A 57,671-nucleotide genomic window follows, 5' to 3' on the forward strand; every position below is an offset into this window, starting at 1 on the left:
GCGTTTGATGTCCACGCTGGTATTGTTTCACTAAAAGATAGCTCCCATAGAAAGGAAGCGAGACAGGGGCACTCTGCGAGTGCCGCGCTATCCCTGCCCGGCATGAAGGCCGGGGTTCTCGCGCAATCGGATGAGCACAGAGTTTTCAGGCTTCTCCTGCTGCACCCAGGGCGGCAGCGATCAGTGCCGGGGCGATGCGGTAGCCATTGGCTTGCAACTGCTGCAACAGCGGGGCGAGTGCTGGTATTTTCCCTTGGCGGCGGGCCTGCACCAGCACGCCCAGTACACCGAAAAGCGGCAGGCCCAGGCGGCGGGCGGCAGCGCGGCCACGGCGTTCATCCATCAAGAGGCTGCATCCCAGTGCGCGGGCCAGGCTGATGGCCTGGGCTTCACCTTCGTCCAGGGCGACGACGGCCTGCGTGTAGATGGTGTCATTACGGTCGGGATGCACCCGCGCATGTTGTTGCACGAAGTCGGCAATGTCACGCGCACCGGGACGTGCAAGGTCGCCACTGGTTTCCATCAGCACGGTCTGCGGCAGGTGGACGGTGCCGAATATTTCCGTGAGCAGCATCAGATGGCGGCAACCGGCCAGAGCAATCAGCGGGCCAGCGTCGGCGACGACAACAGGACGCATGGATCAATCCCCGGTGTTTGGGGGCAATACATCAAATCCAGCGAGTTCTTCGCCCAGTTCGGCGGGATCGTAATCGACCACGGCAATACCCTGGGAACTGACGTAGGCGAGAAAGTCGGCCAGCTTCATACCGGCGAGCCGGGCGGCACGACCGGGCGGCAGATCACCACTTTGGAAGAGCCGCGTTGCCAAGGCGACATGCACGCCTGCACGCAGCAGTTCTTCGGTAAAGGGAACACCGACAAACAGCGGCTGACCATGCCGGGTGACGAGCGAGAGCTGCCCCTGCTCGGCCGTGCGGCTGAGTTCACCGGAGCGTTCACGCAGTTCGCGGATGCTGAATGTTTGCATGGCAAAAACCTCCATTTGTGGACACACATTGTAGATCAACTCCTCAATATATATGGGCGTAACCCGAACGAACCAAGGAGACGTGCATGAGCGCGGAATTGCGCATAGACCCGACGGATGATCTGTTGTCGGTGGATGACCGCCACTTTGTGCGGCTGGGCTGGTTGATCGTACTGGTCGGCGTGGTGGGTTTTCTGGGCTGGGCCATGCTGGCACCACTGGATGCCGGTGTGCCAGTCGATGCCAAGGTGGTGGTCAGCGGCAACCGCAAGGCGGTGCAGCCCATCAGCGGCGGCAAGGTGCAAAGCATTCTGGTCACTGAGGGCCAGCGGGTGCAGGAAGGCCAGGTGCTGGTGGTACTGGAGCCGAACGTGGCGAGCAACCAACTGGATTCCTTGCAGTTCCAGTTTCTCAGCAGCCTGGCGACGGAAAACCGCCTGATGGCCGAGCGGGACGGCCTGAACGACATCCGCTTCGATGAACGCCTGCTGCAAGCCGAGCGCGAGGGCAACTTGCAGGCCGCGGAGATCATCCAGGCGCAGCGGCAGTTGTTCGACAGCCGCCGCAGCGCCCAGCAGGCCACCCTGGGCGGCCTGGAAGCCACGTTGCGCGGCCTGCGCGAGCAAAGCGACAGCCTGCAACGCATCCTGCAATCGCGCCGCAGCCAGCGCGAGACCTTTGAGCACCAATTGGCCGGGCAGCGTTCCTTGGCCGATGACGGCCTGCTGGCACGCAACCGCCTGCTGGAATCCGAACGCCAATACCTGCAACTGGCCGGTTCCGTGGCCGATGACCAGGGCCGCCTGGCGCAGTTGCAGGGCCAGGTGCAGGAGTACCAGTTGCGCCTGATCCAGCAGCGTGAGGATTACCAGAAGGAACTGCGCACGGCGTTGGCCGAAACCCGCACACGCACCGCCGACCTTGGGTCGCGCCTGGACAGCGCGCAGTACGAAGTGACCAACATGCAGATCGTCGCGCCCACCGAGGGCATCGTGGCGGGCCTGGCGGTCTTTACCCAGGGCGGCGTGGTCAGCGCAGGCGACAAGCTGATGGACATCGTGCCGCTGGACCAACCCTTGCTGGTGGAAGGCCGCCTGCCGGTGCAGGAAGTGGACAAGGTTCAAACCGGCCAGCCGGTGGAGCTGGAGTTTGCCGCCTTCAACCGATCTTCCACCCCCAAGCTGCCGGGCACGGTCAAGACGGTTTCCGCCGACCGGCTGGAAGATCCGCAGGGTATGCCGTACTACCACATTGAGATCAGCGTGGATGACCTGGACAACCGTGAGGTGCTGCCGGGCCTGCAATTGCAGCCGGGCATGCCGGTGACCGCCTTCGTCAAGACGGGTGAACGCACCATGATGAGCTACCTGCTCAAGCCGCTGCGTGACCGTACCCGTCTGGCACTGACGGAGGAATGATGAGCCGCAGCCACACACTCAAGCTGATTATTGTCGCGCCTCTGGCTTTCTATCTGTACGTCGATGGCATGCCCACGGTATTGGCCCAGGCCACACCCGCTACGGCTTCGCCTTTGCATCAATTGCAAATGGCATCACCACCGCAAGGGGTTGGGCAGGCCTCAACCGCCTTGGCCAGCCAATCGCCATCGCTCGATCTGGTTCAGGCTTACGAGCGCATGCTGCTCAACGACCCGCAGGTGTTGAGTGCCCGCGCGGCCCGTGACGCTGGGCGGGATAGCGGCAACATTGCCCGTGCCGCCTTGCTGCCACAGGCCTCGATCAACTACCTGCGCAACCGCACCAACCAGACCGAGTACTACGACAGCACCACGACTGCCGGCCGGCAAAGCATTGAGGACAGTTTCTATGGCCGCCGCGCCGGCCTGACCATTGAGCAGACGCTGTTCGACTATTCGGCCATCAGCACCTATCGCATGGGCAAGACCCAGGCTGAATATGCCGAGGTGCAGTACCGCTTGCAATTCCAGCAGCAGGCCGTGGCCCTGATCGACGCCTACCTGAATGCCTTGCTGGCCCGCGATTCGCTGGAACTGGCCCGCCAGCAATTGCGCGTGTACCAGGACATGCTGCGCGGCAACGAGCGCATGATGGCCCAGGGTGAAGGCACCCGGATCGACATTCTGGAGACCCGCACGCAGTTGGGCGCCACCCAGTCGGAACTGGTGACCTATGAGAATGCGCTGGCCGACCGATTGCGCGAGCTATCGGCCCTGCTGGGAGGGCCGGTCCATGCCCACGAGCTGATGGACATCAACCAGACGGCCATGCTGCCCGCCTTGCCCGATGGGGACTTGGCGGTGTTGCTGGGCGATGCCCAACAGCAGAACCCGGAAGTCCAGGCCGCACGCCTGGCGGTGCGCTACAACGACCTGACCGTGGAGCGCGAGAAAGGCCAGTTCATGCCGCGCGTGTCGCTGTATGCCTCCCATGAGCGCATCGTCTCGGACACCATCAACAACAAGGGCCGCGACTACAAGAGCAACACCATCGGCCTGCAGGTCTCGATTCCGTTGTTCAGCGGCGGCTCCAGCTACTACAGCACGCGCCAGGCCAGCAACCGGCTGACCCAGGCCAGTTACGACCTGGAGCGCACCACCCAGACCACCGCCACCACCCTGGAGCAGTACTACCGGGTGTTTGCCACCAGCACCGAGCGCGTGAGCACGCTGCGCCAGAACGTGGCCGACAGCACCGCGCTGGTCGATGCCATGCGCAAGAGCGTGGCTGGCGGCGAACGCACCAATACCGATGCCCTGCATGCCGAGCGCCAGTCCTACCAGGCCCGGCAGGAACTGCTGCGCACCTACGTGGAGTGGTTCCAGGCCTACGCCAAGCTGCAGTTCTACGCCGGACGGTTCTCGGAGGACGACGTGCTGGTGTTGAACCGCCATTTGGTGGCGCAGAGGCAATGAGAGGATTGCCCTGGGAAATGGCGTGAGGGTGAAGTGGGCTGTGTCGGAACGCGGGTACGATCTCAGGGATGCAGCACTTCCAGCAGGCGATCCAGCCCGCCGCTGTTGATGGCGACCTGGGCCTGTGAACGCACGCGTGGCTTGGCGTGGAAGGCCACTGACAGGCCGACGGCCTGCATCATCGGAATGTCATTCGCTCCATCGCCCACGGCAATCGCCTGGGATGGGTCGATGCCCAGCAGCGAGGCCAGGTCCAGTACCGTCTTGCGTTTTTCTGCGCCGTCGCAAATATCGCCCCAGGCTTGATCGACCATGCGTCCCGTCAGGATGCCGTTCTTTAGTTCCAGCACGTTGGAGCGCGCAAAGTCCAGGCCCAGCTCGGCCTTGATGCGGTCGGTGAAGAAGGTGAACCCACCCGAGACCAGCAGCGTCTTCAGGCCAGCCTGCTGGCAGGCCTGCACCAGTTCGCGTGCGCCGGGGGTCAGATGCACCCGTTGTGCGTACACGCTCTCCAGTTGCGCCACGCTCACGCCCCGCAGCAACTGCACCCGCTGGCGCAGGCTTTCCTTGTAATCGCTGATAAGCCCCTGCATGGCCGCTTCGGTGATGGCAGCCACTTCGGCCTTTTTGCCCACCACATCGGCGATTTCGTCCACGCATTCGCTGGTCACCAACGTGGAGTCCATGTCGAATGCGATCAGGCGATAGTTTTTCAGTTGCAGGGGCAGGGCGATGTCCTGGACTTCCAGGCCGGGGGAAACTTCTTGTTTGCTCATGGTGTGCCAATGGCAGGTTGTGGGGCGGCACGCTGTACGCGACAGCGCGTGCCTGAGGTGAAACACATCGAAAAAAGCCACTGTCATGATACCAAATCCATACGATCCACCCAGCCGCCCGCAAGGGCACGTTGCGAATCCACAAGGAAGTCACAATTGCCTGAGATGATGCGGCGCAACTACCGGAGACAGTGCCGACATGGTGTTACCATCCGTGGCATTTGTAGGGGTTTTCGCGTATTCCGGGCTTTTTTACAGGCTGGGGCGATGGCATTTTTTTCTATCAACATTGCGAGGTTTGCATGACATTTCTCAAGGGTAAAAAAGGACTGGTAGTCGGCATTGCCAACGACCAGAGCATTGCATGGGGTTGCGCCAAGGCATTTCACGAGGCCGGTGCCGAGCAGGCCATCACCTGGCTCAACGACAAGGCACGCAAGTATGTGGAGCCGCTGGCCCAGCAGGTCGAAGCCAGCATCACCGGCAATCTGGATGTCACCAACCCCGATGAAATGAAGGCGATTTTCGACACCATCGGCGAACGCTGGGGCAAGCTGGATTTTCTGGTGCACTCCGTGGCATTCGCTCCCAAGGAAGACCTGCATGGCCGTGTGGTGGATTCGTCGCGTGACGGGTTCTTGCAGGCCATCGATATTTCCTGCCACTCCTTCATTCGCCTGACCCGGCTGGCCGAACCGCTGATGAAGAACGGCGGCACGGTGCTGACCATGAGCTATCTGGGAGCCTCGGAAGTCATGCCCAACTACGGCATGATGGGGCCAGTCAAGGCCGCGCTGGAGTCCAGCGTGAAATATCTGGCCGCAGAGCTGGGCGGCCAGGGCATCCGGGTGCATGCCATCTCTCCGGGCCCGCTGGTCACGCGCGCTGCATCCGGTCTGGCCGGTTTCGATTCGCTGGTGCAGGAGAGCATTGACCGCTCACCGCTGCACAAGGCCCTGAACGTGGACGATGTGGGGCCGCTGAGTGCGTTCCTGGTCAGCGATGGTGCCAAGGCCATGACCGGCGGCCTGCTGTTCGTGGATGGCGGCTACAACATCCTGAACTGACGCATGCCTTGACCCGGTCGGATCATGGCCGGGGTTGCGCATTGTGCTCACGCATGGGGCGGCATTCCTGATGGGGATGCCGCCTTTTGGCTTTCTGGGTTGCCGTCCCGTGCAGATGGGCTGGCCTGTGGCTGGAAGAACATCGGGTACAGCCGCTCGACCACCGGGCCGCTGAGGTCGAAGGCATGGCACTGGCCCAGATGTGGCGGTATTTGCAGCATGGTTCCCTGCTGGCGCAGGCGTTCGTAGTGGGCAATATTGTGTGGCGCAATGGTCTGGAATGCCACAGTGGCCATGTTGAACAGCAATTCGCGCATGTGCGTGCAACCTTCGACCTTGCCCAGATGTTCCTCGATGCTCTTGCGCCAGCCCTTGGCCATGCTGGAGCCGATCATGCGCCGCATGTGGCGGTCGGCACTCGTGCAATGGCCGTGTGGATGATCGGCCATGGCACTGACGATGTCCACCACCGTCAGTTGGGCATCGAAGGTGATGCGAATCAGCATTCGGTGCAAGGGGACATGGGCTGGCAGGGGGGCTTCGATGCCGTATTCAAAGTCGAAGGGCTTGGTGTCGAGCATCTGCGCTTCCACGTCCCACAGGCCATCCTCGCGCTGAAAACCCAGAAACTGGGTGGTGCGGCTGTGGGCCGGCTGGCGCGGCACCGGCGCGGGCAGCTCGGGTGTGAAATCCGGGGGCGTGGGAATCTCGTTCCTTCCGTTCAATCGTGGTCTGTCCATATGTTTCCCTTTGTGTTCCCTGGCATTGTACGAAAGCCGCATTGGTATCTGCTGGCGCAGGGCGGGGCATAATCGGCCCCTTCACCTTGTGTTCACGCCCACCCATGTCTGCTATCGACGCTGCTCCTGATTCTGCTCCCAAGCCCCAATGCCTGTATGAGGACAAGCATGTGCTGGTGCTGTTCAAACCCCATGAGCTGCTCAGTGTGCCGGGGCGCGGCGAGGAAAAGCGCGACAGCCTGGCCTGGCGTGCCCAGCAGTACTGGCGCAATGCGCTGGTGGTGCACCGGCTCGATATGTCCACATCGGGCCTGTTGGTCATGGCGCGCAGCCCTGAAGTACACCGCAGCCTGTCGATGGCCTTTGCGCAGCGGCAGGTTCACAAACGCTATACCGCCGTGGTGCATGGCCGATTGCCATGGCCCGATGCCACAGATGCCACAGATGCCACAGAGTGGCAGTTGATCGACAAACCCCTGATGCTGGACTGGGAGCGTCGCCCGCTGCACATAGTGGATACCGAGAACGGCAAGCCCAGCCAGACGCGCTGGCGCATTCTGCCCGATACCCCTGCCGATGCGCACTGGCCCGTGCCCCATACCCGCCTCGATCTGGAGCCGGTGACGGGGCGCACCCATCAGTTGCGTGTGCATCTGCAAAGCATGGGCCACCCCATGCTGGGCGATCCGCTGTATGCGCAGGGAGCCGCTCTGGAGGCCGCACCGCGTTTGCTGCTGCATGCGCGCGAGCTGGGTTTCGATCATCCTGTCACTGGCAAGCCCTTGTTCTTCGAGTCTGCTGTGCCCTTTTGAACGCCATTGTCTCTGCAAGGCCTCAAATCCATATACGCTAAAATGCCCCGTCGGATTCGCTCCGGCGAGCACCTTGCGGCCAGTCTGCGCCGCCTCTTTTCTCCCTCCCGATAGCCAACATGTCCTGGATTGACAAACTTCTTCCCGCCAAACTCAGAACTTCCGAATCCGGCGAACGCCGCCAGATTCCCGAGGGGCTGTGGTCCAAGTGTCCGGTCTGTGAAACGGTGCTGTACAAATCCGATCTGGAGAAGAACCAGAACGTCTGCCCGCACTGTGGCTACCACCACCGCATTGGTGCGCGTGAACGCCTGAACCTGTTTCTCGATGCCAAGGGCCGCTACGACATCGGGCAGGAAGTGGTGCCCACCGATGCCCTGAAGTTCAAGGACAGCCGCAGATACCCGGAACGCCTCAAGGAAGCCAAAAGCAACACCCAGGAAACCGACGCGCTGGTGGTACAGGGCGGAACCCTCAACGGCCTGCCAGTGGTGGTGGCCTGTTTCGAGTTCGATTTCATGGGTGGCAGCATGGGCAGTGTGGTGGGCGAACGCTTTGTGCGTGGCGTGCAGGCGGCGGCCCACAAGAAGGTGCCGTTCATCTGCTTCACGGCCACTGGTGGCGCGCGCATGCAGGAGGGGCTGCTGTCGCTGATGCAGATGGCCAAGACGAATGCGTCCCTGACACGGCTGGCGCAGAAAGGCCTGCCGTACATCAGCGTACTGACCGACCCTACCATGGGCGGGGTCAGTGCGGGCTTTGCGTTCATGGGCGATCTGGTGATTGCCGAGCCCAAGGCTCTGATTGGCTTTGCCGGGCCACGGGTGATCGAATCGACGGTGCGGGTCAAGCTGCCCGAAGGCTTCCAGCGTGCCGAATTCCTGCTGGAAAAGGGTGCAATTGACATGATCGCCGACCGGCGCGAACTGCGCACCATCATCAGCCAGAATCTGGCGATTCTGCAACGCCGCCCCACAGCGGCGGTGACTCCTTCTGCAAGCCCGTCTGCCGCCGTGCTGGAGCTGGCAGTCGAAAAGTCCAGCCCATGAAACAAGGGGTTTCAGTGCCCCATAAAAAAGCCTTTCGGTTTTGATCCGAAAGGCTTTTTTGTTGTGTCAATCCATGGGGCGGCGGTTCAGACCACCCGATGGGTCAGATGCTGCCAGCCTGCACATTGGCATTGGCAGCGGCCAGTGCCGTCATGTTCACGATGCGGCGCACCGTGGAGGAGGGCGTGAGCACATAGGCGGGTGCAGCGGCACCCATCAGGATCGGGCCGATGGTGGTGCCGTGGCCGCTGACTTCCTTGAGGACGTTGAACAGGATGTTGGCCGAATCCAGGTTCGGGCAGATCAGGATGTTGGCATCCGATTGCAGCGTGTTGCCAATCAGCGTGCGGCTGCGCACTTCTGCCGACAGGGCAGCATCGCCGTGCAGTTCGCCGTCGCACTCGATTTCCGGGAAGCGTTGCTTGAACAGTTCCGTGGCCTTGCGCATCTTCAGCGCGCTGGGGCGCGACGAGGAGCCGTAGTTGGAGTGCGACAGGAAGGCCACCTTGGGCGGCAGGCCAAAACGCTGCACTTCGCGCACGGCCATCTGTGCAATGGAGACCAGGCCTTCTGGATCGGGGTCTTCGTGGATGTAGGTGTCGGCAATGAACAGGGTGTGGTTTTCCAGGATCAGTGCGTTCAGCGTGGCCAGGCCCTCGGTGTCGTCGCGCACGCCAATCACATCCTTGATGCGGCGCAGGTGGTTGTCGAAGCGACCGATCATGCCGCAGAGCATGGCATCGGCATCACCCAGATGCACCATCAACGCGGCAATGATGGAGTTGGAGCGGCGCACCGAGACCTTGGCGGCTTCCGGTGTCGTACCGTTGCGGCCCATGATGTGGTGGTAGGCCTCCCAGTACTGGCGGAAGCGCGAGTCGTTTTCAGGATTGACGATGTCCACGTCCTGACCGACCTGAAGGCGCAAGCCGGCTTTCTGGAGGCGGCTGGCAATGATTTCGGGGCGGCCAATCAGGATGGGGTGTGCCAGTCCTTCGTCCACGGCAGTCTGTGCCGCACGCAGTACCCGCTCGTCTTCGCCTTCGGCAAAGGCCACGCGGCGCAGTTGTGCCTTGGCGGCACGGAACACGGGCTTCATGAACATGCCGGTCTGATAGACAAAGCGGCTGAGGCTTTCGCGGTAGGCGGCGAGGTCTTCGATCGGGCGTGTGGCCACGCCGGATTCGGCTGCGGCCTGGGCGACCGCAGGGGCAATGCGCAGGATCAACCGGGCATCGAACGGGGTGGGAATCAGGTAGTCGGGGCCAAACAGCAGTTCCTTGCCGGAGTAGGCGGCGGCGACTTCATCGCTGGCTTCGGCCTTGGCCAGTGCGGCAATTTCATGCACACAGGCCAGCTTCATGGCTTCGGTGATCTTGGTCGCGCCGCAATCGAGCGCGCCCCGGAAGATGTAGGGGAAGCACAGGACGTTATTGACCTGGTTCGGGTAGTCGGAGCGGCCTGTGGCAATGATGCAGTCCGGGCGCACAGCCTTGGCCAGTTCCGGGCGGATTTCCGGCTCGGGGTTGGCCAGTGCCAGGATGATGGGCTGGCTGGCCATGGTTTTCACCATCTCAGCGGTCAGCACGCCAGGGGCGGAGCAGCCCAGGAACACGTCTGCACCATTGACGATGTCGGCCAGGGTGCGGGCATCGGTTTCGTGGGCGAAACGGGCCTTGGATGCGTCCAGGTTGCCCAGGCGAGCGGCGTGAATCACACCCTTGGAGTCGGCCAGGAAGATGTTTTCGTGCCTGACGCCCAGCCCTTCCATGACGGTGACGCAGGCAATGGCTGCGGCTCCTGCGCCGGAGACAGCGATTTTGACCTCATCGATTTTCTTGTTTACCAGCTCCAGCGCATTGACCAGCGCGGCGGAGGAAATGATGGCCGTGCCGTGCTGGTCGTCGTGGAACACCGGAATGTTCAGGCGCGCGCTGAGTTGCTGCTCGATGTAGAAGCACTCGGGGGCCTTGATGTCTTCCAGGTTGATGCCGCCCAGTGTAGGCTCCAGCGCGGCGATGATTTCCACCAGCTTGTCGGGGTCGCGCTCGTTCAGCTCGATGTCGAATACGTCCACACCGGCGAATTTCTTGAACAGGCAGCCTTTGCCTTCCATGACGGGCTTGCCGGCCAGCGGGCCGATGTCGCCCAGCCCCAGCACGGCAGTGCCGTTGGTGATGACACCCACCAGGTTGCCACGCGAGGTGTATTCGGCAGCCAGCGAGGGGTCGGCCTGAATGTCCAGACAGGGATAGGCGACACCGGGCGAGTAGGCCAGCGAGAGGTCGCGCTGGTTGGACAGTGGCTTGGTGGGGGTGACGGCAATCTTGCCCCGGCTGGGCGAGCGGTGGTATTCGAGGGCTGCCAGTCGCAGGGCTTGTTCAGCGTCGGAGAGGGTCTTGGATTCTTGGTTCATACAGGTTCCAAACTAACGAAAAAACGAAGAGGCACGGTGGAGTGCGGGAGCCTGCACCGTCAGCCAAGGGGCACCATTCTTACAGGGAATGCGACCGTGGGGGTTCTTGTAATTAAAAATTTTGAATGCAAACCGCGTAAACCCCGAGCATTCGGCATGGTGGTGTGGGTTGGGAATAGAGGGAACGGGCACAAGCCATTTGCCACGCGTGCGACAAAAACGAGCCATGCCCCAAAAAAGAAGGCGTTGCAATGCAACGCCCTGGACAGATTTCTTTAGGCAGAAACGATGGTGGTCGGTTGCAGGCGCGTGAGGTCAATGCCCGCCCGTTCTGCCCCCGACAGAATCGCCTTGATGGAGGCCGTGACGATGTTGGGGTTTTGCCCCACGCCCCAGACGCGCTGGCCGTCCACGCTGACGTCCACATAGGCGATGGCCTGGGCATTCGCTCCTTCGCCAATGGCGTGTTCCGCATAGTCCAGCACCTTGATCTCGCGGCCAGATGCCTTGGAGAGTGCGCCGATGAAGGCATCGATCGGGCCGGAACCCTGGCCTTCGATGGTCACGCTGCTGCCGTTCTTGCGCACGCTGGCCGTGATGCCGGTCTGCGCACCATCGCCTTCGAGCTGGTAGGACGGGGCCGACTCTGCCAGATGGTATTCACGCTGGAAAATATCCCACAGGTGCCTGGCCTGCATTTCCGTGCCTTCGGCATCCATGGCCTTCTGCACCACCTGGCTGAATTCGATTTGCAGACGGCGCGGCAATACCAGCTTGTATTCGCTCTCCAACAGATAGGAGATGCCGCCCTTGCCGGACTGGCTATTGACGCGGATCACTGCCTCGTAGCTGCGTCCCAGGTCCTTGGGGTCGATGGGCAGATAGGGCATGTCCCAGATGTCGCTGTCCTTGCGCGCCGAGAATGCTTTCTTGATGGCATCCTGGTGCGAGCCGGAGAACGAGGTGAACACCAGATCGCCCACATACGGATGGCGCGGATGCACCGGCAACTGGTTGCAGTGTTCCACGGTGCTGCGGATGGCATCGATGTCGGAAAAGTCCAGTTGCGGATCCACGCCCTGTACATACATGTTCAGCGCGATGTTCACCAAATCGAGGTTGCCGGTGCGCTCGCCATTGCCGAACAGACAGCCTTCGAGGCGGTCGGCTCCTGCCATCAAGGCCAGTTCTGCCGTTGCCGTGCCAGTGCCCCGGTCATTGTGCGGATGCACCGACAGGATGATGGAGTCGCGGCGTTGAATGTGGCGGTGCGTCCACTCCACCATATCGGCGAAGATGTTGGGGGTGGAATGCTCCACAGTGGTGGGCAGGTTGATGATGCACTTGTTATCGGGTGTGGGCTGCCAGACATCGGTGACGGCATCGATGACGCGGCGGCTGAACTCCAGCTCGGTGTCCGAATACATCTCTGGCGAATACTGGAACACCCATTGCGTGCCCGGATGCTGGGCGGCGATTTCCTGGAACAGGCGTGCGTTGCTGCTGGCCAGTTCCACGATTTCATCTTCGTTCATCCCCAGCACCACATTGCGCATGACCGGGGCCGTGGCGTTGTAGAGGTGCACGATGGCACGGCGCGCGCCCTGCAAGGCCTCGAAGGTGCGCCGCACCAGATGCTCGCGTGCCTGGGTGAGCACCTGCACGGTCACATCGTCGGGGATGAGGCCGTCCTCGATCAGCTTGCGGGCAAAATCGAATTCCACCTGGGAGGCGGATGGGAAGCCGATTTCGATTTCCTTGAAACCAATGTCCACCAGCGTCTGGAACATGCGCAACTTGCGCTCCACATCCATCGGCTCGATCAGCGACTGGTTGCCGTCGCGCAAGTCCACGCTGCACCATACGGGTGGCTGGGTGATGGTGGCATCGGGCCAGGTGCGATCCTGAAGGCGCACGGGGGCGAAGGGGCGGTATTTGGTGGCGGGGTTTTTCAACATCATTTGGAGCAGTCCTGAACTGTGGTCTGAAACGACCAGCGACCCTTTCAATGGCGGAAATGCAAATCGGCCCGTCGCTGGTGCTAACGGGCCGATGAAAGAGGCACTTGACGCCAAGCGCACATCAACAACTTCGCCCGTGGAGCGAAAGTAGCGATAGCGATTGCGTGAAGTTTTGCATGGCGTGCAATATAGCACAAAAACGGCACTTCCTTCGTGGGAGGGGTTGCAGGCTGCGAGCACTTGGGAAGTCTCCTGCCATGTTTTTTCCTGGCGGGGTTGTCATAAAACCGTCGCAATTCAAATTCATTTCAATGTCAGAATAAGCCGTTTGAAATCATTACCCAGCATGGAGCCTCATGGTCACTAAAACGTCAGCTGCCACGGCCAAGGCAGTTCCCGCAACGTCTTCCAAAACCACTGCAAAAACCACCCCTGCGCCCCGGAAAACCACTGCCGTGCGCCGCACCCGGGCCAGCCTCCCTGCGACACCACCATCTTCCGATGCCAAGCCTGTGACGGCATCGGCTCCTGCTCCGGCCCCGAGAAAACGCCGCACTCGCACCAGTGCACCGGCTACGCCAGCGGCTGTGGTTATCGCTTCCGTTCCCACTCCCACATCCGCCCCCGTTCCGGTTGCCACGGTGAACAGCGAAGCCCTGCCGGTGGCCAAGAACCCTTCCGGCGATATCGCGGGCGCGCTGGATACCGTGCGCGAGCTGCAAGCCAGCTCCGGCTCGCTCTGGAGCCTGAAAAGCCGCCAGCAGATTCAGGCCGAGGCCGAGCTGATCGTGCATCTGGAACGCCCGGCCCACATCCACTGGCTCGATCGTGACCACAGCATTCTGGCCTTCAACGAGCGCGTGTTCGACTGGGCCACCCGCGCGGACGTGCCGCTGCTGGAGCGGCTGCGCTATCTGACCATCGTATCGTCCAACCTCGACGAGTTCTTTGAGGTGCGCGTGGCCGATCATCTCGAAGCCTTTCTGGACGGCGTGCTGGACGACGAGTATTCGGTGGAGAGCTACCGCAAGATTGCCCGCAAGGCGCATGAACTGGTGCAGCGTCAATACACGCTTTACAACCAGGTGCTGATGCCCGAATTCATCGGGCAGGGCATCGAGATCATCTCCCACGGCAAGCGCAATGCGGCACAACGCCGCTGGGTGAGTGATTATTTCGACCGCGAAGTGCGGCCCCTGCTCACGCCGGTGGCACTCGACCCGGCACACCCTTTCCCCCAGGTGGCCAACAAGTCGCTGAACTTCATCGTGCGGCTGGAAGGCGAGGATGCCTTTGGCCACACCAACGAGATTGCCATCGTCAAGGTGCCGCGCGTGCTGCCTCGCTTCGTGCGCCTGCCCGATTCGCTCTCCGGTGGCAAGGGCAAGATCGGGGTCATCAGCCTCTCCAGCATGATTCGCGCCCATCTGGCCGAGATGTTCCACGGTCGCAAGGTGGTGGAATACTCGCAGTTCCGCGTCACGCGCCATTCCGATCTGGCTGTGGTGGAAGGCGAGGTGCAGAACCTGCGCACCGCACTGCGCAAGGGCCTGCAACATCGCCATTTCGGCAAGGCCACGCGCATCGAGGTGTCGTACAGTTGTTCCGAGCAGGTCGCCAGCCTGTTGCTGGCGCAGTATGGTCTGCCCGATGAAGCCCTGTTCCGCGTGCGCGGCCCCGTCAATCTGGTGCGCCTGACGCAGGTGATCGACCTGCTGGACGATGAACGCACCGACCTGCTGTTCCCCAAGTGGATTCCGCAGTGGCCGCGCTCCCTGAAGAACAGCGAGAACCTCTTCACCCGCATCCGCCAGCGGGATGTGCTGATTCACCAGCCTTTCGAGAGCTTCGATGCCGTGGTCGAGTTGCTGCGCCAGGCGGTCAAGGACCCTTCCGTGCTGGCCATCAAGCAGACCGTGTACCGCACCGGTTCCGATTCGGCCATGATGGATTTGCTGCGCGAAGCCGTGCGCAAGGGCAAGGAAGTCACCGCCGTGGTGGAGCTGAAGGCGCGTTTTGACGAAGAAAACAACATCAACTGGGCCGAGGCCCTGGAATCGATTGGTGTGCAGGTCGTGTACGGCATCGTGGGGCTGAAGACCCATGCCAAGATGCTGCTGATTACACGGCGTGAACCCTTGGGGCTGAAACGCTACGGCCATCTCTCCACCGGCAACTACAACCCCAAGACGGCCCGGCTCTACACCGACCTGAGCTACTTCACCGCAAACGATGCCATCACCGCCGACATGGATTCGGTGTTCACCCTGCTGGCCAGCCAAGGCACACTGCCGCCGCTCAAAAGCCTGCTGGTGGCTCCGTTCACGCTGCAAAAATCCATGCTCGATGCCATCGACCGTGTGCGCGAAGCCGCAGCAGGTGGACAGAAGGCGCGTATCGTCGCCAAGATGAATGCCCTGACCGACTGGGTGCTGGCAGCGGCCCTGCACAAGGCCGCCCAGGCAGGCGTGCAGGTGGATCTGATCGTGCGGGGAGCCTGTGTTCTGCCCGCCCAGACTGTGACGGACAAGGGCGGCAGCATCCGCATTCGTTCGATTGTGGGGCGTTTTCTGGAGCACAGCCGTGTGTTCTACTTCCAGGCCGGGGAGCAGGAAGACCTGTACCTCTCCAGTGCCGACTGGATGAACCGTAACATGAATCGCCGCGTGGAACTGGGCTGGCAGGTGACAGAACCGGCATTGCGCCAGCGCATCATCGACGAATGCCTGATCTCGTATCTGCTGGACGACCGCGATGCCTGGGTGCTCAAGGAAGATGGCAGCTACCAACGCCTACAGGGTGACAGCATCAATGCCAGTGCCCAGCAAGTGCTCGCCCACTATTTCAGCACCGCGCCCGTGGTGCGCACACGCGGTGGCCACCCACAGGTGCTGGAGCAGCAGCCCCCGAGCGGTGGCAAGAAAACCTCCTGAATGGCGTGACTGGAAGCGGGAAACATGGGTTTCCCGCTTTTTTCTGACGCGCCCCTGATCTTTTCGGTTTCAATGCGCAGCGTTGCCGATCTGCGCATCGGGTTTGACGCTGTGCACCAGGGCCAGGAAGGCACTGCGGATGCGCTCCAGGGCTTCGGGGGTCTGGCCTTCAAAACGCAGCACCAGCACTGGCGTGGTGTTGGACGCACGCACCAGACCGAAGCCGTCCGGCCAGTCGGCACGCAGGCCATCTATGGTGCTGACCTTGGCGGGAGCCGGGAAGTGTGCTCTCTCCACCAGTTGCGCCACCAGTGCGTGGGGTTCGCCTTCGGCGCAGGCGATGTTCATTTCCGGCGTGGAATGGCTGCTGGGCAGGGCGTTGAGCACGGCACTGGGGTCGGGGTGGCGGCTGAGGATTTCCAGCAGGCGCGTGCCGGCGTAGGTTCCGTCGTCGAAGCCGTACCAGCGTTCCTTGAAGAAAATGTGGCCACTCATCTCACCGCCCAGCGGGGCACTGGTCTCGCGCATGCGTGCCTTGATGAGCGAGTGGCCGGTCTTGAACATCACGGGTATGCCACCGGCCTGTTCGATGGCGGGGGCGAGTTGCTGGCTGCACTTCACGTCGAAAACGATTTCGCCGCCGGGCACGCGCGAGAGCACGTCCTGCGCGAACAGGATGATCTGGCGGTCGGGGAAGATGTTCTGGCCGTCCTTGGTGACGATGCCCAGGCGGTCGCCGTCGCCGTCGAAGGCCAGTCCCAGTTCGGCAGCGCTGTGTTGCAGTGCGGCGATCAGGTCTTGCAGGTTCTCGGGCTTGCTGGGGTCGGGGTGGTGATTGGGGAAGTTGCCATCGACCTCGGTGAACAGTTCAGTGACGGTGCAGCCCAGTGCGCGGAAGATCGCCGGGGCAGTGGCTCCGGCAATGCCGTTGCCCGCATCGACAACGATGTGCAGCGGACGTGTAAGCTGGATGTCCGAGGCAATGCGCTCCAGGTAGGCAGGAAAGACATCGGCTTGTGTCACGGTGCCGGTTCCGGGCAGTGACCAGTCTTCGCGTTCGATGCGCTGGCGCAGTTGCTGGATTTCGTCGCCATAGATGGCTTTGCCTGCCAGCACCATCTTGAAGCCGTTGTAGTCCTTGGGGTTGTGGCTGCCGGTGATCTGGATGCCGCTGTGCGCCAGGGTGCTGGCGGCGAAGTAAAGCATCGGAGTGGTGACCATGCCCACATCAATCACGTCGATGCCGGTTTCCGTCAAACCCTGAATCAGGGCCTGTGCCAGTTCCGCGCCGCTGAGGCGGCCATCACGCCCGACAGCGACGGTTTTTTCGCCGGCAGCCAGTGCGGCCGTGCCGAAGGCCCGGCCCAGATGGAGGGCCGTGGCGGCGTTGAGGGTGCTGGGCACGATGCCCCGGATGTCGTAGGCTTTGAAGATGGAGGCTGGGACTTGCATGGGGTAAGGGAAAGGTTTTGGGGAGGGTATCCGTGCCACAGCCCCGGTGTGCCGTGCCGTGGGGCGCGACACACCGGGGCTGGTGCATGAGGGCAGCCGCCATCGGAGTGGGTGTAACCGGGCGGGCAGATGGAGATGGGCGGCTTATTCGGCAGCGGCTTCCTGGGCTTCGGCCTTGCTGCGGGTTTCCTTGCGGGCGGGGCTGATGTCGAGCTTGACCTTTTCGGTCTGACCGCCCTTGCCATCGTCCACGTTTTCGAGGTCGATGACCACGCGCCCGCCATCGGCCAGTTGCCCGAACAGCAGTTCGTCGGCCAGCGACTTGCGCAGGGTGTCCTGAATCAGGCGTTGCATGGGGCGCGCGCCCATCAGCGGATCGAAGCCCTTGCGCGAGAGGTACTGGCGCAGTGCGTCGGTGAAGCTGACTTCGACCTTCTTCTCGGCCAGTTGGCTTTCGAGTTGCAGCAGGAACTTGTCCACCACGCGCAGGATGATCTGCTCGTCCAGTGGCCGGAAGCTGACGATGGCATCGAGCCGGTTGCGGAACTCGGGCGTGAACATGCGCTTGATGTCGGCCATCTCGTCACCGGCCTGGCGGGCATTGGTGAAGCCGATGGTCGATTTGTTCAGGGCTTCGGCTCCCGCATTGGTGGTCATGATGATGATGACGTTGCGGAAGTCGGCCTTGCGCCCGTTGTTGTCGGTGAGCGTGCCGTGGTCCATGACTTGCAGCAGGATGTTGAAGATGGCCGGGTGGGCCTTCTCGATTTCATCCAGCAGCAGCACGGCATGGGGCTTCTTGGTGATCTGCTCGGTGAGCAGGCCGCCCTGGTCGAAGCCGACATAGCCGGGAGGCGCGCCGATGAGGCGGCTGACGGCATGGGCTTCCATGTATTCCGACATGTCGAAGCGGATCAGCTCGATGCCCATGATGTAGGCCAGTTGCCGTGCCGCTTCGGTCTTGCCCACGCCGGTGGGGCCGGAGAACAGGAACGAGCCGATGGGTTTGTCGGGCTTGCCCAGGCCGGAGCGGGCCATCTTGATGGCACTGGCCAGGGCTTCGAGGGCGGCATCCTGCCCGAACACCACGCTCTTGAGGTCGCGCTCCAGCGTCTTGAGCTTGCTGCGGTCGTCCTGCGAGACGGCGGCGGGCGGAATGCGGGCGATCTTGGCGACGATGTCCTCGATGTCGCTCTTGCTGATGGTTTTCTTGCGCTTGGACGCGGCAGCAATGCGCTGGGCGGCCCCGGCTTCGTCGATCACGTCAATCGCCTTGTCGGGCAACTGGCGGTCGTTGATGTAGCGTGCCGAGAGTTCGGCAGCGGCTTGCAGGGCACTGGCGGCGTACTTGACGTGGTGGTGATCCTCGAAGCGCGATTTCAGCCCTTTGAGGATGTCCACGGTTTCGGCCACGGTGGGTTCGACCACGTCGATTTTCTGGAAGCGGCGCGAGAGGGCCGAATCCTTCTCGAAGATGCCCCGGTACTCGGTGAAGGTGGTGGCCCCGATGCAGCGCAGTTGCCCGTTGGAGAGGGCAGGCTTGAGCAGGTTGGAGGCATCCAGCGTGCCGCCGGAAGCCGCACCTGCACCGATGAGGGTGTGGATTTCGTCGATGAACAGGATGGCCTCGGGCTTGTCGCGCAGGTTCTTCAGCACGCCCTTGAGCCGTTGCTCGAAGTCGCCCCGGTATTTGGTGCCTGCCAGCAGCGCGCCCATGTCCAGCGAATAGACGACGGCATTTTCCAGCACTTCGGGCACATCGCCCTGGGTGATGCGCCATGCCAGCCCTTCGGCAATGGCGGTCTTGCCCACGCCCGCTTCGCCCACCAGCAGCGGGTTGTTCTTGCGGCGGCGGCACAGCACCTGAATGGTGCGCTCTACCTCGGCCTGGCGGCCAATCAGCGGGTCGATGCGCCCCTGGCTGGCGGCCTGGTTGAGGTTGTTGGTGTACTGCTCCAGCGGCGAGGCTTTTTCATTGCGCTCTGCGCCGGGTTGCTGCGCACCTTCGTCGGCTTCGGAGGCGGCCTCGCTGGAGCCGCCCTTGTCGCTGGCCTCGCCCTTGCGGATGCCGTGGGCGATGAAGTTCACCACATCCAGCCGGGTGATGCCCTGCTGGTGCAGGAAATAGACGGCGTGCGAATCCTTCTCGCCGAAGATGGCCACCAGCACGTTCGCGCCGACGACTTCCTTCTTGCTGTTGCCGGTGGACTGCACGTGCATGATGGCGCGCTGGATGACGCGCTGGAAGCCCAGCGTGGGCTGGGTGTCCACCTCGGCCTCGCCGGCCACCTGGGGCATGTTGTCCTTGATGAAGCCGGTCAGGGCCGCGCGCAGTTCATCCATGTTGGCATTGCAGGCACGCAGGACTTCGGTTGCGCTGGGGTTGTCGAGCAGGGCGAGCAGCAGGTGCTCGACGGTGATGAATTCGTGTCGTTGCTGGCGAGCCTCTACGAAGGCCATGTGCAAGCTGACTTCCAGTTCCTGGGCAATCATGTGATGAACTCCTTGTGCTTGCTGATAAAAAGAAAAGCGGGGTGTTGGGAGGGTAGATGCGGCCTGTGCGTCACGGTTTCAATGCAGGCCACAGCAATCTTTGTGCCCATTCTGCCGAAAACTGCGGAGGCCGGGGAAAAGCCATGCCGTATTCCATGCCATTGGCCTGCCGTTGCATGTCATCGTTCGGGTGGGTGGGCATATATCGTCACTCCTGTGCCGGTTCGGCCACGCATTGCAGCGGATGCCCGGCCTGGGCGGCGGCATCCATGACCAGCGCGACCTTGGTGTGGGCGATGTCGCGGGTGTACACGCCGCAGACCCCGCGCCCTTCCATGTGCACCTTCTGCATGATCATGTTGGCGGTGTGTTCATCCTTGTTGAAGAAGCTTTGCAGCACATCGACCACGAATTCCATCGGGGTGTAGTCGTCGTTGAGCATGACGACCTGGTACATCGGTGGAGGCGGGGATTTCTGGAGCTTGCGCTCCAGTACCACGGCTGCCTCGTCCGCATGCCTGGGATGGATGGCAGGGGGAGTGCGGGGGGCTTTGGGCGGAAGGGATGCTGCGAGGTGAACCATGTTTCAAGCTGTGCCCGGCGTGAGCAGGCGACAAGGGAAGGCGGGAGGAGGGCCATTGGCCCCGTTTCCGAGCGAATTCGGATGAAATCCATTCTAGCAAGCATTTGCCCCGCATTCAGGCCCTTGGGAAGGGCTGTCTGATGACACGCCCTTGGGCTTACCAGGGTCGCCGCAGGCGTTTTTTCAGGGACTGGGCCGGTTTTTTGCGGGATGGGGTGCGTGTGCGCGGTGCAGCCAATGGCGCGGGGGAAGTGGCATCGAAGCTGAATTCGGCCAGCAGGGGCAGGTGGTCGGACATGCGCCGCCAGATTCTGCCGCGTGGCACGAACATGCCGCGCGGAGTGAGGCCACGCACGAAGATGCGATCCAGTTGCACCACTGGCAGCACCGATGGGTAGGTGAAAAAACGCCCCTGCTCAAATTCCCGAAATCCACTGGTGCGCAGGAGCGCGCTGGTCTGCTCGCCCCAGTCGTTGAAGTCCCCGGCCACCACCACGGCGGCATCGGCGGGCACTTCGTCGCGCACGAACTCGTGAATCATCTCCACCTGCCGGATGCGGCTGATGTGAATCAGCCCCAGATGCACGACCAGTACATGCACGGGGCTGCCGCCGACGTTCAGCTCCACATGCAGAATGCCGCGCTGCTCCAGCCGGTGGTCGGAGATGTCGCGCTGCTGCGAATGCACCACGGGCCAGCGCGAGAGCAGGGCATTGCCATGCTCGCCGTGGCGCGTGACCGCATTCGTGTGGTACACGGCCTCATAGCCTTCGGGTGCGAGAAAGTCCGCCTGCGGAATGCTGGGCCAGTCGGCAAAGCGCAGTTGTTCGCGCAGATTCATCTTGCGCACTTCCTGAAGGCAGACGATGTCGGCATCGAGCTGTTCGATGGCCAACCCCAGATTGCCGATCTCCAGCCGGCTCATGCGCCACAGTCCCTGCACACCCTTGTGGATGTTGTAGGTGGCAATGCGCAGCACCTCGGGGCGCAGGGCATCTTCGGCCACGGTGGCATTCATCGGGGGAGAAAGCGGGTCGGACAGGACGGGGTGCATGACTGGCAGTGTACTGTGCGATGCCGCATGGCACATGGCAGAAGCGTGACCGCCGCTAAAATCAGGGCGTGTGCGGCTTTTTTGCATCGGGTTCTGCCCGTCACTTTCCAACACCATGAAACAGATCAAAGGTTCCCAGATTCTGACCCTGACGGGTTTGCGCTTCGATGCCAATCTCGGCATCCTCAGCCACGAACGCAGCGCGCCGCAGCCGATTCAGGTCGATGCCGAACTGCACCAGGGCACCCAGCCGCTGCTGCCCAGCGACGACGATATCCACAGCGTACTGGACTACCGCAAGGTGCGCCAGATCATCATCGACGAATGCACGGTCGAGCACATCAACCTGCTGGAGACCCTGATTGGCCGCGTCTCGCACCGGCTGATGCAATTGCCGGGCGTGCTGGGCGTGCGCGTGAAGATTGCCAAGCTGGAGATTTTCGACGACTGCGAGGTGGCCATTCGCATGGAAACCGGGCAGTGGTAAAAACTCCCCTGATGTATCAGGCCGACCGGGTTTGCGGCAGAAACAGGCTTTGCAGGTTGCTGAGGAAGTCGAAGCCGCGTGTGGTGGGCTGGATGTGGCCATCTGGATGCCGCTCCAGCATCTGTAGCGACAGGGCGCGATCCAGACCGGACTGGATGCTCGACAGGGGCAGGCCGGTGCGGGACTGGAAGTCCTGAAGCTGGAAGCCGTCTTTCAGGCGCAGTGCGTTGAGCATGTATTCAAAGGGCAGGTCGGCGCGGGCAATGTCGTGCTCCTGGGCGATGGCCTGCTGCTGGCGGGCGGCCTGCATATAGCGTTGCGGGTCGCGCACGCGCACCTGGCGCACGATGCGGTGGGCAAAGCTGAGTTTGCTGTGCGCACCCGCGCCAATGCCCAGATAGTCGCCGAATTCCCAATAGTTGCGGTTGTGCAGGCACTGGTGGCCGGGCTGGGCGTAGGCAGACACTTCGTAGCGTTGCAGGCCCTGCTGGCCGGTGGCCTCGGTGATGTGGTCGAGCATGGCGTAGGCGGTGTCTTCGTCGGGCGTGGGCGGCGGGTATTTGGCGAAGTAGGTGTTCGGCTCGATGGTCAGGTGGTAGATGGACAGGTGCGGCGGCTGGCAGGCCAGTGCGGTGGCGACTTCGCCTGCCAGCATTTCCGGGGTCTGGCCGGGCAGGGCGTACATCAGGTCGAGGTTGAAGGTCTCGAAGGACTCGCTGGCTTCGTGGACGGCGGCCCGTGCCTGTTCGGCATTGTGGATGCGGCCGATTTTTTCCAGCAGCTTGTCGTCGAAGCTCTGCACGCCGATGGACAGGCGCGTGACCCCGGCCTGACGGTAGGCGGCGAAGCGGTCGGTCTCGAATGTGCCGGGGTTGGCTTCGAGTGTGATTTCACAGCCGGGCATCAGCCGCAGGCGTGCGCGCACGCTGGCGATGAGCTGATCGACCTGTTCGGCAGACAGCAGGCTGGGGGTGCCGCCGCCCAGGAAGATGCTGACGACACTGCGCCCCCACACCAGCGGCAGGGCCGCATCCAGGTCGGCCTCCAGGGCTTGCAGGTATTCGGCCATGCGTGCCTGGCTTTGCGCCAGCGGCTGCCCCAGCGTGTGGGAGTTGAAGTCGCAGTACGGGCATTTGCGGATGCACCAGGGCAGGTGGATGTACAGGCTCAGCGGCGGCAGTTCGGTCAGTTGCAGCAGGCCAGGGCGCATGTAGTGCCGGATGTCCACGATGGAGGGCATGGTCGGAATGTGGGGTAGGTGGGAGGGACTGGCATTGTACGGAAAGGATGCCCGGCAAGGTCAGGGACGGTCTGCAAAACCCGTTGCGCGGCCTGCATCCCGCTGGCTGTGCTCACTGTGCGTTCACTGCGGCAGGCCGTCGTGCAGGGCGTGGTAGATTTGCTCGGCCAGTTTGCCGGAGATGCCTTCCACGCTGGCAAGGTCGGCCACGCTGGCCTGGGCCACGCCGCGCACGCCGCCAAAGCGTTGCAGCAGCCGGGCGCGGCGTTTCGCACCAATGCCGGGAATGTCTTCCAGGCTGCTGCTGCGGGTGCGCACGCTGGCGCGGCGGGCACGCATGCCGGTGATGGCGAAGCGGTGGGCTTCGTCGCGGATCTGCGCCACCAGCATCAGGGCGGCAGAGTCGGGTGGCAGGCTGATCTTGGGTCGGCCATCGGCGAAGACCAGTTCTTCCAGCCCTACCTTGCGGCCTTCGCCTTTTTCCACGCCGACGATGCGGCCAATGTCCAGCCCCAGTTCGGCAAAGACTTCCCGTGCCATGCCGACCTGCCCGCGTCCGCCGTCGATCAGCACCAGATCGGGGAAGGTATCGCTGGCATGGGGTGTGCCATCCGTCGGCTGGTGCAGGGTTTCGGCCAGCCTGCTGTAGCGGCGCAGCAGCACCTGGCGCATGGCGGCGTAGTCGTCGCCGGGGGTGATGTCGCTGATGTTGTAGCGGCGGTACTGGCTGTTCTGCATCTGGTGCTGCTGATAGACCACGCAGGAGGCCTGGGTGGCTTCCCCGGCGGTGTGCGAGATGTCGAAGCATTCCACGCGCCAGTCGTGCAGGGCGGCATCGTCCAGCGGCAGTTGCAGCACGTCGGTGAGGGCGCGGGTGCGTGCCTGTTGCGAGCCTTCCTCGGCCAGCAGCCGCTGGAGTTGCCAGCGGGCATTCTGCTGGGCCATGTCCAGCCAGTTGCGCCGCTTGCCGCGTGGCTGGTGGATGGCGTGCAGCGATACGCCGTGCTGCTGGCCCAGCAGGCGCAGCAGGCCCTTGTCCACCGGGACGCTGGTGATGATGACGGGCGCGGGCGGATAGCTCAGGTAGTGCTGGGCGATGAAGGCTTCCAGCACCTGTTGAGCGGCACTGCGGGCCGCAGCGGCGGCATCGGTGTCGCCGTCGCTGGTTTCGGTGCGGTCGCTTTCGGTCTCTGCCTCTGTCTGTGGCAGCTCGAACTGGGTGGCCGCTTCGATCTGGCTGGGGAAGTAGGCGCGGTCTCCCAGATGGCGGCCACCGCGCACCATGGCAAGGTTCACGCAGGCCTTGCCGCCCTGGAGCTGCACGGCGAGGATGTCCACGTTCTGGTCTTCGGGCGTTTCGATGGCCTGCTGGTGCAGCACCTGGGCGAGGGAGGCGATCTTGTCGCGCACCTGGGCGGCAAGTTCATACTCCATTTTTTCCGCGTGTTCCATCATGCGCGCTTCGAGCTGGCGCAACAGGGTGTCGGTCTGGCCGCGCAGCAGCGATTCGGCGGCCTGCACATCGGCGGCGTAATCGGCTTCGCTGATGTGTCCGACGCAGGGGGCGGTGCAGCGTTTGATCTGGTAGAGCAGGCAAGGCCGGGTGCGGTGGTTGAACACGGTGTCTTCGCAGGTGCGCAACAGAAAGACTTTTTGCAGCAGTTCGATGGTCTGCTTGACCGCCCAGCCATTGGGGTAGGGGCCGAAGTAATGGTGGCGGGTGTCGGTCGCGCCCCGGTAGTAGCTGATGCGCGGGTACTGGCTGGCCGTGCCGGACTGGCTGCTGTGGCGTGCGGAGGTGCGGGCGGAGATTTTCAGGTAAGGGTAGCTTTTGTCGTCCCGGAACAGGATGTTGTACTTGGGGTGCAGGGTCTTGATGAGGTTGTTTTCCAGCAGCAGGGCCTCGGCCTCGGAGCGCACCACGGTGGTTTCGAGCCGGCTGATTTTCGAGACCATGTGGCCGATGCGCGTGCCGCCGTGGTCGCGCTGGAAGTAGCTGGAGACGCGCCGCTTCAGGTGGTTGGCCTTGCCGACGTACAGCAGTTGCCCGCTGGCATCAAAGTAACGGTACACGCCCGGCAACGCGGGCAGGGCGGCCACCTGTTGCAGCAGCGCGGGGTCGTGGGCGGCAGGGCGGTTCGGGTCGGATGCGGGTGGGGGCATGGCATGGGATTGTGCCGCATACGGCGAATCGGGGACGGCATGTGCAGGGCATGGCTCATGGATGGCTGTCGGGATGCTGCGTCATATGGCTGCCATGCGCGTGCCACAGTGCTGTCATGCCATCGCGGCATGGTGCGGTGTTGGTGCTTCCATATTGCAGTGCAACAAAAAGAATCCCTTGACATCCTCCCCTCCCTAAAGACAGGGGATTCCCGCTTCACAGAACCGTGCCCATGCCTCAAAAAGCCACAGGACTTACCGCTTCTCCACGGGCTGACACCGCCAGTCCGGCGGCCAGTACGTTGCGCGCAGCGTTCACGTCCCGGTCGTGGTGTTCTCCACATTCCGGGCACGTCCACTGCCGCACATTCAAAGGCATCTTTGGCATGGTGTATCCGCAGTCCGAGCAACGCTTTGACGAGGGATACCACTGGTCGATTCCTACCAGTTCACGGCCATACCAGTGGGCCTTGTATTCCAGTTGCCGCACGAAATCCGACCAGCCTGCATCGGCAATGGATTTCGAGAGATGGCGGTTTTTCTGCATGTTCGAGACAGACAGGCTTTCCACGGCGATCACTTGGTTTTCGTTTATCAGCCGGGTGGAAAGCTTGTGCAGGAAATCCTTGCGCGAGTCTGCGATCTTGGCGTGCAGTCTGGCGACTTTGAGCTTGGCTTTTCTTCGTCGGTTCGATCCTTTGGTTTTCCTGGCAAGACGGCGTTGCAGCTTTGCTAGCTTCGCCTGGTTCTTGCGGAACGTATTCGGTGCAGCGACTTTCTCGCCGGTGGAGAGGATGGCGAAGTGAGTCAGGCCCAGATCAATACCTACCTTGCCGGATGCTTCAGGCTTCGCAGCCACGGCATCGTCACACAGCAGGCTGACGAAGTATCGGCCTGCCGTGTCTTTGGAAACGGTGACGGTGGTGACCTTGGCGGCCTTGGGAATCGGGCGCGACCAGCGAATGTCCAGCGGAGCATCCATCTTCGCCAGCTTCAAGGCCGAGCCGTCCCAGCGAAATGCGCTGGTGGTGTATTCGGCAGACTGCTTTCCGTCCTTGCGTTTGAACTGCGGATAGCGGGCGCGTCTGGCGAAGAAGTGGCCAAAGGCGGTTTGCAGATGGCGCAAGGCCTGCTGCACCGGGACGCTGGAAACCTCGTTGAGCCATTCATATTCCGGCTGCTTTTTCAGGGCAGTCAGGGCCGCAGACGTGGCGTGGTAACCGACACGCTCTTGCCGTTGCATCCACGCATCGGTGCGCAAGCGCAACATGTGGTTGTAGGCAAAGCGCGCGCAGCCGAACGTGCGAGCAAGGATTTGTTCTTGCTCGGGCGACGGGTAGAACCGGAATCGGTAGGCGCGTTTGATGTCCACTCGCGCATTATTCACTTGAAAGATAGCAAATTTCAGAAAGGAAGCGAGAGAGGGGCACTCTGCGAGTGCCGCGCTATCCCTGCCCGCCGTGAACGACGGGGTTTCTCGCGCTATCTGATGACCAGTACCCTCGATCTTGTGTACATCAATGCCGGTGGCGGGCACCGTGCCTCTGCCCTGGCACTGGAGGCGATCGCGCTGGAGCAGCGACGGCCCTGGAACATTCGCTTGGTGAACCTGTTCGAGGTGCTCGATCCGGCCCACCGCTTCGAGTCCCTGACCGGCTTCAAGCCGGAAGACATGTACAACAAGCGATTGGCGCGGGGCTGGACGCGCAGCATGGGGCAGGAGCTGAAGGTCTTGCAGCAATTGATCCGCCTGAGCCACCCGCGTCTGGTGCAACGCCTGTGTGCGCATTGGCAGGACAGCCCGGCGGACATGGTGGTATCGCTGATTCCCAATTTCAACCGCGCCATGCTGGAGGGCCTGCGCCGCAGTGGCTCGCAGGCCCCTTATGTGACGGTGATGACGGATTTGGCCGATCTGGCACGCGGGCATTTCTGGATCGAAGCGGCCCAGGCAGGCAATCCGCAGCATCTGGTCTGTGGCACCGACAGGGCCGTGCAGCAGGCTCTGGCACTGGGGCATGGAGCCGATTATGTGCATGCCACCTCGGGCATGCTGGTGCGCCCGGAATTCTATGGCCACTCTGTGCGCGAGCGGGAGCCATTGATGCGCCATTACGGCCTGGACCCGCAGCGGCCCACCGGGCTGGTGCTGTTCGGGGGGCATGGTTCGCGGGCCATGCTGGACGTTGCCCGCAAGCTGCCCGAGGTGCAATTGATTCTGCTGTGCGGCCACAATCAGGCTCTGGCAGAAGCCTTGCGCAAACTGCCCGCCCAGGCTCCCCGGCTGGTACAGGGATTCACCAGCGATGTCCCCGGCTTCATGCGGATGGCGGATTTCTTCATTGGCAAGCCGGGGCCGGGCAGCATCAGCGAGGCCCTGTGCAGTGGCCTGCCCGTGATGGTGCTGCATGGCAGCAATACCATGCCGCAGGAACGCTACAACGTGCAATGGGTGGTGGAGCAGGGCGTGGGCCTGGTCTGCAAGGGACAGCGGGGCATTGCCACGGCGGTGCAGGCCATGCTGGCGCAGTTGCCCGTTTTGCGCCAGCGGGTGGCGGCGATGAACAACCGCGCCCTGTTTGAAGTGCCCCAGATACTCGCGCAGATTCTGCAACAGGCGCGGCCAGTTCCAGCCCCAGCCCATGCGCAGGCTGCGGTCGAGTGGGTGGATACCGCGCTGCATTGACGGGCCGCACTTTCCAGCAGAGTTTTGCAGACCTCCCCTGGCGGTGGGATAATTCATCCCATCATGACCATTACTCTCAAAACCGAAGCAGACTTGCCTGGCCTGCGCGAGGCCTGCCGCAAGGCTTCCGAAGTGCTGGATTTTCTGACACCGCACATTCAGCCCGGCATCTCCACCCTGGAAATCGATCAGCTCGCCGCCCAGTGCATGCAGCAACTGGGCGTGCGTTCGGCCACGCTGGGCTACAGCCCCGGGCCGGAATATCCGCCCTATCCCGGCTCGGTCTGTACCTCGCCCAACCATGTGGTCTGCCACGGCATTCCCAGCAGCAAGCCCCTGAAAAAGGGTGACATCCTGAACGTGGATGTCACCGTCATCACTCCCGAAGGTTGGTATGGCGACAACAGCCGCATGTTCGAGGTGGGTGAAGCCTCGATTGCGGCGCACCGTCTGTGCCGCCTGACCTTTGAAGCCATGTGGATCGGCATCGTGCAGGTCAAGCCCGGCAAGACGCTGGGAGACGTGGGCCACGCCATCCAGAAATTCGCCGAAGGCCACGGCCTCTCGGTGGTGCGGGAGTTCTGCGGCCACGGCATCGGCCGCAACTTCCACGAAGACCCGCAGGTGCTGCATTACGGTCGCCCCGGCACGATGGAAGTGCTGGAGCCGGGCATGGTGTTCACCATCGAACCCATGCTCAACCTGGGTCGCAAGGAGATCAAGTCTCATGGGCGCGATGGCTGGACCATCGTTACCAAGGACCATAGCCTGACGGCGCAATGGGAGCACCAGCTCATTGTCACCCCCACGGGCTACGAGGTGCTGACGCTCTCGGCTGGCTCGCCCGCATTGCCCGATTTCGTCACGGCCACCAAGACCTGAGAACCTGATCCACCATGACCGCGCAGTCTGTTGCCTTCTCGTCGCACGAGCCACTTGCCACCCTGCGCGAAGCCTATCGCCAATCCAAGAAAGACACCATCGCCCCTTTGATGGAAGGGCTGGTGACGCGCAGACGCATTCCCGCCTTGCTGGGCAGGCTGGCTTCCCATGCCGATGCCCTGCTGCTGGCCCTGTGGCGCAAGGCTGGATTGCCCGATGGGTTCTGCCTGGTGGCGGTGGGCGGCTTTGGCCGCAAGGCACTGTTTCCCGCTTCCGACGTGGACGTGCTGCTGCTGATTCCCGGCCCGACCGCCCTGGCCGACGATGACCCATTGCGCCCCCGCATCGAGACGTTCGTCAGCAGTTGCTGGGATGTGGGCCTGGAAATCGGCTTCAGCGTCCGCACCGTGGCCGAATCGCTGCACGATGCCGCTGCCGATGTCACGGTGCAGACGGCCATGCTGGAAGCCCGCCCGGTCTGCGGTGACGCTGCCTTGTTTGCCGGTTTTCGCCAACGGTTTCTGGAGCAGATCGATCCGTTGAGTTTTCTGCATGCCAAGACCTTGGAGATGCGCCAGCGGCACAGCCGCTACGAAAACACCCCGTACGCACTGGAGCCTAACTGCAAGGAATCTCCGGGCGGGCTGCGCGATCTGCAAATGATTCTCTGGGTGGCGCAGGCCGCCGGGCTGGGCGGCACCTGGAACGAACTGGCCGCCAACGGCATCGCCACCGAGCTGGAAGCCGCCGAACTCACCCGCACCGAGGCCGATCTCAGCCTCATCCGTGCCAAGCTCCACGCCCTCACCGGGCGGCACGAAGACCGCCTCCTGTTCGATCTGCAAGCCACCGTGGCCGAGGCGTTTGGCTACAGCTCCAGCAACCCGCGCGGCAAGAAACTGCCAATGCGAGCCAGCGAACAACTGATGCGGGCCTATTACTGGTGCGCCAAGGCCGTCAGCCAGCTCAGCCAGATTCTGTTGCTCAACATTGCCGAACGGCTCCAGCCCAGCGTGCACCGGCTGCGCCCCCTCAACGACCGATTTTTCGACAAGGCGGGCATGATCGAGGTGGCTACCGACGACCTGTACGAGCGCAATCCCCACGCCATTCTGGAAACCTTTCTGCTCTATGAAACCCAGGTGGGCCTGAAAGGCTTGTCGGCACGCACGCTGCGCGCCCTCTACAACTCGCGCGATGTGATGGATGGGGCCTTTCGGCGCGACCCGGAAAACCGCCACCTGTTCATGCAGATCATGCAGCAGCCCGCAGGCATTACCCACGCGCTGCGTCTGATGAACAACACCTCGGTGCTGGGGCGGTATCTGTGGCCGTTTCGCCAGATCGTCGGGCAGATGCAGCACGACCTGTTCCATGTGTACACCGTCGATCAGCACATCCTGATGGTGGTGCGCAATATGCGCCGCTTCTTCATGCCCGAACACGCGCACGAATACCCGTTCTGCTCGCATCTGGCCGCTGGTTGGGAGCAGCCCTGGATTCTCTATGTGGCCGCGCTGTTCCACGACATTGGCAAGGGCCGGGGAGGCGACCATTCCGACATTGGCGCGCACGAAATGCAGAAGTTCTGCCGCCAGCATGGCATCGGCCCGGAAGACACCGACCTGCTGGTGTTCCTGGTGCGCGAACACCTGCGCATGAGCCAGGTGGCGCAGAAACAGGACTTGAGCGATCCCGACGTGATCGGGGAGTTCGGCCGCTGTGTTGGCAACGAACGCTACCTCACCGGCCTGTATTTGCTCACTGTGGCCGATATCCGTGGCACCAGTCCCAAGGTCTGGAACGCCTGGAAGGGCAAGCTGCTGGAAGACCTGTACCGCGCCACCGCCCTGATGCTGGGGGGCATTGCGCCCGACCCCGATGCCGAGATCGAAATGCGCAAGCGAGAAGCCAAAGTGCTGCTGGCACTGGAGAACATTCAGGCCGATGATCTGGCGCGATTCTGGAGCGGGCTGAACCTGAGCTACTTCATGCGCCACAGTGCCGATGAAGTGGCTTGGCATGCCCGCCATGTGCTGCTACCGCCGGTGCAGCCGGACAGCCCGCTGGTGCGCGCCCGCAAGTCCGTGGTGGGCGAAGGCATCCAGATCTTTATTTACACCCCCGATCGCACCGACCTGTTCGCCCGCATTTGCAGCTACTTCGATCAGGCCGAATACGAAATCCTGGATGCGCGCATCCACACCACCGGGCAGGGCCACGCGCTGGATACCTTCCAGATTCTGCTCGAATTCAGCACCGAAACGCCCGAGCAGACCGCCCAGCATCTGGAGTATGGACTGGCCCACTATCTGGCCAGGGAAGCACCGCTGCCCCAGCCCAGTTCCCGCCGGGTGTCGCGCCGCGTCAAGAACTTTCCGGTGCCCACCCGCATCCAGTTGGAGCCGGACGACAAGGCACAGAACTGGCTGCTGAACATCTCCGTCTCCGACCGGCCAGGCCTGCTGTACTCGATTGCCTGGACGCTGGCGCAGTTTCACCTCAGCATCCTGCTGGCCAAGATCACCACGCTGGGTGAGCGCGCGGAAGACAGCTTCCTGATCGAAGGCGATGCCCTGCGCGACCATCAGTTGCAACTGGAGTTCGAGCGCGAACTGTTGCGCCGCTGCGCACCTCCGCTCTGAGGTCCGCGCGGGATTTACCCAAACTTTACCCACGCGAAAACACCGCATGATCTGCCTGCGGCATATTCGCCGTGGCCATTTCTGGAAAATGGCGACTTCGATGTGAACGGCCCAATGCCATGACAAGCAAGATTTTGATGATTGAGGACGATACGCGTCTGGCCGGCATGGTGACGCAATACCTGGGGCAGTCGGGCTTCACCGTCTGGCACCAGCCCGATGCGGCCAGCGGGCTGGCCGCCCTGGGAGCCGTGCCGGGCATGGTGCAACAGGGCATGTCCGCGCTGGCCGGCCCCGCCGTGCCAGCCATTCCTGCCATGCCCGATCTGGTCGTGCTGGACCTGATGCTGCCCGACATGGATGGCCTGGATGTCTGCCGCCGCATTCGCGCGCTGCCCGATGCACGCGGCCAGCTTCCGGTGCTCATGCTCACGGCCAAGGGCGACCCGATGGACCGTGTCATCGGGCTGGAGCTGGGGGCCGACGATTACCTGCCCAAGCCCTTCGAGCCACGCGAATTGCTGGCACGCATACGCGCCATTCTGCGCCGCCAGCCGGGCACCTCGGCCCTGTCGCCACCGCTGCTGCCCACTGCCGATGCCATGCGCTTTGGATCGCTGGAGATCGACCGCAGTGCCCGCACCGTCACCGTCGCCGGGGAAGTGGCGGAACTGACCTCCTACCAGTTCGACTTGCTGGTGGCACTGGCCGAACGGGCCGGGCGGGTGCTGACCCGCGACCAGATCATGGAAGTGGTGCGCGGGCGGGAGCTGGAAGCGTTTGACCGCTCCATCGACGTGCACATGGGGCGCATTCGCGCAGCCATCGAAACCGACCTCAAGAAGCCCCGCCGCATCCTCACGGTGCGCGGCGTGGGCTATGTGTTTGCCAAACAGCAGGACTAGCAGGACGGATGGCCGCTGCCTGCCCAAGAGAACCGAACCCCGCATGGCCTGGATGAACAACCCCTTTTCCAAACGCATGTACCTGCGCATCTGGCTGGCGGTGGTGGGCTGCGTGGCCGTGCTGCTGCTGGTCATCGGCTGGGCCTGGCAGGTGGCCGAACACTACAACACCCAGCAGGAAGCCGCCCAGGTGGTGCAGGGCCGCGATCTGGCCATGCTGTCTGCCGACGGCCAGCAGGTTTTGCACCGGGGACAGGCCCTGCCGCAGTCCACACCGGAGCCGGGATTTCGCCTGCGCTGGGTACAGGAGAACGGGCAGGAGTACCTGCTGCACTTCAGCCCCCGCAGCAGCGAACGCGAGCGACCCCCGCGCCCGCCGCACGATGGGCTGGCTTTCTGGATTCGCCCGCCTTTTGGCTTCCTCTGGCTGCTGGGCGTGGTAGGGCTGGCCGTCATCGTCGGGGTGTTTCCCGTCATCCGCCACCTGATGAAGCGGCTGGAAATGCTGCGCCAGGGCGTACAGCAGTTTGGCGAGGGCGATCTGGGAACCCGCATTGCCGAGAAGGGCACGGACGAAGTGGCGGAACTCTCGCGCCAGTTCAACCGCGCTGCCGAGCGCATCGAAACCCTGGTCAATTCCCACAAAACCCTGCTCGCCAATGCCTCGCACGAATTGCGCTCCCCACTGGCGCGCATCCGCATGGGGCTGGAACTGAGCGGAACGGCCCAGACGCAGACGGGCGTGAGCGGTTTGGCTGAAATCCAGCGCAATATCGCCGAACTCGACCAGTTGATCGACGAAATCCTGCTGGCCAGCCGCCTTGACCTGACCGAGCACCGCCCCGAAACCCTGGAGCCTGTCGATGTGCTGGGGCTGGCAGCCGAAGAAGCCGCCCGCATCGGCGCGGAACTGGACGTGCTCACCCCGGTGGCGGGCACCGATGTCTATGGCGATGCCAAGCTGCTGCGCCGGGCCATTCGCAACCTGCTGGAAAACGCCCGCCGCTACAGCCAGGGCGGGATCGAACTGGTGCTGCAAAGCGACCCCACGGCCATCGTGATGCGCATCATGGATCGCGGGCCGGGTGTGCCCGAAGCCCACAAGGAGCGCATTTTCGAGCCGTTCTACCGCGCCCCCGGAGCCAGCGAACGCTCGGGCGGCGTGGGGCTGGGCCTGTCGCTGGTGCGCACCATCGCCCAACGCCACCACGGCCAGGTGCACTGCGAAGACCGACCCGGCGGAGGAGCTGTGTTTGTGCTGACTCTGCCGCCAGCCCGTGGGGTGGATGTTGCACGGGATTGAATCGTTTTGGATCGTTCCTATGCTCCTGCGTAGGAACGCCTTCCCCGCCGCTCCAGCGGCATGCCGGGGTACAGACGCTGGAGCGTCCCGATACCGTTCCTACGCAGGAGCGTAGGAACGATCTAAACGATCCAAAGTATCTCTACCGCCCCAGCACTGGCGCAATTGCCTCGCCGGTGAAGCTGGCCTTTTTCACCACGTCTTCCGGTGTGCCGGCAGCGACGATCTGGCCGCCGTTGCGGCCGCCATCGGGGCCGAGGTCGATGATCCAGTCGGCTTCGGCGATCACGTCCAGGTCGTGTTCGATGACGATGACGCTGTGGCCGCCATCGACCAGGCGGTGCAGCACATGGATGAGTTTTTCCACATCGGCCATGTGCAGGCCGACGGTGGGTTCGTCCAGCACATAGAGGGTGTGCGGGGGGCGGTTGCCGCGCCGGGTGATGTCGTCGCGCACCTTGGTCAGTTCCGTCACCAGCTTGATGCGCTGCGCTTCGCCGCCCGACAGCGTGGGGCTGGGCTGGCCCAGCGTCAGGTAGCCCAGCCCTACGTCCTGCAACAGTTGCAGCGGGTGGGCAATGGTGGGCATGGACGCAAAGAATGCCACGGCCTCATCGACTTCCATCTGCAAAATGTCGCCAATGCTTTGGCCACGCCACGTCACCGAGAGGGTTTCGGGGTTGAAGCGTGCGCCGTGGCAGACCTCGCACGGTTCCTTCACATCGGGCAGGAAGTTCATTTCGATGGTGCGCATGCCCTGGCCTTCGCAGGCGGGGCAGCGGCCGTCGCCGGTGTTGAACGAGAAGCGGCTGGCCGTGTAGCCGCGTGCCTTGGCTTCCAGCGTGTCGGCAAAGAGCTTGCGCACGGTGTCCCAGAAGCCGATGTAGGTGGCCGGGCAACTGCGCGGGGTTTTGCCGATGGGGGTTTGATCGACTTCCAGCACGCGGGCAATCGGTTCGCAGCCTTGCAGGTCTTGCAGGTGCTGCAAGTGGGGTTGCACTCCGGTGGATGCCAGCGTCTCCCGTCCCGCCTGGGTGGCCTGCAAGGCGACGATGCGGGCGACGTTGGCCAGCAGCACATCGCGCGCCAGCGTGGATTTGCCCGAGCCGGACACGCCGGTAATGGCCACCAGTCGTCCCAGTGGAACCCAGGCCTGCACTTTGTGCAGGTTGTGCAGCGTGGCTCCGCGCAGGCGCAGGGCGGCTTGATCGGCCTGCACCGGGCGGCGTGCCTGCAAAGGGTGGCGCATGGGCTGGCGCAGGTACTGGCCGGTGATGGAGTCGGGGTGTTGCGCCACGTCTGTCGGGCGGCCCTGGGCGACGATCTGGCCGCCGCGCACACCCGCGCCGGGGCCGACGTCGATGAGGTGGTCGGCACGGCGGATGGTGTCTTCGTCGTGCTCCACGACCACGAGGGTGTTGCCCTTGTCGCTGAGGGTTTGCAGCGCGTCCAGCAGGATGCGGTTGTCGCGTGCGTGCAGGCCGATGGTGGGTTCGTCCAGCACATAGCACACGCCTTGCAGGTTGCTGCCCAGTTGCGCGGCCAGGCGAATGCGCTGCGCCTCGCCGCCGGAGAGGGTGGGCGCGCCGCGATCCAGCGTCAGGTAGCCCAGGCCGACCTGTTCCAGAAATTGCAGGCGCGAGCGGATTTCGGGCAGCAGATCGCGGGCAATCGCGGCTTCACGCCCCTGCAATTGCAGCGCGTCAAACCAGAGGCGCAGATCACCGACACTGCGCTGTGCCAGCTCGGTGATGGCCGTGCCGTGAAAGTACACGGCGCGGGCGGTGGCGTTCAGGCGCGTGCCGTGGCAACTGGGGCAGGGGGTGTGGCCCACGCCATCGGCATCGGGTTCGTCGAAGGCGCGTTCGCGCCCATGCGCATCTTTCTGCGGCAGGGAATCGTCGAGTGCCTTGCGCTGCTCCCGCGTGAGCACCACGCCCGTGCCCACGCAGTCGGGGCACCAGCCGTGGGAGCTGTTGTAGGAGAACAGGCGCGGATCCAGCTCGGGGTAGGACGTGCTGCATACCGGACAGGCGCGCAGGGTGGAATGGGTTTCCACCACGCCAATGGCGGCGGTGGACTGGCCGTCGCGCAGGGCTTCGGACAAGCCATCCAGATGGCTGATGACCTGCACGATACCCTTGCCGTGGTGCAGGGCCTGGGTCAGTTGTTCGCGCAGCAGGCTCTCGTGTTCCGGGCCGATGTCGAGGCTGAAGATGGGCAACTGAATGTGGTGTTCACGGTAGCGGTCGAGTTTGGGGAACGGGTCGGTGGGCACGAAGTGGCCATCGACGCGCAGGTGGCTGTGGCCGTGCTGGCGTGCCCAGGTCGCCAGTTCCGTGTAGATGCCCTTGCGCCCCGACACCAGCGGAGCCAGCAGGCCAATGTGCTGGCCGGCATGGTGGCGCAGAATGTGCGCGACGATGGCATCGGGCGATTGCGGCCGCACCGGAGTGCCGTCGTGGATGCAGTGCTGCACGCCCAGCTTGACGTAGAGCAGGCGCAGGTAGTGCCAGATTTCCGTGGCCGTGCCGACGGTGCTTTTGCGTCCACCGCGTGAGAGCCGCTGCTCGATGGCAACGGTGGGCGGGATGCCGTGGACGGCATCGACATCGGGGCGGCTGGCGGGCTGCACGATGCTGCGGGCGTAGGCATTGAGCGATTCGAGGTAACGCCGCTGGCCTTCGGCAAACAGGATGTCGAAGGCCAGCGTGGATTTGCCGGAGCCGGACACACCGGTGATGACGTTGAATTGCCCGCGCGGAATGTGCACGCTGAGGTTCTTCAGGTTGTGCTCGCGGGCGTGGATGATGTCGATGCAGGCGTTGGGGCTGGGGCTGACCGCGTAGTGGCGTGTGGCTTCGGCGGCGTGCAGCGGCGTTGCCAGGGCGTGCGCGTAGTCGCGCAATGCGGCAGCGGTGTGCGAGCTGGGGTGCTCGCTGAGTTGCCGGGGTGTGCCTTCGGCCACCAGCCTGCCACCCGCATCGCCCGCATCGGGGCCGAGGTCGATGAGCCAGTCGGCCGCGCGCATCACGTCCAGATTGTGTTCGATGAGGATGATGGAGTGGCCCACGTCCAGCAGTTGGCGCATTGCCTGCATCAGCTTGGCAATGTCGTCGAAATGCAGCCCGGTGGTGGGTTCATCGAACAGGAACAGCGTGCCCTTGCGTGCAATGGGTTGGCGGCTTTTGCTGGCAGTTCTGGCGGCATCGGCCAGAAAGCCCGCCAGTTTCAGGCGTTGTGCCTCGCCGCCGGAGAGGGTGGGCACGGGCTGGCCCAGCCGGATGTATTCCAGCCCGACATCGGCAATCGGTTGCAGCGCGCGCACCACTTCGGCATCGTCGGCAAAGACCTGCACGGCCTGTGCCACGGTCAGCTCCAGCACATCGGCCACGCGGTAGCCCTGTCCCCGGCGATCGATGCGCACTTCCAGCACTTCGGGGCGGTAGCGACTGCCGTGGCATTCCGGGCAGCGCAGATAAACGTCGGAGAGAAACTGCATCTCCACATGCTCGAAGCCACTGCCGCCGCACACCGGGCAGCGTCCGTCACCGCTGTTGAAGCTGAACTTGGCAGTGCTGTAGCCGCGCTGCTGTGCCAGCGGAGCCTTCGCAAACAGCTTGCGCACCGCATCCCACGCGCCCACATAGCTGGCCGGATTGGAGCGGGCGGTCTTGCCGATGGGCGATTGATCGACGAACACCGCCCCCGAGAGCTGCTCTGCACCGATGAGGGCGCGGTGCGCGCCGGGCGTGTCGCTGGCCTGCCCGAAGTGGCGCAGCAGGGCCGGGGCGAGAATATCCTGCAACAGTGTGGACTTGCCGGAGCCGGACACCCCCGTGACCACCACCAGCCGTTGCAGCGGAAAATCCACGCTGAGGTCTTGCAGGTTGTGCGCGCGCGCGCCTTCCAGCCGCAGCCGGGGCGTGTGCGCATCCACCGGGCGATGGCCGCCATCGGGAATGTGCTTGCGCCCACCCAGGTAGTCGCCGGTGAGCGTGTGGCTCTGGCGCAGGGCGGCGGGGGAGCCGTCGAACACGATCTGCCCGCCGCCTGCACCTGGCTCTGGCCCCATGTCGATGATGCGGTCGGCGGCCAGCATCACGGCCGGGTCGTGTTCCACCACCACCAGCGTGTTGCCTGCGTCGCGCAGGCGCAGCATGGCCTGGTTGATGCGCTGCATGTCGCGCGGGTGCAGGCCGATGCTGGGTTCATCCAGCACGAACAGGGTATTGACCAGCGAGGTGCCCAGCGCGGTGGTGAGGTTGATGCGCTGCACTTCGCCGCCGGAGAGCGTGCGGCTTTGCCGGTCCAGTGTCAGGTAGCCAATGCCCACTTCATTCAGAAAACGCAGACGGGTGCGGATCTCATGGAGCAGCATCTGGGTGGCCTGTGCCTCGGCACTGCGGTCATCGTCTGGCGGTTGCAGCGTATCGACGAAGCGTGCCAGTCGCGACAGCGGCAGGCCCATCAGGTCGTGCAGGCACAGGCCGGGCAGGCTCTCGCGCTGGGCCTCACTCCATGCCACGCCTTCGGGCTGGAAGCGCGGCTGGCCCTGCAAGGCGGCATCGGCAGCGGCATGGCTGCCCACACGCCACAGCAGGCTTTCGGTTTGCAGGCGTGCGCCACGGCAACTGGGGCAGGTCGTGTAACTGCGGTATTTGGAAAGCAGCACGCGAATGTGCATTTTGTAAGCCTTGCTCTCCAGGTACTCGAAGAAGCGGGCAATGCCATACCACTGGCGGTTCCAGTGGCCATCGCGGTAGTCGGCCTCACCGTGCAGCACCCAGTGCTGTTGCGCGGCGGTGAGCTGGCTCCACGCCGTGTCGCAGGGAATCTTCCAGGTGGCGGCATGGCGCAGCAGATCGTCCTGCACTTCCTTCCAGGCAGGAGTCTGGATGGCCTTGATGGCACCGTCGCGCAGGCTCAGCCGTGCATCGGGAATCACCAGCCCCCAATCGACCCCGATGACGCGGCCAAAGCCCCGGCACGTCGGGCAGGCCCCTGCCGGCGAATTGAAGGAAAAGCGCGAGGGCGTGGCCTCGTGGTAGCGCAGGCCGCTCTGCGGGCAATGCAGCCCTTGCGAGAAGTGCAGCACTTCGGCCTCTGCCGGGGGCGAATCAGCCGCCCCCTGCACATGCACGGATAGACGGCCATTGCCGCGCCGAAAGGCCACTTCCAGGGCTTCGATCACGCGGGTGCGGTCGGTGTGCAGGCGGCTGGCGCGCAGGCGGTCGGCCACCACGTCCAGTACCTTGCGTGTGGTGGGCACGCTGGCCTTGGCCTTGCCGCTGGATTTTTTGCTGGTACTGTTGGCAGAAGTTGCGGTGGGTGTAGGTGCGTCCACCGTCACCAGGCGTTCGGCCTGAATGCGTGTGAAGCCACTGGCCGACAGCCATTGCTGCATCTGCTCGTCGCTGGTGTGGGCGGGCAGCTCCACGGCAAAGGTGATGACGAGGCGGGCATCCTGACCGGTGGCCTCGCAGGCATCGAAACGCTGCGCCAGCGCGTCGAACACGCTTTGCGGGGTATCGTGCTGCACGGGCAGGGCGGTGTCGCGGTCGAACAGCCGGGCGGTGCGGGCGAACAGCAGCTTGAAGTGATCGTTCAGCTCCGTCATCGTGCCCACCGTGGAGCGGGACGTGCGCACCGGATTGGTCTGGTCGATGGCAATCGCAGGCGGCACGCCTTCGATGTGATCCACCGCAGGCCGGTCCATGCGATCCAGAAACTGCCGCGCATAGGCGGAAAAGGTCTCTACATACCGCCGCTGGCCTTCGGCATACAGCGTATCGAACACCAGCGAAGACTTGCCACTGCCGCTGGGGCCGGTGACCACCGTCAGTTCCCCGGTGCGGATGTCCACGTCCAGATTCTTCAGATTGTGCTGGCGCGCGCCACGGATGCGGATGGTGTTGCCAGGGGCTGGCGGCTTGGATGGGGAAGGCATGGCAGGTCGTGGATGGAATTCTGGAAAGAGCCAAGGGATTGTAGGCATTTTGCCCAAAGCCTTCAGTTCCCTTTCCCGTACGGTCATGCCGCTGTGCGCGAGCAGCACCACAAGCGGGCATGGCGGGGTGGCAGGGTTTGATGCAGCATTACCGTTATCCATTTTTTGGATAGTCGATATTCTTTTTTGAATGGAACTTATCTTTTGATTTATCTTAGACTTGCAGCGGCTTTGGCTGCCGTGTATCCGGTGGAGCAAAGTCTTTGTCATCTGTCAGTAGCCACACTCGGACTCTTTCGGGAACAGCCAGGACTGCATCGCTGATCTGCGTGCGCAAAGCCCATGGGCTGGAGCAGCAACAGCATTGGTTGAGCCCGCTTTTGGAGTGAGTCCAGCAATGAAGAGAACGCTACTTTTTTCCGCAGTGCTGATGGCATGCGCCAGTTATGCACAAGACCATGCGCAGGGCACGGAGCCTGGCGATGGCATCCACCGGCTTGAAACGGTCACCGTGACCGGCGAAGGCATGGCCGAAGCCAGCACCGAGTACGTGGATTCCTACCGCGCCGAGGCGACTTCGGCCAGTACCAAGATTTCCACTTCGCTGCGGGAGATACCGCAATCCGTCACCGTCATCACGCAGGAGCGCATCAAGGATCAGAACCTGCGTACTGCGCAGGAGTATTTCCAGTGGATTCCGGGTATGGGCAATGTGCTCAACCAGGAGGGCTTTGTCAATTTGCGCGGCTTTTCGGCGCAGACCACCGTCAATGGTGTGCCCACGGGAGGGCTGGTGGGGCGAACACACGCCGATATTTCCGCATTCGACCGCATCGAGGTCATCAAGGGCCCGTCTGGATTGATGACCGGCAATGGCTCGCCTGGCGGCAGCATCAACTACCAGTTCAAGAAACCCACCGCACAGTTCAGGGCCGAAGGCACACTGGCTGCGGGCAGTGACAGCGCGCTCAACACCGGCCTGGACGTGGGCGGCAAGCTTCTGCCCTCCGGGGTGCTGCGTGGCCGTGCCGTACTGTTCAAGGATCAGCGGGATGAGTATGTCAATGTGGAAGAGCGCGACCGAACCTCCATTTATGGCGTGCTGGAGGCCGATCTCACGCCTGGCACGATCGCCTCGCTTGGCTTCTGGCGGCAGGAAAACACCGCGAAACAGAGTTTCCGGCAGGGCCTGCCTGCATACACCGATGGTGGCTTGCTGTGGGATGTGGATCCGCGAACATCCATGACCCAGGATTGGGCCGACTTCAGGTTCAAGGCCACATGGTGGCTGGCCGATGTGGAGCATTACTTCAATGACGAATGGAGCATGAAGCTGTCCTACCGCGATGGCGAGACCGGCCATCCCGCTTATTATTCCGCGCCGGGTGCATCGCGCGGTGGCAGCGGCTGTGGGGCCAATGCCTCTTTCTCCGGCATTGATCGCAACAATCCTGCTTCTGCGGTGCGCTGTTTCACGACCGAGTTCTGGACCGATGACCAGAAGCATCGCGATGTGGATGCCTTCCTTGCAGGCAAGCTCGATCTGTGGGGCCAGCGGCATGACGTGGTGGTGGGCGCGAACTGGGAACGCAACACCTTCACCCGCGTATTGGGTTCATCCTTCCCGCAGTACGATTTCCGCAACGATTATTTCAACCCGAATCCGCATGTGATCGATGCGCCGCCGATGTCTGGCACGCCGACATCCAGCAGCAGCGTCACGCGCAAGCGCGGAATTTACACACGCGCTACCGTGCGCATCAATGACTGGCTCAAGGTGCCAGTGGGTGGACGCTGGAGCTGGGTCACCAACTCGGACGGCTCACATCCCGCCAGAGCCGAATTCACCCCCTACCTCGGCCTGGTGGCAGACATCAACCGCCACTGGACGGTGTATGGCAGCTACACCGAAACGTTCAACCCCAGCACGGCCCGCTCCTGGGTGGCTGAAGGCCATTCAGGCAATCTGCTGCCGCACCAGTTCGGCGAGCAGTTCGAGCTTGGCGTCAAGACCTTCTGGTTCGACAACCGTTTGACGGCAACGGCCGCAGTGTACGAATTGACGCTGGAGAACACATCGCGGGCAGACCCCGATCACACTGGTTTTTCCCTGCCTACGGGTGAGCAACGCACGCGCGGTGTCGAATTCGACGTGCATGGGCAGGTGCGCCCCAACTGGTCGGTCGGTACGGCGTATGCCTATGCAGATGCGAAATACGTCAGTGCCGATGTCGGTCAGGGCCAGCGCGTGGCCAATGCGCCCACGCATTCGGCCAACCTGTACACGAACTACCGATTCAGCGATCAAGGCCGCCTGCGCGGCCTGAGCATGGGCGGCGGCGTGCGTTATGCCGGAAAAATATATGGCAGTCTGCCGGGCGGTCGCAGTGGCCCCGGCCCGCGTCTGGAGGCTCCGGGCCACACTACTGCCCACTTGCGCGCTGGCTACCGCATCAACCGCCATACTGAACTGAGCGTGAACGTCGATAACGTCTTCGACAAAACCTACTGGCAGGAACTGGGTGGCCTGACCGGCCAGAACTTCTATGGCATAGGCCGTACCTGGATGGCTACCTTGCGCGTCAATTACTGAGCATTTCTGCCCCGCGCCCCGCTGGGCGGGAGTCTGCACATCACATTCAAGAATCCAAGGAGAGACACACCATGAAAGCATTCAACGCATTGAGGCATCCTCTGGCCGCCCTGAGTCTGGCCGTGGGTGCGGCAACACTGGCACTGCCACTGGCAGCACAGACACGGGCCAGCGATGCCCCACCTGTTGCCGCTGCGACTGCCAGCCGCACCTTTCACCATGCGCAGGGCCAGACCACCATCGCTGCTGTGCCGCAGCGCATTGCGGTACTGGATCTGGCTGCACTGGACATCCTCGACGGTTTGGGTGTCGAAGTCGCTGGTGTGCCCACACTGGAGGCGCAATACTGGCCGGACTATCTGAAAAAATACAGTACCAGCCAGTTCACGCCTGTGGGCGATCTGTTTCAACCCGATCTGGAGGCATTGAAGAAACTCCAGCCTGATCTGGTCATTCTGGGGGGCCGTTCTGCCAGCAAGTTCCAGGAAGTCAGTGCAATTGCGCCAACCATCGACCTGTCCAGCGGCAGTACCGCATTTGTGCCCACGGTGGCGCAGAACATCCTGCTGCTCGGGCGCATCCTGAACCGCGAGCCACAGGCCAGCGAGCGGGCCGAGAGCCTGCTGCGCCAGGTGCGTGAACTGCATGCTCCAGCGCGAGCCTGACTGGCTGTTCGTGATCGACCGCAGTGCCGCATTCGGTGAACGAGCCAATGCTGCGGCGGTATTGCAGGCCAGTGCGGCCATCACGGGCAGTCAGGCGTGGCAGCGCAAGCAGGTGCTGCACTTCGATGGGCGCGAGTGGTATCTGGCTGGTGGAAGCCCGAGCGCGGTGGAGCGCGCGATTCGCCAGTTCAGCCAGGCACTGGATGCCGTGGAGCTGAAGTAGGCACAGTGGCTGGCGGTACTCACACCGCCAGCAACCGGCGCACTTCCTCGCTGCCCATGTCGGCGTGGGTGCCCTGGGTGACCACTTCGCCCCGGTTGAGTACCACGAAGCGGTCGGCCAGTTCGTGGGCGAAGTCGAAATACTGTTCGCACAGCAGGATGGCGATATTGCCCCGCGCCTTGAGCATCTGGATGACGCGGCCGATGTCCTTGATGATGGAGGGCTGAATGCCTTCGGTGGGTTCGTCCAGGATGATGAGGCGGGGTTCGGCAACCAGGGCGCGGGCAATGGCCAGTTGCTGTTGCTGCCCGCCGGAGAGATCGCCGCCGCGCCGCGCCAGCATGGTCTTGAGCACCGGAAAGAGTTCATGGACTTCTTCCTTGATGTGCCGTGCCTTGCTGGCCGGAAAGCGGGCCATGCCCATCAGGATGTTTTCTTCCACGGTGAGCCGCGCGAAGATGTCGCGCCCCTGTGGCACATAGGCGATGCCCAGCGCGGCACGCTGGTGGGGCGGCAGTTTCGAGATGTCCACGCCATCGAAGTGGATGTGGCCGCTGGCGACGGGCAGAACGCCGGTGAGGCATCGGAGCAGTGTGGTCTTGCCCACGCCGTTGCGCCCCAGCAGGGCCATGCACTCGCCGCTTTGCACGTTCATGGAGACGCGGCGCAGGGTGTGGCTGCTGCCGTAGTATTGGTCGATTTGGGTGACTTCCAGCATGGTTTTTTTGCCTGTGGTTGGGTGGGTGTCAGTGTGGCCGGACGGGCAGGATTTCATTCAGAAGCCGCTTCATCACCGCCCCAGATACACTTCGATGACCCGTTCGTCGTTCTGCACCTGCTCCATCGTGCCTTCGGCCAGTACGGAGCCTTCGCACAGCACCGTGACCTTGCCTTGCTGGGCGATCTGGGCGACGAAGTCCATGTCGTGCTCCACGACCATCAGCGAGTGCTTGCCCTTGAGCGAGTTGAACAGTTCGCCGGTGCGTTCGGTTTCGGCATCGGTCATGCCGGCCACTGGCTCGTCCAGCAGCAGCAGCCTGGGTTCCTGCATCAGCAGCATGCCGATTTCCAGCCATTGTTTCTGCCCGTGCGAGAGCAGGCCCGCCGTGCGCTGGAACTGGGCAGAGAGGCCGACGGTTTCCAGCACTTCGCCGATGCGGTCGGCCTGTTCGCCGCGCAGGCGTGCGCCCAGTACCGGCCAGACGCGCTTGTCGGCCTTCATCGCCAGTTCGAGGTTCTCGAAGACGCTGTGCGCCTCGAACACGGTGGGCCGCTGGAATTTGCGGCCAATTCCGGCGTTGGCGATCTGTGTTTCGCTCAAGGTGGTCAGGTCGATGTTCTGGCCGAAGAATGCCGTGCCGCTGCTGGGGCGGGTCTTGCCGGTGATGATGTCCATCATCGTGGTCTTGCCCGCGCCGTTGGGGCCGATGATGCAGCGCAGTTCCCCTACGCCGATGTCCAGCGTGAGGTTGTTGATGGCCTTGAAGCCGTCGAACACCACGTTCACGCTGTCCAGGTAGAGGATCACGCCGTGGCGGGTATCGACTTCGCTGCTGGCCGCGCGGCCATAGCTGGCATGGCCGCCCAGTTCGTGTTCCGGGTTCATGATGAGGGTGGTGGGGCCGTCGTCACGCATGGGTTTGCTCCTTGTCCTTGTTGCGCCGGTTCAGCAGCTTGCGTGCCAGGCCCACGATGCCCTGCGGCAGGAAGATCGTCACCAGCACGAACAGCGCGCCCAGTGCGTACAGCCAGTATTCCGGCATGGCGGTGGTGAACCAGGTTTTCAGGCCATTGACCACGCCTGCGCCGATGAGGGGGCCGATGAGTGTGCCGCGCCCGCCGGTGGCCACCCAGATGACCATTTCGATGGAGTGGGCCGGGGACATTTCCGAGGGGTTGATGATGCCCACCTGCGGCACATACAGCGCGCCCGCAATGCCGCAGAGGATGGCCGACAGCGTCCAGATGAACAGCTTGAAGCCCAGCGGTTCGTAACCGATGAAGCGCACCCGCGCTTCGGCATCGCGCACGGCGGTGAGCACGCGCCCGTAGCGCGACTGCACCAGCGCGCGCGCCAGCACCAGCGTGCCCAGCAGCACGGCCAGCGTGAGCCAGAACAGCGCGGCACGGGTGCCGGGAGCCGTCAGGTCCAGCCCCCAGATGGAGCGAAAATCCGTGAAGCCGTTGGTGCCGCCAAAGCCCGTCTCGTTGCGGAAGAACAGCAGCATGGCCGCAAAAGTCAGGGCCTGGGTGATGATGGAGAAGTACACGCCCTTGATGCGGGAGCGGAATGCGAAATAGCCGAACACGAAGGCCAGCAGGCCCGGCACCAGCACCACCAGCAGCAGTGCGTAGGCAAAGTGCTCGGTGAAGCTCCAGTACCAGGGGTAGTCCGTCCAGCCCAGAAAGGACATGAAGCCCGGCAGGCCGGAGCCGCCCGCCTGTGCCGCAGCGGCAGCGGTGGCGCGCGTCAGGTACATGCCCATGGCATAGCCGCCCAGCGCGAAGAAGATGCCATGCCCCAGCGAGAGAATCCCGGCATAGCCCCACACCAGATCGAGGGCCAGCGCGGCCAGCGCGTAGCACATGAACTTGCCCAGCAGGGCGACGGTGTGCGCCGGAACGTGCAGGGCATGGCCCGCCGGAAACAGCAGGTTGCACAGTGGCAGCAGGGCCAGCACGGCCGCAACGCTGGCAATGCCCGCCCACATGCGCGGCGAGAACAGCGGCTGGCGCGTCAGGGCCAGCATTTCGGAGGTCGTCGGTCGGGTCATTCCACACTCCTGCCCTTGGGGGCAAACAAACCTTGGGGGCGTTTCTGGATGAACAGCACGATCAGCACCAGCACGGCAATCTTGGCCAGCACTGCCCCGGCAAACGGCTCCATGAACTTGCTGATGCTGCCCAGCGCGAATGCGGCAATCACCGTGCCCGCCAGTTGGCCCACGCCCCCCAGCACCACGACCATGAAGGAGTCGATGATGTAGGCCCGCCCCAGGTCAGGCCCGACGTTGCCCAATTGCGACAGGGCCACGCCGCCCAGCCCGGCAATGCCCGCGCCCAGGCCGAAGGTGAGCATGTCGATGCGCCCGGTGGGCACGCCCACGCAGTCGGCCATGCGGCGGTTCTGCGTGATGGAGCGCACGAACAGGCCCAGCCGCGTGTGGTTCAGCAGCAGCCAGACGAACAGCACCACCAGCAGCGAGAACACGATGATGGCCAGCCGGTTGTAGCTGAGCACCAGCCCGTTCATGACTTCCACACCGCCGCTGAGCCAGCCGGGGTTCGCCACTTCCACGTTCTGCGCTCCGAACAGGCTGCGCACCGCCTGCATCAGCACCAGGCTGATGCCCCAGGTGGCCAGCAGTGTCTCCAGTGGGCGGCCATAGAGCCAGCGGATGACGGTGCGCTCCAGCACCATGCCCACGCAGGCGGTCAGGCAGAACGCCACGGGCAGGGCGGCCAGCACATACCAGTCCAGCCACTGCGGTGCCCACTGGCGGAAGGCCAGTTGCACCAGCCAGGTGGCATATGCGCCGATCATCAGGAATTCGCCGTGCGCCATGTTGATGACTCCCATCAGCCCGAAGGTGATGGCCAGCCCCAGTGCGGCCAGCAGCAGCACGCTGCCCAGGCTCAGGCCGTAGAACAGATTGCCGGCCCATTCGATCTTCTTCAGGTGCGCATCCAGTTTCTGCACGGCCTGCGCGGCGGCGGTGCGCACGGCCAGGTCGGGTTCGTGGAACTGGCCTTCGGCATTCTTTTCCAGCATGGCGGCCAGTGGTGCGCGGAACGATGCTTCCTGCGCATGGGCCAGCAGATTGACGGCATGCAGCCGTGTCGAGGCATCGGGGCTTTGCAGTTCCAGGCTGGCCACGGCGATCTGCAAGGCTTTTTTCACGGCGGGGTCTGGCTCGGTGGCCAGGGCCACGTTCAGTTGCGGCAACAAGTCAGCGTCCTGACTGTGGCGCAGTTGCCGCGCCGCTTGCAGGCGGGTGGCGGTATCGGTGGCGTGCAATTGGGCGGTGGCCAGCGCACTGGCCAAGGCACGGCGCAGGCGGTTGTTGATGGTGATGCGCGTGGCCGTCTCGGGCAGGGTGGCGGCGGTGCCATCGGCTGTGGTGACGGCATCGCCCGCGCCCGACTGCAACCAGAGCTGGCCTGCGGCCGGGTCGGCATACAGCCTGCCTTCGTGCAGGGCCTGCAATACCACGATGGCCTGCGGGTCGCTGCTGCGCCCCAACTGGCCGATGGCCGCCAGCCGCTCGTCATTGCTGGCAGCGGCCAGCGCGGCCAGGGTGCGCGGCTCCAGGGCGGCATGGCCGGGCAATGGCCACAGGCTCACCAGTGCCAGCAACAGCGCGGCCAGCCACGCCGGGGCAAGCCGCAGCAGGGGTCTGCGGAGGTGGGGGATGGGAAGGTGCATGTTCATGGTGCAAAAGCCTGGGCGAGCGAAACAGGAAGTCCGTGCCGTGCCCACGGGGTCTGCCGGACCGGGGTGGGCGGTGGCACGGTTCAGGCCGGCTTATTTCGCCGGAGCCTTGTCGGATTTTTTCTCGTTGCCCGGCAGGTACGGACTCCAGGGCTGGGCGCGGATCGGGCCGTCCGTCTTCCAGACCACATCAAACTGGCCATCCTCGCGGATTTCGCCGATATAGACGGGTTTGTGCAGGTGGTGGTTGCTCTCGTCGAACTTCACCGTGTAGCCGCTGGGCGAGGCAATGCTCTGGCCACCGATGGCTGCGATCACCTTGTCCACTTCGGTGCTGCCCGCTTTCTCGACGGCTTGCTTCCAGAGGTTGATGCCGATGTAGGTCGCTTCCATCGGGTCGTTCGTCACCACGGATTCGGCCTTGGGCAGGTTCTTGGCCTTGGCATAGGCCTTCCACTTGCTGATGAAGGCGGCATTGGTGGGGTTGTCGATGCTCTGGAAGTAGTTCCACGCGGCCAGATGGCCTACCAGCGGCTTGGTATCGACACCGCGCAGTTCCTCCTCGCCCACCGAGAAGGCGACCACGGGCACGTCGGTGGCCTTCAGCCCCGCATTGCCCAGCTCCTTGTAGAACGGCACGTTGGAATCCCCATTGATGGTGGAGACCACGGCGGTCGGGCCACCGGCGGCAAAGCGTTTGATGTCGGCGATGATGGTCTGGTAGTCCGCATGGCCAAACGGCGTATAGACCTCCATGATGTTGGCATCGGTGATGCCCTTGCTGTGCAGGAAGGCACGCAGAATCTTGTTGGTGGTGCGCGGGTACACATAGTCGGTGCCCAGCAGCACAAAGCGTTTGGCCCCGCCGCCATCCTCGCTCAGCAGGTATTCCACGGCCGGGATGGCCTGCTGGTTGGGGGCCGCGCCGGTGTAGAACACATTGCGCTCCAGCTCCTCGCCCTCGTACTGCACGGGGTAGAACAGCAGGCCATTGAGTTCCTTGAACACCGGCAGCACGGCCTTGCGCGAGGCCGAAGTCCAGTTGCCGAACACCACGGCAACTTTTTCCTTGGCCAGCAGTTCACGGGCCTTTTCGGCGAACAGCGGTTCACTGGAGGCCGGATCGACCACCACGGCTTCCAGCTTCTTGCCCAGCACACCGCCACTGGCGTTGATCTCGTCGATGGTCATCAGCGCGACATCCTTCAGGGCGGTTTCCGAGATGGCCATCGTGCCGGTCAGCGAATGCAGGATGCCGACCTTGATGGTGTCCTGCGCATGGGCCGAGAGCGTCAGGCCGGATGTGGCCAGAATGCCTGCGACCGTCAGTTGCTTGAGGATGAATCTGCGTTGCATGGTGTGTGCCTTTCAATCAGGGGGAAGCCATTGGATGGGGATGCGGGCGGGTGTTGCAGCCAGGTGAAAACACTGTGCCGAGAACCCCCGTGCCATGCCGGTTACGCAAATCGTGTGCCATGTTGCTTGGCTGCCGTCATTTCGGCCTTCGCCCACTGCTGTCCGGAATATTGTGAGAGGGCTGCCAATGGTGCCATTGCAACTGCCCCCAACACACAAACCGCCGTCATTCCGGCGCAGGCCGGAATCCAGTAACACATTGTTTCATTGGGACATATCGGTGTTTTTTGCAACGTCGTCACTGGATTCCGGCCTGCGCCGGAATGACGGTGCTGGGTAGTTTGATGAAGTGTAAAAATTGGAATCTGAGTTTGCCTGAAGCGCAGTAAATCCAGCCATAACAAGGCATTGAGAATGCACGCCTGAATTTATTCCGGACAGCAGTGGGCCTTCGCCGCAATGATGGTGCAAGATCAGTTCACGAATGGTGGAGATTGGATCGCTCCTGCGCTCCTGCGCAGGAACGCCGCTCCCGCCGCTCCAGCGGTATGCCACCACATGGCGCACGCAGGGGGTGCTGTCTGCCTTGAACTGGTGCGCCCATGCACCAAAAACGCCAGCACAGCACGGGCAGGCCGATACCTGACCAGACCATGCCAGCCGAACGAACGCATCAGTCCTACAGCAGCGGCGACCGTCGCTGTGGATTCAGATACATATTGTTGTTTGCAAAGGATTTATAGGGGTTTTTGGTGTTTTCTGCATGCCGTGGCAGGCAGGGGTGTGGCCATTGGATTGCCGGTTCGCAGTGCGGTGGCACAGCTTTTGCACAGGGTCTTGCCACTGGTATACAAGAAAGGATTCCGCCGCATGCCTTCCCCCATCTCCCTCTCTTTGCCCACCACCGGCTGGACGCTGGCGCAGTGGCGCGATGCCTATGCCCACGGTGCGGAACCGGCCCGTCTGCTGGCAGCACTGCGTGCGGGTCTGCTCCCGGACGATCCGGCCTGGATCAGCCTTGCCAGCCCGCAACAGCTCGATGCGCAGTGTCGGCATCTGCAAGCCCTGCTGGAGCAGGCCGGTGGCGATCCAAGCCGGTTGCCGCTGTATGGCGTGCCCTTTGCCGTCAAGGACAACATCGATGCGGCGGGCTGGCGGACCACTGCCGCCTGCCCCGCATTCGCCTACACCGCGCAGCACGATGCCCTGGTCGTGGAGAAGTTGCGTGCGGCGGGGGCCATTCTGATCGGCAAGACCAACCTCGACCAGTTCGCCACCGGGCTGGTGGGCACGCGCTCCCCGTATGGTGCCGTGCCCAATGCGTTTGACCCGGCCTATATCAGCGGTGGTTCCAGTTCCGGCTCGGCCAGTGTGGTGGCGCGTGGGCTGGTGCCGTTCGCGCTGGGCACGGATACCGCCGGTTCCGGGCGTGTGCCAGCGGCCTTCAACAATATCGTGGGCCTCAAACCCACCAAGGGCTGGGTCAGCAATACCGGGCTGGTGCCTGCCTGCCGCACGCTGGACTGCATCACGGCCTTTGCCCTGACCGTGGAAGATGCCGCGCAGGCGGTGCGCATTTTCTCGGGCTACGACCCTGCCGATGCCTACAGCCGTCCGCGTCCGGCGGTCACGCCGGCACCGATGCCCGCCCAGCCGCGTCTGGCCGTGCCCACTGCGCCTGCATTCTTTGGCGATGAGTTGGCTGCCGAACACTTCGCCCAGGCACTGGCGCAGTTGCGGGCGCAGGGGGCCACGCTGGTGGAGATCGATTTCAGCCCCTTTGCCGAACTCGCAGCCCTGCTGTACCAGGGGCCGTGGGTGGCCGAGCGGCAGGTGGCCATGCAGCCCTGGCTCGATGAACGGCCCGATGCCATCGACCCCGTGGTGCGGCAGGTTGTGCAGCAGGCCAGCGGTTATACGGCTGCCGATGCCTTCCGGGCCGAATACCGCCGCGCCGCACTCAGCCGCCAGATTCAACAGCTTCTGGCGCAGGTGGATGCGCTGGTCGTGCCTTCCACGCCCACCATCTTCACCATCGAGCAGTTGCGGCAGGAGCCGGTGCAGCGCAATTCCGCGCTGGGCACTTACACGAATTTCACGAATCTGGCCGACCTGTGCGCGCTGGCATTGCCTGCCGGTCTGCGCAGCGATGGCCTGCCAGCAGGCATCACGCTGATTGCCCCGGCCTGGCACGACGGCACATTGGTGGATTTCGGCCTGCGCTGGCAGGCGAAGCAAGGCCTGCCAGCAGGCGCGCCGGGGGTGGTACAGCCACTGGCCGATTCGGCCACGCCCCCGGCCAATCCGCTGGACGAGCGGCAGGAGATTGTGCTGGCCGTGGTGGGCGCACACCTGCGCGGCATGCCGCTGAACCACCAGCTCAGCAGCCGCAAGGCACGTTTTCTGGAGGAAACGCAGACCGCGCACGGCAGTTACCGCCTCTACGCCCTGCCGGGAACCACGCCCCCCAAACCCGGCCTGCGGCACACGCCGGGGCAGGGCGCGGCAGTGGTGGTGGAGCTGTGGGCACTCACGCCCCATGCGTTTGGTGAATTCACCGCCGAAGTGCCTGCACCGCTGGGCATCGGCAACGTGGTGCTGGCCGATGGCCGCAGCGTCAAGGGCTTCATCTGCGAACCCGCCGCGCTGGAAGGGGCCACCGACATCACCGCGTTCGGCGGCTGGCGGGCCTATCTGCAAAGCCTGTGATTTCGCTGCATTCATGTACCCCATTCCATTCGGAGAACTGCTGACATGTTCCATACCGTTCTGATTGCCAACCGGGGCGAGATCGCCGTCCGCGCCATTCGCACCCTGAAGAAACTCGGCATCCAAAGCGTGGCCATTTATTCCGATGCCGACCGCAACGCCGAGCACGTTCAACTGGCCGATGTGGCCATCGCGCTGGGGGGGGACAAACCCGCCGACAGCTATCTGCGCATCGACAAAGTCATCGATGCCTGTCGGCAAACCGGGGCGCAGGCGGTTTTTCCTGGCTATGGTTTCCTGTCGGAAAGCACCGAGTTCGGCAGGGTGTGCGAGGAAAATGGCATCGTCTTCATCGGCCCGACAGCGGTGCAGATCGAGGAGTTTGGCCTCAAGCACCGTGCCCGCGAACTCGCCGCTGCCGCCGGTGTGCCGATGACCCCCGGCACGGGCCTGCTGGCCAGCATCGATGAGGCCCTGACGCAGGCCGACCGCATTGGCTACCCGGTCATGCTCAAGACCACGGCAGGCGGCGGTGGCATTGGCCTGACGCGCTGCAACTGCGCCGACGATCTGCGCAAGGCATTCGAGAGCGTGCAACGCCTGGGCGAGACGTTTTTCCGCGACGGGGGCGTGTTCATCGAACGCTTCGTCGATCACGCCCGCCATGTGGAAGTGCAGATTTTTGGCGATGGCAAGGGCCGTGTGGTGGCACTGGGCGAGCGCGATTGTTCGGTGCAACGCCGCAACCAGAAAATCATCGAGGAAACGCCCGCGCCCCATCTGCCGCAGGCCACGCGCGAGGCCCTGCTGCAAGCGGCGGTGCGGCTGGGCGAATCCATCCAGTACCGCAGTGCGGGCACCGTGGAGTTCGTCTATGACGCTGCGCGCGATGCATTCTATTTTCTGGAAGTGAACACGCGCTTGCAGGTGGAGCATCCCGTCACCGAAGCCGTCACCGGGCTGGACCTGGTGGAGTGCATGCTGCGCGTGGCGGCCGATGCGCCGCTGGACTGGGGCGCGCTTTCGCGCCCGCCGCAGGGCGCGGCCATCGAGGTGCGGCTGTATGCCGAAGACCCGCTGAAGAACTTCCAGCCCTCGCCCGGCACGCTCACCGATGTGCATTTTCCCGATGGTGTGCGGGTCGATGGCTGGGTGGGCACTGGCACGGAGGTCGCGCCGTTCTACGACCCGATGATTGCCAAGATCATCGTGCGTGGCCAAGACCGTGCCGATGCCCTGGCCCGCCTGCAAGCGGCCCTGGCCGAGACCCGCATCCACGGCATTGCCACCAATCTCGATTACCTGCGCCAGATCGTGGCCGCCCCGCGCTTTCTGCAAGGCGAGATCAGCACCCAGTTTCTGAACGACTTCCACTTCGTGCCGCACATTGTTGAAGTGCTGGTGGCCGGAACCGCCACCAGTGTGCAGGACTACCCTGGCCGCGAAGGCTACTGGGACATTGGCGTGCCGCCGTCCGGCCCGATGGACGACTACGCATTGCGCATGGCGAACCGGCTGGTGGGCAATGCCCCGCAGGCGGCCGCACTGGAATGCACGCTCAACGGCCCCACGCTGAAGTTCCATTGCGATGCCATCGTGGCCCTGACCGGCGCGAACACCCCGGCCACGCTGGATGGTGACGAATGCCCGCTGTGGAGTGCGTTCGACGTGAAGGCCGGGCAGGTGCTGAAGCTGGGCAAGGTGCTGTCGGGCTGCCGCAGCTATGTGGCGGTGCGCAATGGCATCGACGTGCCGCTGTACCTGGGCAGCCGCGCCACCTTCGCGCTGGGACAGTTTGGCGGACACGCCGGGCGGGTGTTGCGCACTGGTGACACGCTGGCCATTTCGCAGCCGCAACTGCCGGCCTGCACCACGCCCGCGCCAGTGGCGCAACCCGAGCGGCTGGATGCGCAACTGGTGCCGACCTATCCCAGCCACTGGCATATTGGCGTGGTCTATGGCCCGCATGGCGCACCGGACTTTCTCACGCCCGAAGCCATTGACATGTTCTTCGCCACCGACTGGCAGGTGCATTACAACTCCAACCGGCTGGGCATCCGGCTGGTCGGCCCCAGGCCCATCTGGGCACGCAGCGACGGTGGCGAGGCCGGGCTGCATCCTTCCAATGTGCACGATTGCGAGTACGCCATCGGCAGCATCAATTTCTCCGGCGACACGCCCATCATCCTCACCCGCGACGGCCCCAGCCTGGGCGGCTTCGTCTGCCCGGTGACGATCGCCAAGGCCGAGCTGTGGAAGGTCGGGCAGGTCAAGCCCGGCGATACCATCCGCTTCCAGCCGCTGTCCTGTGCGCAGGCCGTGGCCTTGCAACAGCGGCAGGAAGCGGCGATTGCCACGCTCCAGGCCCCACCCGAAGGCATTGCCAGCCTGCCGCTGGCGGCTCCGGATGCGCTGGAGAGCACGATAGTGGCCAGCCTGCCCGCCAGCGGGCACCAGCCGCGCATCACCTACCGCCAGGCGGGCGACAGCTACCTGCTGCTGGAATACGGCGAGAACGAGCTGCACATTGCCGCGCGGCTGCACATTCACCTGCTGATGCAGCACTTGCAGGCCCAGCCGATTGCGGGCGTGTTCGAGCTGTCGCCCGGCGTGCGTTCGCTGCAAGTGCGCTACGACAGCCTCACCATCGGCCAGCCGGAACTGGTGGCGCGGCTGCTGGAGATCGAGAAACAATTGCCTGATGTCACCACCGTCACCGTGCCCACCCGCGTCGTGCATCTGCCGGTAGCCTGGGAAGACAGTGCCACGCTGGGAGCGGTGCAACGCTACCAGGAAACCGTCAAGCCCCAGGCCCCGTGGCTGCCGAACAATGTCGATTTCATCCAGCGCATCAACGGGCTGGACAGCCGCGAGGACGTGCGCCGCATCTTCTTCGAGACCCGCTACCTTGTCATGGGGCTGGGTGACGTTTATCTGGGTGCACCCTGTGCCGTGCCGCTGGACCCGCGCCATCGCCTGCTCACCTCCAAGTACAACCCGGCGCGCACCTTCACCGCCGAAGGCACGGTGGGCATTGGCGGCGTGTACATGTGCATCTATGGCATGGATTCGCCCGGCGGCTACCAGTTGGTGGGGCGCACCGTGCCGATCTGGAACAAGTTTCTGAAGAACCCCGTGTTCCATGCAGGCCAGCCGTGGCTGTTGCGCTTTTTTGACCAGGTGCGCTTCTACCCGGTCAGCGAGGCGGAACTCAACCAGTTCCGCGAGGATTTCCGCGAAGGCCGCGCCACCGTGCGCATCGAGGAGGAAACCTTCGACTATGCCGTCTACCGGAAATTCCTTGCAGACAACGCTGCCAGCATTGCTGCGTTCAAGGAACGGCAGGCCCGCGCCTTCACCGACGAAGTGGCCCTGTGGCAGGCCGACGACATGACCGCCAGCGAGCCGCCTGCGGTCGAGACCAGCACCGTCACCCTGCAAGATGGCCAGAGCCTGATCGAAGCCGACCTGTCGGGCAACATCTGGAAAGTGCCGGTATCCAGCGGACAAAGCGTCAAGGCCGGGGATACCCTGCTCATCGTCGAAGCCATGAAGATGGAAATTCACGTCAGCGCACCAGCCGATGGCACAGTGGTGGACATCCTCTGCCAGCCTGGCCGCCCCGTCAGCAGTGGCGATGCCCTGCTGGTCTTTGCGGCAGCGGCCTGATGGGTCGGGAAAGGTCGCCATGAACACTGCCGCCCCGCGCCTGCGGCTGCGCATGCAGCAAAAGGCCAGTGCCACGCCCAGCCTGGCCGAACAGGTCTATGCGCACCTGAAGCACGACCTGTTCGAGCTGGCCCTGTTGCCGGGCGAGCACTTCAGCGAAACCGAGCTGGTGCAGGCCCTGGGCGTGAGCCGCACCCCCGTGCGGCAGGCCTTGCAGCAACTGGCACGGGAAGGCTTTGTGCAGGTCAGCCAGCGCAATGGCTGGCAGGTGCGGCCTTTCGACTTCGAGCGGTTCGAGCAGTTGTACGACGTGCGCATCGTGCTGGAGCTGGCAGCAGTGGAACGCCTGTGTGCCTTGCCCGATGTGGCCGAACAGGCCGAGCTGCAACAATTGCAGCGCGCCTGGCAAGTGCCGCTGGCCGAGCGTCTGCCCGCCTGCCGCGAAGCCGCGCTGCTGGACGAGGCATTCCATTGCACACTGGTACAGGCCACCGGCAACGCCCAGATGGCCGAAATCCACCGCGACATCACCGAGAAAATCAGCATCATCCGCCGCCTCGACTTCACCCAGCGCGCCCGCGTCGATACCACCTACGAGGAACACGCAGCCATTCTGCAAGCGGTACTGCGCCACCGCAGCGACAGTGCCCGCAGCCTGTTGCGCGCACACATCGAAGCCAGCAAGGCCGAGGTGCGCAAGATCACACTGCACCACCTGCACACTGCCCGGGCCGGGCTGAAATCGTAAACCTAATCCGAGTGGCACTTACTTAAGCCTGTTTCCCGTCATTCCGGGCTTGACCCGGCAATCCAGTGACAAAGCAAGCCAAGAGAAACGAATGTGTTTTTTCTCCATGTCGTCACTGGATTGCGGCCTTCGCCGCAATGACGGCGTTCAGTAAGTGCCATTCGCCCTAATCCAGCAGGTCGGAGTAATCACCATGGCCATAGCCGTCCAGTTGCTCCCAGGGCAGGGCTTCGGGGGCGTCGATGGCTTCCACGCTGAGGCGGTAATAGGTGGTGTCGTGCGGGCCACGGCGCAGTACCCGCAGTGGGTATTGCTTTTCGGTGTCCCAGGCGACTTCGGTCATGCTTTCATCGGCAAAGCGGCGGTAGAGCTGAATGCCGTCCTTGGGTTGGCCGATCGGGTGCAGGCCTTCCAGCGAGCTGGGCGGGATCACCCAGTAGGTGGCATCCCAGGAGCCGTTGTAGCCCACATTGCCCTGGTGTGCGGTTTCCACGTCGATCAGACGCTGCATCTTGCGCATGACCACCTGAACCTGGATTTGCCCATCGTTCAGGCGTTCTACCAGAATGGGTGCATCCTGTGCCTCGGTGTGGGCGTGGCCTGCATGGGGGCCTGCGGCCTGCGATGCGAGGTGGCCGTGTGCCAGGCTGTCCTGAATGGACTGCGGCACGTCTTTTTCCACCCAGACCTTGTTGCCCTGGCGGTGCATCCGCTTGGTGTAGCTGACTTCGCGCTGCACACTGTCACTGCCGATGGTGATGGTGTGGTATTTGAGCAGCAGATGGGCGTCGGGTGCGGAAGGCGACAGGGCTGCGGCAGGTGAGCCTGCACAGGCCAGTGCCACTGCCCACATGACGCAGCGACCGTGGCGCACGGGGCGGTGCAGCCATTGCGTTGCAGAAAACCAGGCCCTGTTGAAGGTGCTGAACATGCGATTCCAAACCATCGAAACTATATAAAAAAAACAAAAGAGGCCATGCCGTTGCCGGTATGCCTCTGCCGTGGCGGGACTGGGAGGCCGCCTTGTCTGGAGACCGTCCCAAGTCCAACAGGATCACAGACCCGAAGCAGCACGCACTTTCTCGAACACCTTGGTGTTGTCGTAAGTGCCCTTGAAGTGCTGGGAACCTGCTCCACCGGCGTACAGCATCACGTCGCCACCACCGTGGGTTTCGGAGCCGGGGCCACCGCGCAGTTCGATGCCGACTTCCTGGAGGAAGTTATCGGCTGTGGTATCGACATTGCTGAGGTCCTGGCGTGCGGCACTGCGGGCAGGCGAGAGGAAGGGCTGGCCGTCGTCGCTGTTGATGGCTCCCTCGGCGGCACGTCCGCCGTTGCCGAACACCAGCGTGGTGTAGGGCTTGCCATCGGAGGCCTTGACCACGTCACCGCTGCTGTAGTCGTGTACCAGACCGAGGATCGGGTTGCCGATCTTGGTGTAGCCGTTGAAGGCCATCGCATGGTCATGGTCGGCGGTGACGACGATCAGGGTGTTTTGCAGGCCGGGGTCTTTCTGGCCCATGAAGTCCAGGGCCTTCTGTACCGCTGCGTCCAGTGCGAGGGTGTCTTCCAGCGCGCGCTTGGCATTGGAGCCGTGCAGGGCGTGGTCGATGCGGCCGCCTTCGACCATCAGGAAGAAGCCGTTGTCATTGCGGCTGAGCACTTGCAGGGCCTTCTCGGTCATCTGCGATAGGCTGGGCTCGTTCTTCTGGAGCTTCACGCGATCCAGTTCATAGGCCAGTTCGCTGTTGGCGAAGATGCCCAGCAGCTTGCTGGTGTTGCTCACATCCAGGCTGGC

At 63.4% G+C, this 57,671-nt stretch carries 39 protein-coding genes (1 of these 39 running past the window's edge); 18 read left to right on the plus strand and 21 right to left on the minus strand.

Features of this window, described 5'->3' with window-relative positions:
* Window positions 1–145 precede the first annotated feature (145 nt).
* Window positions 146–637 (minus strand): PIN domain-containing protein, encoded by a 492-nt coding sequence (locus tag BUE21_RS04005; RefSeq protein WP_073354924.1) that lies wholly within the window; start codon window positions 635–637, stop codon window positions 146–148.
* Window positions 638–640: 3 nt separating this feature from the next.
* Entirely contained in the window at window positions 641–988 is a 348-nt protein-coding gene (locus tag BUE21_RS04010) for a UPF0175 family protein (protein WP_073354927.1), read from the minus strand.
* A gap of 86 nt (window positions 989–1,074) precedes the next feature.
* Here BUE21_RS04010 and BUE21_RS04015 point away from each other — a divergent pair, with 86 nt between their 5' ends.
* Both BUE21_RS04015 and BUE21_RS04020 read left to right on the plus strand, forming a co-directional pair.
* Window positions 1,075–2,406, plus strand: coding sequence for an HlyD family type I secretion periplasmic adaptor subunit (locus BUE21_RS04015; RefSeq protein ID WP_073354928.1), 1,332 nt, complete (start codon window positions 1,075–1,077; stop codon window positions 2,404–2,406).
* Complete coding sequence (locus BUE21_RS04020) at window positions 2,406–3,881, plus strand: TolC family outer membrane protein (protein WP_073354931.1); 1,476 nt, start codon at window positions 2,406–2,408, stop codon at window positions 3,879–3,881. Before BUE21_RS04015 ends, BUE21_RS04020 begins: the two co-directional genes overlap by 1 nt.
* 62 nt (window positions 3,882–3,943) lie before the next feature.
* Here the strand turns inward: BUE21_RS04020 and serB are convergent, their stop codons facing one another.
* Entirely contained in the window at window positions 3,944–4,657 is a 714-nt protein-coding gene (gene serB, locus BUE21_RS04025; RefSeq protein ID WP_073354934.1) for a phosphoserine phosphatase SerB, read from the minus strand.
* Window positions 4,658–4,959: 302 nt separating this feature from the next.
* Between serB and fabI the strand changes: the two genes are divergently transcribed.
* Window positions 4,960–5,724, plus strand: a complete 765-nt coding sequence (gene fabI / locus BUE21_RS04030; protein ID WP_073354937.1) for an enoyl-ACP reductase FabI — start codon at window positions 4,960–4,962, stop codon at window positions 5,722–5,724.
* Between the two features lie 47 nt (window positions 5,725–5,771).
* On the opposite strand, the gene BUE21_RS04035 is transcribed toward fabI, so the two are convergent.
* Window positions 5,772–6,449: a DUF2889 domain-containing protein gene (locus tag BUE21_RS04035; RefSeq protein ID WP_159435796.1), complete on the minus strand. Its 678-nt coding sequence runs from the start codon at window positions 6,447–6,449 to the stop codon at window positions 5,772–5,774.
* A 119-nt stretch (window positions 6,450–6,568) separates the two neighbouring features.
* Here BUE21_RS04035 and BUE21_RS04040 point away from each other — a divergent pair, with 119 nt between their 5' ends.
* Window positions 6,569–7,276, plus strand: coding sequence for an RluA family pseudouridine synthase (locus BUE21_RS04040; RefSeq protein WP_073354938.1), 708 nt, complete (start codon window positions 6,569–6,571; stop codon window positions 7,274–7,276).
* Window positions 7,277–7,395: 119 nt separating this feature from the next.
* The gene (accD, locus tag BUE21_RS04045) at window positions 7,396–8,325 is read left to right on the plus strand and encodes an acetyl-CoA carboxylase, carboxyltransferase subunit beta (RefSeq protein ID WP_073354941.1); all 930 of its coding nucleotides are present in this window, start codon (window positions 7,396–7,398) and stop codon (window positions 8,323–8,325) included.
* A 103-nt stretch (window positions 8,326–8,428) separates the two neighbouring features.
* On the opposite strand, the gene BUE21_RS04050 is transcribed toward accD, so the two are convergent.
* Both BUE21_RS04050 and leuA read right to left on the minus strand, forming a co-directional pair.
* Window positions 8,429–10,741 carry an NADP-dependent malic enzyme gene (locus BUE21_RS04050; protein WP_073354944.1) on the minus strand — a complete coding sequence of 771 codons (2,313 nt, stop codon included), beginning with the start codon at window positions 10,739–10,741 and terminating at the stop codon, window positions 8,429–8,431.
* A gap of 275 nt (window positions 10,742–11,016) precedes the next feature.
* The gene (gene leuA, locus BUE21_RS04055) at window positions 11,017–12,699 is read right to left on the minus strand and encodes a 2-isopropylmalate synthase (RefSeq protein WP_073355132.1); all 1,683 of its coding nucleotides are present in this window, start codon (window positions 12,697–12,699) and stop codon (window positions 11,017–11,019) included.
* Between the two features lie 710 nt (window positions 12,700–13,409).
* Here leuA and ppk1 point away from each other — a divergent pair.
* Window positions 13,410–15,635: a polyphosphate kinase 1 gene (gene ppk1, locus BUE21_RS04060; RefSeq protein ID WP_407656052.1), complete on the plus strand. Its 2,226-nt coding sequence runs from the start codon at window positions 13,410–13,412 to the stop codon at window positions 15,633–15,635.
* Window positions 15,636–15,704: 69 nt separating this feature from the next.
* Here ppk1 and BUE21_RS04065 read toward each other — a convergent pair whose 3' ends face one another.
* The 4 genes from BUE21_RS04065 to BUE21_RS04080 all read right to left on the minus strand — a co-directional run bounded on the left by BUE21_RS04065 (window position 15,705) and on the right by BUE21_RS04080 (window position 21,181).
* Window positions 15,705–17,087: a phosphomannomutase/phosphoglucomutase gene (locus tag BUE21_RS04065; RefSeq protein WP_073354950.1), complete on the minus strand. Its 1,383-nt coding sequence runs from the start codon at window positions 17,085–17,087 to the stop codon at window positions 15,705–15,707.
* Between the two features lie 144 nt (window positions 17,088–17,231).
* Window positions 17,232–19,580 (minus strand): ATP-dependent Clp protease ATP-binding subunit ClpA, encoded by a 2,349-nt coding sequence (gene clpA / locus BUE21_RS04070; protein WP_073354953.1) that lies wholly within the window; start codon window positions 19,578–19,580, stop codon window positions 17,232–17,234.
* A gap of 208 nt (window positions 19,581–19,788) precedes the next feature.
* Window positions 19,789–20,163, minus strand: coding sequence for an ATP-dependent Clp protease adapter ClpS (clpS, locus tag BUE21_RS04075; RefSeq protein WP_073354956.1), 375 nt, complete (start codon window positions 20,161–20,163; stop codon window positions 19,789–19,791).
* A 157-nt stretch (window positions 20,164–20,320) separates the two neighbouring features.
* A complete protein-coding gene (locus BUE21_RS04080) occupies window positions 20,321–21,181 on the minus strand; it encodes an endonuclease/exonuclease/phosphatase family protein (RefSeq protein WP_073354957.1) in 861 nt (286 codons plus the stop codon).
* Window positions 21,182–21,332: 151 nt separating this feature from the next.
* On the opposite strand from BUE21_RS04080, the gene BUE21_RS04085 reads away from it, so the two are divergent.
* Complete coding sequence (locus BUE21_RS04085) at window positions 21,333–21,704, plus strand: dihydroneopterin aldolase (RefSeq protein ID WP_073354960.1); 372 nt, start codon at window positions 21,333–21,335, stop codon at window positions 21,702–21,704.
* Window positions 21,705–21,720: 16 nt separating this feature from the next.
* Here the strand turns inward: BUE21_RS04085 and hemW are convergent, their stop codons facing one another.
* The 3 genes from hemW to tnpB all read right to left on the minus strand — a co-directional run bounded on the left by hemW (window position 21,721) and on the right by tnpB (window position 26,494).
* A complete protein-coding gene (gene hemW, locus BUE21_RS04090) occupies window positions 21,721–22,944 on the minus strand; it encodes a radical SAM family heme chaperone HemW (protein ID WP_073354963.1) in 1,224 nt (407 codons plus the stop codon).
* A 123-nt stretch (window positions 22,945–23,067) separates the two neighbouring features.
* A complete protein-coding gene (gene uvrC, locus BUE21_RS04095; protein WP_073354965.1) occupies window positions 23,068–25,107 on the minus strand; it encodes an excinuclease ABC subunit UvrC in 2,040 nt (679 codons plus the stop codon).
* Between the two features lie 238 nt (window positions 25,108–25,345).
* Window positions 25,346–26,494 (minus strand): IS200/IS605 family element RNA-guided endonuclease TnpB, encoded by a 1,149-nt coding sequence (tnpB, locus tag BUE21_RS04100; protein ID WP_234971044.1) that lies wholly within the window; start codon window positions 26,492–26,494, stop codon window positions 25,346–25,348.
* A gap of 102 nt (window positions 26,495–26,596) precedes the next feature.
* On the opposite strand from tnpB, the gene BUE21_RS04105 reads away from it, so the two are divergent.
* From BUE21_RS04105 to BUE21_RS04125, 5 genes are all read left to right on the plus strand, one after another.
* On the plus strand, window positions 26,597–27,793 hold the full coding sequence (locus tag BUE21_RS04105) for a glycosyltransferase (protein ID WP_073354967.1): 1,197 nt from the start codon (window positions 26,597–26,599) through the stop codon (window positions 27,791–27,793).
* Window positions 27,794–27,856: 63 nt separating this feature from the next.
* Window positions 27,857–28,675 (plus strand): type I methionyl aminopeptidase, encoded by an 819-nt coding sequence (map, locus tag BUE21_RS04110; RefSeq protein ID WP_073354969.1) that lies wholly within the window; start codon window positions 27,857–27,859, stop codon window positions 28,673–28,675.
* 14 nt (window positions 28,676–28,689) lie between these two features.
* The gene (locus BUE21_RS04115; RefSeq protein WP_073354972.1) at window positions 28,690–31,320 is read left to right on the plus strand and encodes a [protein-PII] uridylyltransferase; all 2,631 of its coding nucleotides are present in this window, start codon (window positions 28,690–28,692) and stop codon (window positions 31,318–31,320) included.
* 119 nt (window positions 31,321–31,439) lie between these two features.
* Window positions 31,440–32,225, plus strand: coding sequence for a winged helix-turn-helix domain-containing protein (locus tag BUE21_RS04120; RefSeq protein ID WP_073354973.1), 786 nt, complete (start codon window positions 31,440–31,442; stop codon window positions 32,223–32,225).
* A gap of 52 nt (window positions 32,226–32,277) precedes the next feature.
* Window positions 32,278–33,528 carry a HAMP domain-containing sensor histidine kinase gene (locus tag BUE21_RS04125; RefSeq protein WP_073355136.1) on the plus strand — a complete coding sequence of 417 codons (1,251 nt, stop codon included), beginning with the start codon at window positions 32,278–32,280 and terminating at the stop codon, window positions 33,526–33,528.
* Window positions 33,529–33,670: 142 nt separating this feature from the next.
* Here BUE21_RS04125 and uvrA read toward each other — a convergent pair whose 3' ends face one another.
* Window positions 33,671–39,478: an excinuclease ABC subunit UvrA gene (gene uvrA / locus BUE21_RS04130; RefSeq protein ID WP_073354975.1), complete on the minus strand. Its 5,808-nt coding sequence runs from the start codon at window positions 39,476–39,478 to the stop codon at window positions 33,671–33,673.
* Window positions 39,479–39,908: 430 nt separating this feature from the next.
* On the opposite strand from uvrA, the gene BUE21_RS04135 reads away from it, so the two are divergent.
* From BUE21_RS04135 to BUE21_RS04145, 3 genes are all read left to right on the plus strand, one after another.
* The gene (locus tag BUE21_RS04135; RefSeq protein ID WP_073354976.1) at window positions 39,909–42,071 is read left to right on the plus strand and encodes a TonB-dependent siderophore receptor; all 2,163 of its coding nucleotides are present in this window, start codon (window positions 39,909–39,911) and stop codon (window positions 42,069–42,071) included.
* 71 nt (window positions 42,072–42,142) lie between these two features.
* Window positions 42,143–42,736, plus strand: a complete 594-nt coding sequence (locus BUE21_RS04140) for an ABC transporter substrate-binding protein (RefSeq protein ID WP_073354978.1) — start codon at window positions 42,143–42,145, stop codon at window positions 42,734–42,736.
* The gene (locus tag BUE21_RS04145; RefSeq protein WP_073354979.1) at window positions 42,717–42,959 is read left to right on the plus strand and encodes a substrate-binding domain-containing protein; all 243 of its coding nucleotides are present in this window, start codon (window positions 42,717–42,719) and stop codon (window positions 42,957–42,959) included. The genes BUE21_RS04140 and BUE21_RS04145 overlap by 20 nt, the downstream gene beginning before the upstream one ends.
* A gap of 19 nt (window positions 42,960–42,978) precedes the next feature.
* On the opposite strand, the gene urtE is transcribed toward BUE21_RS04145, so the two are convergent.
* The 5 genes from urtE to urtA form a co-directional block, all read right to left on the minus strand.
* On the minus strand, window positions 42,979–43,677 hold the full coding sequence (urtE, locus tag BUE21_RS04150) for an urea ABC transporter ATP-binding subunit UrtE (RefSeq protein ID WP_073355138.1): 699 nt from the start codon (window positions 43,675–43,677) through the stop codon (window positions 42,979–42,981).
* Window positions 43,678–43,749: 72 nt separating this feature from the next.
* On the minus strand, window positions 43,750–44,565 hold the full coding sequence (gene urtD / locus BUE21_RS04155; protein ID WP_234971049.1) for an urea ABC transporter ATP-binding protein UrtD: 816 nt from the start codon (window positions 44,563–44,565) through the stop codon (window positions 43,750–43,752).
* A gap of 22 nt (window positions 44,566–44,587) precedes the next feature.
* Window positions 44,588–45,733, minus strand: a complete 1,146-nt coding sequence (gene urtC / locus BUE21_RS04160) for an urea ABC transporter permease subunit UrtC (protein WP_073354983.1) — start codon at window positions 45,731–45,733, stop codon at window positions 44,588–44,590.
* Window positions 45,730–47,385, minus strand: a complete 1,656-nt coding sequence (gene urtB / locus BUE21_RS04165) for an urea ABC transporter permease subunit UrtB (RefSeq protein ID WP_143164415.1) — start codon at window positions 47,383–47,385, stop codon at window positions 45,730–45,732. The genes urtC and urtB overlap by 4 nt, the downstream gene beginning before the upstream one ends.
* Window positions 47,386–47,484: 99 nt before the next feature.
* Entirely contained in the window at window positions 47,485–48,747 is a 1,263-nt protein-coding gene (gene urtA, locus BUE21_RS04170) for an urea ABC transporter substrate-binding protein (protein ID WP_073354985.1), read from the minus strand.
* 870 nt (window positions 48,748–49,617) lie between these two features.
* Between urtA and atzF the strand changes: the two genes are divergently transcribed.
* Genes atzF through BUE21_RS04185 form a run of 3 tightly spaced genes read left to right on the plus strand, consistent with a single transcriptional unit; the run spans window position 49,618 to window position 55,873 of the window.
* Window positions 49,618–51,456 carry an allophanate hydrolase gene (gene atzF / locus BUE21_RS04175; RefSeq protein WP_073355142.1) on the plus strand — a complete coding sequence of 613 codons (1,839 nt, stop codon included), beginning with the start codon at window positions 49,618–49,620 and terminating at the stop codon, window positions 51,454–51,456.
* Window positions 51,457–51,501: 45 nt separating this feature from the next.
* Window positions 51,502–55,125 carry an urea carboxylase gene (uca, locus tag BUE21_RS04180; protein WP_073354988.1) on the plus strand — a complete coding sequence of 1,208 codons (3,624 nt, stop codon included), beginning with the start codon at window positions 51,502–51,504 and terminating at the stop codon, window positions 55,123–55,125.
* 19 nt (window positions 55,126–55,144) lie between these two features.
* A complete protein-coding gene (locus tag BUE21_RS04185) occupies window positions 55,145–55,873 on the plus strand; it encodes a GntR family transcriptional regulator (protein ID WP_073354991.1) in 729 nt (242 codons plus the stop codon).
* 166 nt (window positions 55,874–56,039) lie between these two features.
* On the opposite strand, the gene BUE21_RS04190 is transcribed toward BUE21_RS04185, so the two are convergent.
* Together BUE21_RS04190 and BUE21_RS04195 are read right to left on the minus strand one after the other, a co-directional pair.
* The gene (locus BUE21_RS04190; protein WP_073354994.1) at window positions 56,040–56,804 is read right to left on the minus strand and encodes a hypothetical protein; all 765 of its coding nucleotides are present in this window, start codon (window positions 56,802–56,804) and stop codon (window positions 56,040–56,042) included.
* Between the two features lie 123 nt (window positions 56,805–56,927).
* Window positions 56,928–57,671, minus strand: partial view of an alkaline phosphatase gene (locus BUE21_RS04195; protein WP_073354997.1) — the 3' end only. Its footprint extends 768 nt past the window's final position; the window shows 744 of its 1,512 coding nt (coding positions 769–1,512); the start codon falls outside the window, past its right edge; the stop codon is at window positions 56,928–56,930.

The sequence above is a fragment of the Lampropedia hyalina DSM 16112 genome (genome assembly GCF_900129055.1).
Classification (GTDB): domain Bacteria; phylum Pseudomonadota; class Gammaproteobacteria; order Burkholderiales; family Burkholderiaceae_C; genus Lampropedia; species Lampropedia hyalina.

Bases quoted from the DNA above. Each gene is read 5' to 3' on its own strand.
- BUE21_RS04005 (WP_073354924.1), bottom strand. From the start codon at position 637: ATGCGTCCTGTTGTCGTCGCCGACGCTGGCCCGCTGATTGCTCTGGCC.
- BUE21_RS04010 (WP_073354927.1), bottom strand. From the start codon at position 988: ATGCAAACATTCAGCATCCGCGAACTGCGTGAACGCTCCGGTGAACTC.
- BUE21_RS04015 (WP_073354928.1), top strand. From the start codon at position 1,075: ATGAGCGCGGAATTGCGCATAGACCCGACGGATGATCTGTTGTCGGTG.
- BUE21_RS04020 (WP_073354931.1), top strand. From the start codon at position 2,406: ATGAGCCGCAGCCACACACTCAAGCTGATTATTGTCGCGCCTCTGGCT.
- serB (WP_073354934.1), bottom strand. From the start codon at position 4,657: ATGAGCAAACAAGAAGTTTCCCCCGGCCTGGAAGTCCAGGACATCGCC.
- fabI (WP_073354937.1), top strand. From the start codon at position 4,960: ATGACATTTCTCAAGGGTAAAAAAGGACTGGTAGTCGGCATTGCCAAC.
- BUE21_RS04040 (WP_073354938.1), top strand. From the start codon at position 6,569: ATGTCTGCTATCGACGCTGCTCCTGATTCTGCTCCCAAGCCCCAATGC.
- accD (WP_073354941.1), top strand. From the start codon at position 7,396: ATGTCCTGGATTGACAAACTTCTTCCCGCCAAACTCAGAACTTCCGAA.
- BUE21_RS04050 (WP_073354944.1), bottom strand. From the start codon at position 10,741: ATGAACCAAGAATCCAAGACCCTCTCCGACGCTGAACAAGCCCTGCGA.
- leuA (WP_073355132.1), bottom strand. From the start codon at position 12,699: ATGTTGAAAAACCCCGCCACCAAATACCGCCCCTTCGCCCCCGTGCGC.
- BUE21_RS04065 (WP_073354950.1), bottom strand. From the start codon at position 17,087: ATGCAAGTCCCAGCCTCCATCTTCAAAGCCTACGACATCCGGGGCATC.
- clpA (WP_073354953.1), bottom strand. From the start codon at position 19,580: ATGATTGCCCAGGAACTGGAAGTCAGCTTGCACATGGCCTTCGTAGAG.
- clpS (WP_073354956.1), bottom strand. From the start codon at position 20,163: ATGGTTCACCTCGCAGCATCCCTTCCGCCCAAAGCCCCCCGCACTCCC.
- BUE21_RS04080 (WP_073354957.1), bottom strand. From the start codon at position 21,181: ATGAATGCCACCGTGGCCGAAGATGCCCTGCGCCCCGAGGTGCTGCGC.
- BUE21_RS04085 (WP_073354960.1), top strand. From the start codon at position 21,333: ATGAAACAGATCAAAGGTTCCCAGATTCTGACCCTGACGGGTTTGCGC.
- hemW (WP_073354963.1), bottom strand. From the start codon at position 22,944: ATGCCCTCCATCGTGGACATCCGGCACTACATGCGCCCTGGCCTGCTG.
- uvrC (WP_073354965.1), bottom strand. From the start codon at position 25,107: ATGCCCCCACCCGCATCCGACCCGAACCGCCCTGCCGCCCACGACCCC.
- BUE21_RS04105 (WP_073354967.1), top strand. From the start codon at position 26,597: ATGACCAGTACCCTCGATCTTGTGTACATCAATGCCGGTGGCGGGCAC.
- map (WP_073354969.1), top strand. From the start codon at position 27,857: ATGACCATTACTCTCAAAACCGAAGCAGACTTGCCTGGCCTGCGCGAG.
- BUE21_RS04115 (WP_073354972.1), top strand. From the start codon at position 28,690: ATGACCGCGCAGTCTGTTGCCTTCTCGTCGCACGAGCCACTTGCCACC.
- BUE21_RS04120 (WP_073354973.1), top strand. From the start codon at position 31,440: ATGACAAGCAAGATTTTGATGATTGAGGACGATACGCGTCTGGCCGGC.
- BUE21_RS04125 (WP_073355136.1), top strand. From the start codon at position 32,278: ATGAACAACCCCTTTTCCAAACGCATGTACCTGCGCATCTGGCTGGCG.
- uvrA (WP_073354975.1), bottom strand. From the start codon at position 39,478: ATGCCTTCCCCATCCAAGCCGCCAGCCCCTGGCAACACCATCCGCATC.
- BUE21_RS04135 (WP_073354976.1), top strand. From the start codon at position 39,909: ATGGCATGCGCCAGTTATGCACAAGACCATGCGCAGGGCACGGAGCCT.
- BUE21_RS04140 (WP_073354978.1), top strand. From the start codon at position 42,143: ATGAAAGCATTCAACGCATTGAGGCATCCTCTGGCCGCCCTGAGTCTG.
- BUE21_RS04145 (WP_073354979.1), top strand. From the start codon at position 42,717: ATGCTCCAGCGCGAGCCTGACTGGCTGTTCGTGATCGACCGCAGTGCC.
- urtE (WP_073355138.1), bottom strand. From the start codon at position 43,677: ATGCTGGAAGTCACCCAAATCGACCAATACTACGGCAGCAGCCACACC.
- urtD (WP_234971049.1), bottom strand. From the start codon at position 44,565: ATGAACCCGGAACACGAACTGGGCGGCCATGCCAGCTATGGCCGCGCG.
- urtC (WP_073354983.1), bottom strand. From the start codon at position 45,733: ATGACCCGACCGACGACCTCCGAAATGCTGGCCCTGACGCGCCAGCCG.
- urtB (WP_143164415.1), bottom strand. From the start codon at position 47,385: ATGCACCTTCCCATCCCCCACCTCCGCAGACCCCTGCTGCGGCTTGCC.
- urtA (WP_073354985.1), bottom strand. From the start codon at position 48,747: ATGCAACGCAGATTCATCCTCAAGCAACTGACGGTCGCAGGCATTCTG.
- atzF (WP_073355142.1), top strand. From the start codon at position 49,618: ATGCCTTCCCCCATCTCCCTCTCTTTGCCCACCACCGGCTGGACGCTG.
- uca (WP_073354988.1), top strand. From the start codon at position 51,502: ATGTTCCATACCGTTCTGATTGCCAACCGGGGCGAGATCGCCGTCCGC.
- BUE21_RS04185 (WP_073354991.1), top strand. From the start codon at position 55,145: ATGAACACTGCCGCCCCGCGCCTGCGGCTGCGCATGCAGCAAAAGGCC.
- BUE21_RS04190 (WP_073354994.1), bottom strand. From the start codon at position 56,804: ATGTTCAGCACCTTCAACAGGGCCTGGTTTTCTGCAACGCAATGGCTG.